The following is a 57,671-nucleotide window of genomic DNA, read 5'->3' on the forward strand; positions in this document are numbered from 1 at the left end:
CATAAGGGCCTCAAACATTTTTATGAAGAGGACTGGGAAGTACTTAACGAAAGAGACCTCCTATTACCTGATGGTACTGTACTAAGGCCCGATCGTGTTGTCATCAAAAATAAAGGTGCAGTTATAATAGATTACAAAACCGGTGAGCGCAGTACTGCATACCACAACCAAATAACTAGCTACGGACAAGGATTTGCAAGCATGGGCTATACAATTGAACAAAAAATCATTGTGTATATTAATACCAAAATAGAACTAGAATATATCTAATCATATGTACGGAAAAATAAAGGAATATTTAGAACAGGAAATTCAATCCATTAAGAATGACGGACTTTTTAAAGAAGAACGGATAATCGTTTCTCCGCAAGATGCCGTTATTAAGATAGATACAGGTCAAGAGGTAATAAATTTTTGTGCCAATAATTATTTAGGGCTTTCTTCCCACCCAGATGTCATACAAGCTGCCAAAGATGCAATGGACACCCACGGCTTTGGAATGTCATCGGTAAGGTTTATCTGTGGTACGCAGGACATCCATAAAGAACTGGAAAAAAAAATTGCCGATTTCTATGAAACCGAAGACACCATACTGTATGCCGCGGCATTTGATGCCAATGGTGGTGTGTTTGAGCCTTTGTTCACTGCCGAAGATGCCATTATATCAGATTCATTGAACCATGCCTCTATCATCGATGGCGTACGGTTGTGCAAAGCAAAGCGCTATCGGTATGCCAACAGCGATATGGCAGACTTAGAGGCTCAGTTGATCAAGGCCAATGAAGACAAGGCCCGGTTTAAAATAATTGTTACGGACGGTGTGTTCTCCATGGATGGACTGGTTGCTCCCTTGGATAAAATATGTGACCTGGCCGATAAATATGATGCCCTAGTGATGATAGATGAATGCCATGCCACCGGATTTATAGGTGAAAAAGGAAAGGGTACGTTAGAGGAAAAAGGTGTTATTGGCAGAATAGACATCATAACAGGAACATTGGGTAAAGCCTTGGGCGGTGCAATGGGTGGTTATACTACAGGAAAAAAAGAAATTATCACCTTGCTTAGACAACGGTCCAGACCCTACCTTTTTTCTAACTCGTTGGCACCGGCCATTGTGGGGGCTTCCATTAAGGTGTTCGATATGTTGAAGAACGATACTTCCCTAAGGGATAAATTGCAGGAAAATACGGCATACTTTAAAAAAGGCATCAAACAGGCTGGTTTTGATATCGTAGATGGAGATTCCGCCATTGTACCCGTAATGCTATATGACGCAAAGCTCTCCCAAGATATGGCGAACAAACTTTTGGAAAAAGGTATTTACGTCATTGGTTTTTTCTATCCGGTAGTACCAAAAGGAAAAGCACGTATACGGGTTCAACTATCGGCAGCACATTCAAAGGAACATCTAGATGCTGCCATTAACGCATTTACCGAAGTCGGAAAAGAGCTAAAAATCGTTTAAATGCGCCTTTTAATCTATTAAATGCGTTAAAAAAAATAGGAAATTGATTTTGTTAATAATATTTAACAAGTTACATTTGCAGCTAATAAACACTTAAACTTAAAAATTAATACATGAAACATCTTAGCAAATTATTGGTTGCTGCCCTACTTGTTGTAGGTATTAACAGCATACAAGCGCAAGACGAGAATAATCCTTGGCAAGTACAGTTCGGGGTTAATGCCATTGACCCATACCCAACTGGAGATATGAGTTCTTTCGGTAACGAATTCTTTAATGTGAACGACCACTGGAACATTTTACCTTCTATTTCTTACGTAGGTGTATCTAAGCACGTTGGTGACGGCTTCTCTATTGGAGCAAGAGGTTCTCTTAATAAAATTAGCAAATTAGGTGACGTTAGTGTTGACGATCTTTCTCACTATGCTATAGATGGTACAATAAAATATGATTTCATCAAAAGAGAAACCGTAATTGATCCTTTCGTTGAGATAGGTGGTGGTTATACCTGGGTTGATGAAATTGGTGCTGGTACTGTAAATGGTGGTCTTGGTTTGAACATTTGGTTCTCTGACAACTTAGGTCTTACATTACAATCTAACTACAAGCATGCTTTTGAAGATTACGGTGTTAAGCATTTCCAACACTTAGCTGGTATTTCAGTTAAATTTGGTGGTACTGATACTGATGGTGATGGTATCTATGACAAAGATGATGCTTGTCCAGAAGTTGCTGGTCTTGAAGCTTTCAACGGTTGTCCAGATGCTGACGGTGACGGTATTGAAGATAGCAAAGATAGCTGTCCTAACGAAGCTGGTTCTAAAGAAATGAACGGATGTCCGGATGCTGACGGTGATGGTGTTGCAGATAAAGATGATGCTTGTCCTAACGAAGCTGGTCTTCCTGCTTTAGCTGGTTGTCCTGATGCTGATAGCGATGGTGTTGCAGATAAGGATGATTCTTGTCCTTCTGAAGCTGGTCCTGCTGAAAACAAAGGTTGCCCATGGCCAGATACTGATGGTGACGGTGTTCTTGACAAAGATGATCAATGTCCAGATGTTGCCGGTACAGTAGCTAACGCTGGTTGTCCTGAAGTAACTGCTGAAGTACAAAAGCAATTGAACGATTACGCTAGAACTATCTTGTTCGATACTGGTAAATCTTCTATCAAAGCTGAGTCTACTTCTGTAATGGTTGATATTATTACAATCCTTAAAGAATATCCTAACGCTAAGTTTACCGTTGAAGGTCATACTGATAGCGTAGGTAGTGAAAAATTAAATCAGAGTCTTTCTGAGTCAAGAGCTCTTTCTGTAAAAGAATTCTTAGTTGACAAAGGAATTGAAGAGTTCAGATTATCTGCAGTTGGTTACGGTGAGTCTAAGCCTATCGCTACTAACAACACAAGAGCTGGTAGAACTCAAAACAGAAGGGTAGAAATTAACTTAGTAAAATAAGTTTACACAAACCTTAAGTGTTTTAATAAAAGCTCCGCATTATATGCGGAGCTTTTTTATTTTTACCCTATGCAAAGTTTCATAAAGGATGTGGTCAAAGAGGTATTGAATACGGAACAACGTATTCAGGAAATCATATTTGTTTTACCCAGTAAACGTGCTGGAGTTTTTCTAAAAAGGGAATTAAGCAAGAACATTAACCAAACCGTTTTAGCTCCGGAAATTTATAGCATAGAAGATTTCATAGCGCATATTTCTGGTCTGGTAACCGCAAATGCCACGACACAACTTTTTGAACTTTATAAAGCCTATCTACAAGTTGGGGAATATGAAAAGGAATCCTTTGATTCTTTTTTAAAATGGGGTCAGATACTACTACAGGATTTTAATGAAATTGACCGTTACCTTGTCAATGCCAAAACATTATACCAAAATGTAGCCGCCATTCAAGAAGTAAATCATTGGTCATTAAATGCGGATAAGTCTGAAATGATAGAAAATTACCTACATTTCTGGAGACATTTAGAGGATATATACCAACACTTTAATAAAAATTTAATTCAACAAGGTTTAGGCCACCAAGGACTAATCTACAAGACATCTGTTGAAAAACTACCACAGTATTTAGAAAACAATACCAAAAAACATGTCTTTTTAGGATTCAACGCCTTAAATAAAGCAGAAAGCCTGCTAATACAGTCCATTCTGCAGCAAACCAATGCATCTGCATATTGGGATATTGATACCTATTTTTTAAAGGATCCCATTCACGATGCAGGATACTTTATTAGAACTTATCAAAACACATGGCCCGTATTAAAAAACAAGGATTTGCAGGGCGTTTCCAATCATTATCTATCCCAAAAGAACATTGAAATTATAGGTGTTCCCAAAAATATATCACAGGTAAATTATGTGGGTCATTTACTGAAAAACATCAAGACTAAAAATCCGGAACAACTTAAAAATGCAGCTATAGTACTGGGCAATGAAGAATTATTGAATCCGTTATTACATTTTATACCCAAAGAAATAACGGCTACCAATATTACCATGGGTCAAAAATTGGAATTGACCACATTGGCTAGTTTCTTTTTACATGTAATTGAATTTCATGAGCAACGAACAGAAAAAGGATGGTTTTACAAACACCTCTTAAACCTACTAACCCATTCCTATACCGTTACACTATTAAATGCAGAAAACATCTCCGCACAGGAGCTTATCATCAAAATTAAGACCAATAACTGGTCCTATATTACCATGGCCCAAATTGCATCCCTTATTGGCCAACATAATACCATAGATTTACTTTTTAAGGATGTACAGAACGACCCAAAAATTTTAATTGATCATTTTTTATCCCTGGTGCAAGTCTTTAGGACAATAGATTCCTTGAGCACTGATGTTCTAATACTTGAGCAATTATATAAGTTTTATACGCTATTTAACCAACTTAAGGACTTATGCAATACGTTTACCTATATAAATAGCCTTAAGAGTTTAAAACAACTATTTAGACAATTATTAAGTACGGAAACGTTGGATTTTCAAGGTAATCCTACAGAAGGTATTCAAATTATGGGAATGCTGGAAAGTAGGTTGTTAGATTTTGAGACCGTTATACTTACTTCAGTGAACGAAGGAATTTTACCTTCAGGTAAATCAAATAATTCCTTTATCCCCTTTGACCTTAAAACCAAAAACGATCTACCAACCTATAAAGAAAAAGATGCGGTATATACCTATCACTTTTATAGATTGTTGCAACGGGCCAAAAATGTGTATATCCTATATAATACGGAACCGGACGCTTTGGAAGGGGGAGAAAAAAGTAGGTTGATAACCCAGTTATTAACGGATGAACAAAGAACCGGCATTACCGAATATATTGCTACTCCCCAGATACAGTCGTATCCTTATACCAAAGAGACCATTCCTAAAACCGAAAGTCTACTGACGCTTATACATTCTAAAGCAGCAAAAGGATTTTCGCCAAGTTCACTTAGTAATTATATTAGGAACCCCATAGATTTTTATAAACAAAACCTATTGAACATTAACGATGTTCTAGAGGTAGAAGAGACTTTGGCCCCTAATACTTTTGGAACTATTGTACATGATTCCTTAGAAGCGCTATACACCCCTTTGATCAACACCAACCTTACCAAGGAGGGATTAACCGCTATAAAAAAAGATATCCATAAAACGGTGCTCTTTAATTTTAAAAAGACCTTTAAGGAAGGTAATATAGAATCAGGGAAAAACTACATTACCTTTCACGTCATCCTTAAATATATTCAAACATTTATTGATGTTGAAATTGACCAACTAACCCATCATACCATTAAGATTATAGGTTTGGAGCAAGATTTACAGGTTCCCCTTCATATAGATGGTTTGGACATCCCTATTATCTTAAAGGGAAAATTAGATCGTATTGATGAATTTGATGGGGTAACAAGAATTATAGATTACAAAACAGGCCGGGTGGACCGCAGAAATGTTGAACTAATGGATTGGGATGTACTGACACAAGATTATCAGTACAGCAAAGCATTTCAGTTACTTTGTTATGGCCTTATGTATTTTAAGACCAACCCTACACCTAATTTAGCGGTACAAGCAGGAATCATTTCATTAAAAAACTTTACCGATGGCACCTTGCTTTTTGCACAAAAAGAATCTGCTCGAGGAGCAAAGAACCACATCATTACCCATGATGTAATTTCAGATTTCGAGCAGATTCTTGGTCAATTAATTACAGAAATATGTAATCCTGAAATTCCGTTCACAGAAAAAGAAGTATAACCTATTTTTTATCAGGTCTGGTTGGTCTAACCTCTATTTTACTTGGTAGGGTCCTTGGATTCATTTTTAATAGATTCAACACCAGTTCCCCAATATCCTCTGGTTGAATTTTCCATGCATCTTTTTCACTTGGTTCATTATTGTTAAACTGTGAAGCTACCGATCCCGGCATTATTGTAGATACCTTTATATCATATTTACGTAGATCAAGCATTGCGGCCTGGGTAAAACCAACTACCCCAAATTTAGACGCATTGTAACCCGCACCTTGAGCAAAGAAATTGGTTCCCGCCAAACTTGCCAATGTAATATAATAACCCTTAGATTTTTTCAATGCCTCTACAGATGCCTTAAGAGTATGAAAAACCCCATTTAAATTGGTATCTATCATTTGGTGCCACGCTTCGTCCGTCATTTCATCTATGGGTGCAAAATTACCTACACCTGCATTGGCCAAAACTGCATCTAATTGTCCCCATTTATCCAAAATCTTGGAAACGGCATTTTTTTCATCTTCCATTTTTGCAACATTAGATACCACACCCAATACCGCATCGTTATTAAACTCTTTTAACGCTTGGTCCACACTTTGTTGTGTTCTGCCACTAATTGCCACCTTCATGCCTTCTGCCAAAAGCGACTTGGCTACACCCAACCCTATTCCTTTTGTTCCACCGGTAATATACACTACCTTATTTTTCAAATCTTTCATTATATCATTTTAAAAATTATAACAAGTTACTGCTTATATGAAATTAATGTAGCTGATAAAGAACAAGAATTAACGATTTTGATTTATTATATTTAGCAAATCTTAAAAAAACATTAAAATGAACAGGATACTCGTTTGGTCTATTACCGTAGCTTTAGCAGGTTTTTTATTTGGATTTGATACCGTTGTTATTTCAGGTGCAGATAAACAATTACAAGCGTTATGGGACAGTTCTGATTCATTTCATGGTTGGGTAGTCATTTCCGGTGCATTATGGGGTACTGTTCTTGGTGCATTGTTTGCAGGAATACCTACCAATAAATTTGGAAGAAAAAATACATTGATTTGGATAGGTGTCTTATTCAGTGTTTCCGCCATTGGCTCTGCCTTGGCCAATGACCCCATAACATTTGCCATTTTTAGGTTTATTGGAGGTATTGGTGTTGGGGTTTCAACCATTGCAGCACCTGCTTATATTTCTGAAATTTCTCCTGCCAATAGCCGTGGTAAACTAGTAGGGTTTTATCAATTCAGTTTGGTATTCGGTATTCTTATTGCCTTTCTTTCCAATTATATGCTTAGCGGCTTGGGCGAAAATTCTTGGAGATGGATGGTTGGTGTAGAAGGCATTCCGGCCATAATCTATACCTTGTTTGTTTTGACCGTACCCAAGAGTCCCCGTTGGTTGATTACCCAAGGACGAATTGATGAGGCACGTAAGGTATTGAAAATGATCAATCCTGATCAAGATGTTGATGAAGCAATCAACCTAATACAGCAAGATGACAATGATACGGAAGTTGGGGAATCCATTTTTATGAAGAAATATCGTTTTCCGTTGATATTGGCTTTTCTTATTGCATTTTTCAACCAGGTGTCCGGTATAAACGCGTTTTTATACTACGCCCCAAGAATATTTGAGGAGGCCGGTCTTGGTGCAAGTACAGCTTTATTAAGCAGTGTGGGTATTGGGGTAACCAACATGCTTTTTACCTTATTGGGCATCAATTTAATAGATAGGTTAGGACGTAAACAGTTAATGTATATTGGTTCTCTTGGCTATATTGTTTCGTTATCCCTTGTAGCCTGTGCATTTTTCTTTGAATGGCAGGGTATGGCCGTTCCTATATTTTTGTTCGTGTTCATAGCCTCGCACGCTATTGGCCAGGGAAGTGTTATTTGGGTCTTTATTTCCGAAATATTCCCCAACCACTTACGGGGTAGCGGACAAGCGTTCGGTAGTTCCGTACACTGGATATTGGCTGCGGCCATTCCGGCGGCAGTACCGTTCCTGTTCTCAACCATTGGCGCAGGTACCGTATTCCTTTTCTTTGCCTTTATGATGGTTTTACAATTGCTTTGGGTACATTTTATGATGCCGGAGACAAAAGGGGTTTCTTTAGAAGAATTAAGTAAAAAACTTACCGAAAAGTAATTCAAAAAAAGCGCATATTCAGTTAAAAAAAGTAATGAATATGCGCTTTTATATGCTGTATTATATACGCTCAATAATAGTAGCATACCCCATGCCTACACCCACACACATGGTAGCCAAACCATATTTTCCTCCGGAGCGAACTAATTCGTTCGTTGCCGCTTGAAGTATTCGTGTACCGGACATTCCTAATGGGTGACCGATAGCAATCGCCCCGCCGTTAGGGTTTATTCTTGGGTCATCATCCTTTAATCCTAACTCGCGTGTACAGGCCAACGCTTGAGCGGAAAAGGCTTCGTTGAATTCCAGTACATCCATGTCCTTTAATTCCAAGCCTGCTTTTGCCAAAACTTTTCTAGTGGCGTAGACAGGACCAATACCCATTATTTTTGGTTCTACACCCACTACAGCTGAAGCTACTATTCTAGCTTTTGGCGTGAGATTGTATTTTTTCAAGGCATCTTCTGAAACAACTAACATGGCTGCCGCACCGTCATTTAATCCTGATGCATTACCTGCGGTTACCGTTCCATCTTTTTTGAAGACGGTTCTTAAAGTGGCTAATTTTTCTATCGTTGTACTCGGTCTTATGAATTCATCTTGACTCACGATAATTGGGTCTCCTTTTCGTTGCGGAATTTCAACCGGACAAATCTCTTCCCCAAGAATTCCATTTTGCTGTGCTTTTGCAGCTTTCATTTGAGAATTATATGCAAATAAATCTTGGTCTTCCCTACTTATGCTAAACATCTCGGCTAGATTCTCTGCGGTAATTCCCATGGCATCCGTACCATACATTTCATGTAACTTTTTATTCACAAAACGCCATCCAAAGCTAGAGTCTTCCATTTTAGAGTCGTTACCAAACGCCGTTGATGGTTTTGAAATCACCAAAGGCCCTCTAGACATATGTTCCATTCCTCCGGCAATAAATACATCGCCATCACCAGCTTTAATAGCACGATTTGCTTGCACCACGGCAGACATACCTGATGAGCATAATCTATTGATCGTTTCACCGGGAACGGTATATGGTAATCCTGCCAAGAGTAGCGCCATACGCGCCACATTTCTATTGTCTTCCCCAGCTTGATTATGACATCCTAGTATAACATCATCAATCGCATCTTTGGGTAGATTCGGATATTTTTCGAGTAAGGCCTTGATGGGAATTGCCGCCAAATCATCTGCTCTCACTTGTGCCAAAGCACCTCTAAAACTTCCTATTGGGGTTCTTATCGCGTCAACTATATATGCTTCTTTCATTCTTAAGTCGTTGTTAGTTGTTCATTTTTCGTTGTTGGATTTTATAGATTAACTTTTTCTTTTAGTTCCTTACCGTAAGCTCAGAGAACTTGAACTTGATTTTTTACTTTGATAACTGTTCTACAAATTTGGCTTCGGTTTTTTCACGGACTTCTTCCAAGGTACTACCTGGTAAAATCTCTATAAGGGTCAACTGTCCGTCAATAAATTTGAACACGGCCAATTCCGTAATTAACATATCTACACAGCTAAAATCCGTAATGGGCAACGTGCAATTTTCAACTACTTTTGAACCGCCATCTCTATCCGTATGGCGTAATGTAATAATTAATTTTTTGGCGCCCGATGCTAAATCCATCGCACCGCCTACTCCTAATAAAGGTTTTCCGGGTACGGACCAGTTGGCCAGATTTCCTTGCGCATCTACTTCCAATCCGCCCATAATGGCCACATCAATATGCCCGCCACGAATCATGGCAAAACTATCGGCACTATCAAAATAACTGCTTCCAGGCAACGCCGTAACGGGTACTTTACCTGCATTTACAGGATAATACATAGCGCCGCCACCATCTTTTGGTTCGGGACCTACACCTAGCATTCCGTTTTCGGTATGTAGAATGATGCCGTCTTCTGGTTTTATCAAATCGGCTACTAAAGTTGGGATGCCAATTCCAAGATTCACCACATCGCCTTTTTCCAATTCCGCAAACGCACGTTTGGCCATATTCATCCGTTTTTCATCAATTACTTTTGACGAACCTACCGATGCTGACGAACCCAAATCTTCTTCTGTTAGTTTTCGCTCCACCAAATAGTCTACAAAACAACCTGGAGTATGAATTTCGTTAGGGTCAATTTCCCCGTTAGGAACAATTTCTTGTACTTCGGCAATTACAATATCAGCAGCTGTTGCCATGGCTCTATTGAAATTTTGTTCCGTCATGCGGTATTGCAGATTTCCTGCCGTATCTGCTTTCCAAGCTCTTATGATGGCTACATTTCCTCTAATACCTTCTATAAAAACTTGCTCTTTTCCATTAAGCATTTTGGTTTCTCGTCCTTCAGCGATTAAGGTTCCTGCCGATGTGGGCGTATAAAATCCGCCAATACCTGCACCACCTGCCCTTATAGCTTCTGCCAAAGTTCCTTGAGGCAATAATTCATATTCCACACGACCTTCTTGTGCCGCTAAAACGGCTTCTCTATTCGAAGTGAAAAAAGAGCCGATCATTTTCTTTAATTGACCATTGTTCAACAAGCGACCACCGCCCATATTAGGTTCGCCTACATTGTTTGCGATAAAGGTGAGGTCTTTGGTCTTGGTCTTTGCCAATTCATGAATAATATTCACGGGGTTACCCGTCATACCAAAGCCACCCCCTAAAATGATGTCGCCATCTTTCACTAAACTTGCTGCTTTTTCAGCACTTATTATTGGAACTGTTTTCATTGGAATTTAATTTTTAAACGATTCAAACGGTAGCCCTACATAGTTCTCTGCTATGGTGGTTTTATATGCTCTAGATACTTTTAGATAATCAAATTTTGCTTTTTGTAAGCGATAGGTAAATGACCCATGAGCGTCTTGTTTGTGAAATAATTTGGTCATAAAATTAGAGAAGTCCTGCGCTCTCCATATTCTGCGAAGGGCATCATCGGTATAGGTGTCCAGTAACGTTTCAGAATTCGTTTTATAATAGGCCACAAAGGCGTCAACCATATGTTTTACATCGGCAATGGCCAAGTTCATTCCTTTACCCCCTGTTGGTGGAACGATATGTGCAGCATCGCCAGCCAATAATAATCTCCCACTTCGTAAACTATCAATCATATGGCTGCGCATTGGCGTTATTCCTTTTTCAAAAATAGGACCTTCTTCCAAGTCAAAACCAGGGGCCGCAAGACGTTGGGAAAGTTCGCTCCAAATTCTATCATCAGACCAATTATCTACCGATTCATCATTGTCTACCTGAACATATAATCTACTTACGGTTTCTGAACGTAAACTATTTAATGCAAAACCATTCTCGTGATATGCATATATTAATTCATCTGTTGAAGGCGCTACATTTGCCAATATGCCCAACCAGCTGAACGGATAGGTAATATCATAGGACTGGAAACTTTTCTTTGGCAAGGTCTTTCTTCCAATACCATGAAAACCATCACAGGCCGCCACAAAATCGCATTCCAGAATTCCTTCTTCGCCGTCTTTTTCAAAATGTATTTTAGGACGCTTCGTATCAAAATCTACTATTTTGGTCGCCCTAGTTTCAAAGTGCAGTTCTCCGCCCTCTTGCAACCAAGCATCCGTAAGGTCTTTGGTAATTTCCTGCTGACCGTAAATAGTTATGGTTCTGCCGCCAGTCAATTCGCCAAAAGGGATATGAACACGTTCCTCATCAAAGCTAAGGTATACGCCATCATGAACAATGCCTTCTTTTTTCATTCGGGCATCAAGACCCAATTCCTTCAAGATATCTTTGGTGTTCTGTTCTACCAAACCGGCACGAACCCTACCTTCAACATATTCCCGTGAACGCAGTTCTATGACTACGGCATCTATACCGTGCTTTCTTAACCAATTGGCCAAGACCATCCCAGAAGGTCCGGCACCTATTATTCCTACTTGTGTTTTAATATGTATCATCCGGTTAGTATTCTATTCCTAAATCTGTAAATACTTCTTCTGCCGAATGCATGGCATCGTTGGCCGCGGGTAAACCACAGTAAATACCTGATTGTAGAATCACTTCTTTGATTTCATCTTTGGTTACACCATTGTTGAATGCCGCTTTTACATGCATTTTAAACTCCGCTTTTTTATTGAGCGGTATCAACATAGCCAGTGTAATTAGACTTCTGCTGTGTTTGGGCAAACCCGGTCGGGTCCAAATTTCTCCCCATGCGTAATGCGAAATAAATTCTTGAAAATCGGTATTGAATTCATTCTTGTTTCCGTTGGCCCTATCCACGTGGGCATCACCTAAAACGGTTCTACGCACATGCATGCCCCTGTCAAAAGTATCTTCGCCGACTATAAAATTGATAAGTGTTTCAGCGTAATATGCCGGTAATTCGGTGCTTGGTAAATGTCTGGCATGAAACACTTTTAGCTCAGCACCTGCTATTTCTTTTTGCATGTTTTCGGCTTGCGCCACATTGGTAACGGCATCTTCATCACCTGTAATGATTAAAGTCTCTGGCTGAATTTGTTTAATATCCGCCCTAAAATCGGCATTACCAATTGCAGAACAACAAGCGGTATATCCTTCTGGTCTGTTCGCCAAGAATATTTTTTTCATTTCCGCTACGCGGGATGGATGCGTTTGGTGATAGCTTTCGGTAAACCATTTTTCCATTGTGGCATCTACGATAGCTTGCATGCCTTGTTCGTTGATGGTTTTAATACGATCGTTCCATCGTTCTACAGTACCAATCTTAGTATCTGTATTACTGATAATGAGTTTGTGCAAACGGTCTGGATGGTTGATGCCCAAGTACTGACCGATCAACCCGCCCATGGACAAGCCGCAGAAATACACTTTATCTATTTTTAATGTATCCAATAGGTCAATTACATCTTGGCCCAATTGTTCTATTGTGTAAGGTCCATCCGTAAGTTCGCTTTGCCCATGCCCCCTTGTATCATATTGTAAAACCCTAAAATAAGGTAGTAAATACGGCACCAATTCATCCCACATGGTTAAATCTGCCCCTAAGGAATTGGAGAACATCAGTACGGGACTGTTGGGTGTTCCCTGTAATTTATAGTTTGTTTTCATAACCTTATGAATACTTTTTTAATATGTTTTCTGTCCAGACCACACTATTGCCTATGGCATTTTCAGGTTTGAACAAATCTTCTATAGACTCTATTTGAGGGTGCATTTCTTGAACTACCTCTTTTAAGTGCTTTCGTTGTTGCAACGCCAAGGTACACGCCTTCTTTACCGATTCGTGCGCTTGCATTTTTCCTAAGGATTTGGACAGATACAATGACACCTTTTCGGCATAAATGAGTCCGTTCGTAATCTCCATATTCTGAAGCATCCGGTCTTTATTAACTTCTAGATTCGTTATTAAATCGACGGACTTTTCTAAAGAACCGCCCGTTAAATTCATGAGCTGCGTTAATGTTTCCCATTCCGCATGCCATAATCCGGCAGAACGTTCATGTTCTTGGGGCATAGCGGTAAGCATTGTAGCCACTAAACCGGGTGTGCGGGTGGCGTTGCTTAAAATAAGCGCACAGCCAACAGGATTGCGTTTATGTGGCATGGTACTGGAACCGCCTTTGCCTTCTTCGGCACCTTCAAAAACCTCCCCAACTTCTGTTTGCATGAGTAAGGAGATATCCTTTGCTATTTTACCCAAAGAACCTGACAAAACTCCTAAAACAGAAGCAAATTCCGCTAAGGAATCTCGCTGTGACTGCCATGGAAAAGATGCATTCAAGTCAAGGTTTTTAGCGAAGGCCATTTGAACCTCGGTTGTAATATTGGCATTACCACTACCAACAGCGCCACCCAACTGAATGCAAAACAAACGACTTTTTAGTTCGTTCAATCGTGTTCTAGTGCGCGAAATACCTTCTAGCCATCCGGCAGATTTCATACCGAACGTCATGGGTTTTGCTTGCTGCAACAAGGTTCTACCCATCATTATCGTGTGCACATGGTCTTTGGTGAGTTGTACCAATGCATGCTGTAAAACTTCTAATTTGCCCTCTAACCAAACAACGTATTCCTTAATCGTTAGTATCGTTGCAGTGTCTATAATATCTTGACTGGTAGCTCCTAAATGCACATATTTAGAGGCCTCAAAATCACGATTTTTTATGGCCTTTGTTAATTGCTTTACTAAAGGAATGGCAACATTACCCCCTAAAACAATATCAGATTTTAAAGCATTAATGTCAATAGCATCTACCACACAACATTCTGATATTATTTTTGATGCCGTTGATGGGATCAACCCTACCTCAGCTTGTGCCTGTGCCAAGGCAGCTTCTACGTTTAAAAGTTTGGTGACGGACTCGCGATCAGAAAAAAGTTCAGTGAGTTCATTGGCGTAAAAAGTCTCAGTGTAGAGCGACATGTACTGCTATGTATTAAATTTCAAAAAAAACGGTTTCATTGGGGCCCTGCATGTGAATATTGAATACATATGAATCGCCTTTCTTCTCCGCGATCAACGTGTACTTTCTATCGGCGTCAACAGCATTTAAATTAGCATCGGTTTCATTAAGTTGCTGTTCATCGGCAAAATAAATACGTGTATATGAATGCAATAATTGACCACGCATAAATAGTATTACATGAATAAATGGTGCCTGACCATTAACCGATTTTGGTTTTATTGTCTTAAAGGTAAATGTATTTCCTTCATCCGTACCCGAGCCGTAGCGTCCAAACAATTTATGCACTCCATCATCCTGCCAAAGTTCTATCATGGCATCATCTACGGGCTGTGCATTACCATCGTAAACGGTACCCGTTATGGTAATGGTTTCCACATTATTTAACCCTTTAACCATATCATGGTCTACCCAACTATCAAAATCATAGCCATACTGTTGTGGCGTTAACCCGTAGGCAAAATAAGGCCCTATAGTTTGTGAAGGAGTCTGTTTTTTAACTGCTGATGTCTTCATACTTGTTTACAAATTTTCAAATGGGGTTGCATTTTTTCCACGTAAAACAATATCGAACCGATAGCCCAGTGCAAAATTGGCCTCGGTAACCGATAGGTCAAAAGCTGACACCAACAATTCCCTGCCTTTTGGGGGGACAGCCTTAAAAATAGGGTCATGCTCAAAGAGCGGATCGCCAGGAAAGTACATTTGAGTAATCAACCTACTGGCAATATCGCCCCCGAACAACGAAAAATGTATATGATTTGGCCGCCATGCATTGGGGTGGTTTCCCCAAGGGTAAGCACCCGGTTTTATGGTGTAGAATTTATAATAGCCATGTGCATCTGTCATACAACGTCCCGTACCTAAAAAATTAGGGTCCAAGGGTGCGTCATGTTGATCTACCTTATGTACATAACGCCCAGCAGAATTTGCCTGCCACAACTCAATTAACGTATGTGGTAAAGGGTGTCCATGTTCATTGGTGACTTTGCCATGCACCACAATACGCTCGCCAATAGGTTCTCCATCTTTTACAGAATTCTTGGTAAGATCATGATCTAAAGCCCCTAATTTAAAATCTTTAAAAAGCGGACCTGATAAGGTAATGTCTTTCTTTTTAGGGACGACCAAGGGTTGCAATGGCGCTCTTAAAATAGTCGATTTATAGGCTTCGTCTAAATAGGGCGGTTGTACTTCGATATCAAATTTGGAGTCCGTTGTAATGCTCATGTTCAATGTATTAAACTACTGTCTTCCAAAGCTAGTACAAGTAATTTTTAACCCTTAGGACAATTTTAAATAATAATAGGACAAAATAAACAATATATATACCTTAAAATGTTCAAATAAGACAATATTTTTTATTAAAATACTGTAATACATTACTTTATACTATATTTAAAACATAATAACATCAGTTATAAATAAACATAATGAACGATTTACTACGTTATAAGGGATTGTACGGCGAGCATCAACAGCCCTTGGTGACCGACTTTATACATATTGAACCCTTGGAGGATCGCAGTAAAATTTATGAATGGGAGATTGCCGAGCATATTCATACAGATTTGGTGCAGATGTTTGTCATAGAAGTAGGTAGCGGTTTTTTACTTTCTGAAGGTAACCGTATTGAACTTGCTGCTCCCTGCGTGGTTACGGTACCTGCCAACGTATTACATGGGTTTCATTTTGAGCCTTCTATTGTCGGGGAGGTCATTACCCTCTCCGTATCTTTTTATGACACACTTTTACAGGATAAAGCCAGTATAAAAAAGCAGAGTAACCAATTGAACTGTTTTTCATTTTTAGGGAACACCACTACTTTTTCTGATGTGCAGTACCTTAAAGACAAAATACAAAACGAAATTTTTGAAGATACTCCAGAAAAACTTTTAGCTTTAAGAAAGTATTTTGAATTGGTGTACCTAGCGCTTTTTCGTGAAAAATTCAGAAATACGGCAGATGCCCTACTTTCCAACAATAAAAACTTGGCGTATTATCAGCAATTTCAAGAATTGATACGACAACATGCACAAAACTTGCTGAGTATAAAGAAATTTGCCGATGCCCTAGGCATCACCCAAACCCACCTCAACCGTGTTTGCCATACCGTAACCGGAAAATCTGCCCTTAAAGTGGTACAAGATTTCACCATGAACGAGGCTAAAAAATACCTTTTAAACACCTCATACTCCATTGCCGAAGTAGCTTACTTTTTAAATTTTAACGACCCTGCCTATTTTAGCCGCTTGTTCAAAAAACGGGTGGGCGTAGCACCTGGGGAATTTAGGAAGGGATGATTTTTGGTTGGTGGTTTTTGCTATTTGTCTAATTTATCGAAAAATTTTGTTTCAAGACTTCCTGCAATTACTGAATAAGGATAATTTTCCGTATTTAGATTGTAACCTATAATTAAATATCCTCTTATATTTTTTCGTTTTTCTATGGAACCAACAATATCATTCATAACTCCATTTCTTGTTTCTCTATCTGTATTTTTATAAGGGTAACCTACCAGTATATATTCCCTTCTCTTTGGACCGAAATTCATCACTAAATAATTATGCTTTTTTTCACATTCATCGTTAAGAATCATTCCTTTCAGCTTCTTCAAGTTCTTTTCATATTTAATCTGGTCTTCAATTGGTAGATTTAATAAAATAAATGAAGAAGCAAGCCAATTTTGAGAAATTGATTCAATTCTTTTTAATAAATCAATCCAATATTTAGTTTTTTTCAATGCAGGTTTCTTAACCTTTACATTTCTATGTTTCCCGATGAAATATGGATCAAGCTCTTTTGATTTTAGAGTTAAATTAATATGAAAACCTTCATCATATTCAGTTTCCCCAATGTTAAAACCATTATCGAGATAGAAGCCAAATAAATCCATTTCATCGCCTTGGAAATCAATATGCGCTTCAAATTCTCTTCTCCGAGATAAGTAATGTATTTTTTCTGCCTGTGTAGATAAAATTTCAAAAATTATTTCTAAATCTGTATAGCTAATAGATGGTGCTAGTTCCTCTATTTTATGTGAGATTATTTTTGCAGAAATGAGTTTCTTTAAGTTACAACCAATAGAGCCTAAATTAGAAAGAGTGATACCTAATGGCACATAATATTTAATTTTAGAACTATCAATATTGTTTATTTTTCCGGACTTTGTTTTAAACTTATGTTGATTTGGATTTTCATTTAAAAAATTTTGAAAACGTATAGCCTGCTCAGATGGTTCCACTACAAGTTCTTTCATTGTTCTGAATAAGCGTTCTGGAGCACCACGCTTTGCTGGAGGAGAAATAGTTCCAGATTTACACTCAACTATAATCGCAAATTCCTCAACTAATACAATTAGGTCGTTTTCATAAATTTTATCATCCTCATTATTGCTCCATAAACTACCTGAAAATATATGTGCTTTTGGAAATGATTTTCTAAACAACACTTCAACTTTGTCTTCAAGATATTTGCCTTTCTTTTTAATGTACTGGCTTCTAAGTTTGGGTTGTAGAGTTAAAAATGTTTCAAGCACATCAATTGAGATATGATTAAACATATGTGGAATGATTGAATAATATTTGTCATTTTCTAACCTTACGAATGGTTTAGAATGAATAGGATTGTCTAAAAAGATATGGTCTTTATTTTTATCTGATAGCTCTCCAAACTTTAGGCTTAAATTTTCTAATATGCTGGAAATTTCATTTTTAGGTACTTTTTTTCGCAAATGATTATAAACTTCATCTACACTATGAGAATGAATATCCGTTAGAAAGTAATCAGAATGTGCTAAAAATATAGCTTTAAGATTTTTTAAATTTTTGTTTACAAGACTCCAAGTTTTTTCTCTTTGAACTTTTTCACTTTTTAAAACTTGAGGAAATGATTGTTCATATTTATTGAAAGTATCATTATAGGTTTTAGTCTTTACGAATGAGTGAGTTTTTCTATGATGAATATTGAGCTTGTTTTCTGTTAAGGATACAATTCCCAACAGTACGTCTAAAAGATTATGTGATTTAAAGCCTGTAGTATTAGAAAATAAAGGTTCAACAAAATTTGCTAATTCATAGGCAATAATTTCCATTTGATGAACATAAGCCCAGTTTCTAACAGCGAGAGTATTAACCATCATTTCAGTCCTCAACATCACTACTCCAATATCATCTTTATTTTTGGCTTTCTCACCTAAAACATAATATTTTCCAGATTGTGCTGTATTTAAATCTTGAATTGTTGTTTTGAAGTCTAACACCTTATCATTTAATGGCTTCCCAGATATTGTTCTTTCTTTAGTCAATGAAAGACATTGCAATATTTCAAGAAAAAAAGGAGGAAATTCAAGATGTCCATCTATAGCTTCTCTATCTATACCTTCTTCTTGTCTGACAAAATAGTAAGCGCAAAACGAACCAAGGTATAATGGGTCATATTCATTAAAGTAATCAATTAATTTGCTGTATTCTTCTTTGTATTTAATTTCAGATTTTTTCCCAACTTCAACAATTATCTCCAATCTTTTTTCGAAAGGAATATCTTTTGGAAAAGGATTTTCAAACCTTACAAATCCTTGTTTAACGACTTCATAAGGTTTGTAATTCCGTTTCTTTGCCTTTTTGTTCTTTACTTTTTTATTTCTTTTTCGACTTTTTGGCATTTCTTATGATTTCTTAGAGTTCATTATTTGGAACTTGTTGCCAACGGTTGAGCTATGAACAGTACGGAAGCAAACTGGCATTTGCTTTCTGCAATAGCAAAATCTTTTTGTTTTAATTTTTCTTATTTAAAGAAAATCTCAAAGATTTTACGACTTTATAAAATACGCAAACCCTGCGCTTAACCCCTAAGCCCTTATTGTTTATAAGTTGTCTTAGCTTTCGTATTTCTTTATTTTTTTAATAGCACTTAAAACTTTTATTTCACTTTCCAAGCTGCTTTCGGATTGTAGTCTGTAATCTAAAAGTTTCAGAGCTTCTTCATTGTTTTTTATAATTTTCGAATATCTCAAGTTATTATAAAGCAAAATACCTTTTATATATCTTTGGATGTGATAGCAATTAACAATTGAATTAATTTTATCATCATTTTCATGAACAATTTGATTACGTTGCAGTTGTAAACCTTTTAATATTTCGTTTTGAAAATTTCTATCTTGCTTTTTATATATCGAAGAACATCTTTTTATGATTGTTTCATTTCCGTGTGTTCCTAATAGGCTTTCCAATGCCACCCAACTTTTTAAAAAGCAAGTTTGTTTATCTTTTTCATCAAAAGCACCAGCGTAAAGATTAAATACTTCACTTAATTTATTTTTGTGTTCCTTTTGACAACTATTAAGCTTACTTAGCCAAAAAAGTATATTCTTTTTTCTAACCTCTTTGTTTTCATTTGAAAATTGAGTTACTTTTTCTCCAAAGTTCGTTTCAAACCAATGGCTTCTACTGTCAATACTTTCTCCAGATTCTGAGATGTGCAAAGTATGATATTCACCGAATTGAACTTTATTTATTGCCCGATGGCTATCATTTGTTAAAGGTATTTCGGAAGTTGAGTTTATATTTAGACATAGTATACCACGCAAAATATTCAAGTCGAAGTAAGCTTCTTCGAAGGCATCGTAAAAGCTTTTTCCTTTTAATTCGACCGAAACTTTTAAAAAATCGTTTAAGGATTCTTCTTTGCGAGAATCTGCCAGCACAGCTTTTCTGCTCTTTAAGAACTTTTTAGGGAATTTTTTACCATGTATCCTTAATATAGACCTATTGATTTTTATTTTTCGAAATGGTAAATAGTCGATTGATAAAGATGTAATCAATGTGTAGTTAACCTCCTTTTTTCGAAAATACTTTGTTTTAGCTTCTTCAAAAAAAGCATTGAAGTTTACCTCATTAATTTCTTCTTTATGAAATTTTCTTAAAAAGGATTCAATAAACTGTTCTCGCCCTGTTCGGCTTATATTTTTAGAAGTATGTAAATGAGATAATAAAACATATTTTATTTCATTGTAACTAAATGCTTCAAAAGATTGATTTTCATTATTATAAGCGCCCCTAAGGGCATTAATAATAGTTTCTATTTTCAAATATTTAAATTTCATTTTTGTATATGAAAGCTAGCGTACAGATATATGTAATCAAACATTAACCACGTTACAAGCAGTTTTAATTTCTAAAGCAGTAGAGGGAAGTATACTTTAGTATTTATTGGAAAGGTAGATAAACTTAATGGTACTAGATTACGGGAAAGCGTAAAGGTTGGTTGTTAGTTGATCGTTGTTGGTTGTAGGTTGTTGGATTCTATAGGGTAGTTAGGAGTTGTTTATTTTTTTCGTTCAAAAAACGCTATTTCATCTTGTGTTAGCGCATCTTTAGCTAAAGAAATTACAAATTGCTGTCTTTGGTTTACTACCAACACAAACCTATCTTTTGTAGCACTTATCTTCTTGATCCAATTCCAATCCTTGGTTTCTACCAAGTCTTTATTCCTATGCCTAATTGTTATCTTTTCTTCAGCAAATGTTACCTCCGCATCAAATTCCATTTTTTTACCCTGAACCCTGGCGGCCATGATCATTATTGGAAATACGATCAGCAGTAAACCAAAAAAATAGATCAGAAATGAAGTGATGAAATTATACTGCTTTACAGGCACCACAACAGCAATCATTAGGGTTGCCAAAAGGTAGCGCCACACACTTTTCTTAAAGAAGAAATACATTTTTCCGCTCATGATATGCTTAAAATTGGATACTACGCTCTTCGTTACCATATTACACCTGTTCTTTTATAGTTTTCTCAATATATGCCACATAGTGTTATATTATACCCCTATGTGAGCACTTTTGGTTACCTACCGCTATTAAAAAATAACGATACGATTTATATAATGTTGTTTACTGTATTGAAACCCAGCGCATAAAAAAGGATGATTTTTTCAGCTGTAGAATGGCACAGTTTAAAATCGATATCCGTAGTTTGCACTTCTACATTTACAACTATACCCCAAACTGAAACCTACCAAAACTTTTGGGCTAAAAGACTTAAAAATCAGGTTTTAGATATTGCTGATTTAACAACATTAATTACACTCAAATTTCCATTCTAAGATGTCACTAAAATACTATGGCCGAATTGCCGTAGAACGTCTTAATTGAAACTGTCTTTTCAAATACGGAGTATCTGGGTCAACGTCTACTGCTGAATAAAAAATCCATACGCTATCGGTGCCTTTGTAGGGTTCTGGTTCAGAAACGCAAAGTTCAGCATCAAAGTCACTTAGTAAGGTAAATTCGGTAGTAGCGCCACTCACTTTGGCCATCCAAATTTCACCGGGTTTATTAAAAGTTGTTTCAAAAAAATCTACTCCTTCTTCGTTGATTTGAAAGGTGGTATACACTTCACCATTAAAAATAAAAGGTTCATGAGATTGATTTAAAGCAGGATTCTCTAAATGAACGCTAACGGGTGCTATTTCCTTCAGCGAGGTAAATGCTTCACCAAATGCCATTCGTTGGTATACGTTTGCCTTATCCGTACCATTGTTTCCGCTAAAGAAATATTGCTCTCCCGTATCACTGTTGCGTATTGGATGTCCGTCTACTTTATTAGCAGCATCATTAGTTATTATAAGCGGGGCATTCGCAGGTTCAAAAGCATTAATCTCAGTTGCTTGTACCTGTCCATTGGCATCTTGTGAGCCAAATGTTAAATAGGGACTCCCTTTAATCCATCTTGGAACGAGAACATCCATTGCAATGGGGTTGGGAATAGCACTAGCTTCCTCCTTAATTAAATAATTATTCTCAGGATTTTTCAAATCTAAAAGACGTAATTGAAAATTTGTGTTTTGAGGGGTGCTAGAAGAAAATCCATTGATAACATCATTCTCAATAAAACTCACAAAACGTTCATTGCTATTGGGTAATTGCGAAGGGTAAAATACGCGTCTTTTATTGCTACTTTCAATGGCAATATCTTCTACAGTACCTGTGGTTGGGGTAACGGGGCGTACTAATTTCACGGCACCTTCTAGGTTGGCACCAATATAGAAAACACCCAATTCATCAACTCCCCAATCTGCCGGTCTTGCGTAAATATTACTTGTAAACGGACTAAAGCCTTTCCCGTCTTCGGGAATCAAATCTCCGGTTGCAGGGTCAATGCCGCAATGCCATACTTTCCCCGTAAAGCCATTGTCTGTGTTCAGTTCTATCCAAAGCATATAGTTGTCTTTGGGTGAGATCTCAGGATTTACGTAATTTACGGTAAGGTCACCTATTCGTAAATCTTCGATACTAACTGTTTCATCAACAGGATCGTCCATTTCAACTTCCTTTTCATCTTCATCATCAATGCTGATTTCTGGTGATGTTATCACGTTATCATCTGAACAACTAAAAATGACTAGGGCTAAAAGAAGAAGGGTTATTTTTTTCATATCATGCGTTTATCTTAGTGCCTATTTTAAATTTTAGGATATAAATTCAGGCGCTGATTATTAGGGGCAATTCGTAATCTTTACATCTATTTGCTGCATTAATGCCCAGATATAAATATGATAATCTTTAACGTGATAATCTCCGTCCGAAAATATTATAGGACTTTCTAAATTTTCTAGTTCGTTTGGTCGTTGGTCAGATTCGTTTGCAATGTAATCAACGGCCAAACCTGTTCTTTGACTAGATGCTCTTTTAAAACGAGCTGTGTACATATTGTCAAAGGCTATAAAATTTGCCCCATTACTAAAACTATATGGAACACCTGGTGTTATATAGCGCAATGGACTACTCTGGGAGTCAAAAATTAGATTGTCCTGATAAAACGTGTCCTTGTTTTCATCCGTTGTGCGATATACCAATCCACTATTTACCAAAGTCTCGCTGTATGACGGGAAGGTTGTTTCAGGCTCCGGTATGGTCTCATCATTTTCATAACTTCTCCAGTAATGAATACACCCACACTCACTCGTAGTCTTACAAAGACCTATGTTTTGCCACCAACCCCCTAAGGTGGAATTATCGAGCGCATAAACATAGCCCATTCCTCCTAGGGCAGCCGTTACTAGTTTTTCCCGTAATTCCGGATTCGTATCAAAGAGGTCTCTCACTAACATTGCCAAAAGAAATGACCCTTGAGAGTGCCCGGCAAGAATAATTTTATTTCCATTATTATGGTTGTCCAAATAATTTTGAAAAGATGCCTTAATGTCGGAATAGGTTTCCAATAAAGCTGCAGCCCTTTCTTCTTCCGTATAAAAAGCGCTTAAGAACGATGCAGGTGTGGCTTGCCTATATTTTGGTGCGTAAAAACGGCCATACTTTGCCAATAATGCTCCCTGGGCCAAAATGGATAGCCCGATAAAATTGGTATCCTGATTTTCAATTGCTACCGTACCTGGGGATGTAGGCGGATTTATAAGATGGGTAGGATGTACCCAAAATACATCAATACCTGTATTTATAGCGGCATTATTGCTAACCTCAACGGTAGAACTAATGTTTAAATTTTCATCAATGACAGCAATATCCAAATCATAGGTTTTCAGAAAATTTAATGGTTGATCAGGATGAAAATACCAATTATCCATAGAACCGTAGTCCACACTTGATAGCGGAATTTCCAATTGCTGTTCATTTTCAGAAATGACAGCATCCCCTTCTTTTGAGCAACTGATTAGTAGTATTGCGCAACAAAGCCAAAAGAACATTTTAAACTTCATACTAGGGTTGAATAAAAGATTTTCTAAGAATGAAATCCCTTTTGAAACTTTAAGTTCACTTTTCATTGGTATTGCATTCTAAACTTAGGAACAGCAGTTAATGGCTGTATTTATTACTTAATAACTTCATTGAATTTTTCCCAAAACATATTGTCAAAAGACGATAGGGCAAAATTATCACCCGATACCGTAGCCTCACCCATTCTTAGAATTACCAGATTGCTACTAGGTACAATATAGATGCGCTGTTCATCTTTTCCCATAGCGGCAACCATGTCATTGGGAGCATTGGGTACAAGGGTTCCGTCATATTCCGTTTGACTTGCTGGTAGCATGTATTTATTTTTTCCATTTAGCCACCAGAGATAGCCGTACGAGGGATTGATATTTTGCGAAGTTGTTTTGCTTTCAATAAAGAAGTTCTCATCAACGATTTGCGTTCCGTCCCAATTTCCATTTTGTGAAGCCAATAATCCAAATTTAGCCATGCTCCTGGTATCACTATTATAAATGCGGTAGATTAGACCATTGTTCCAAAAGCCGTTCATTCCTATTCTATCGCCTAACTCATTGTTGAAATACGTTTCAAATTCCGTTCCGCTGGCATCTTCTACAACATTCATTAAACGCTGAAAAACATTGCCATAGGCCCATCTTGTACCTGCATCGGCCAGATAGGTTAAATTTCTTTTGATTACTACTTGTGGCTCGTCGTCCAAACCAGAAGTCATAGACAACAGGTTCTTAACGGTAATCAAATCTTCTTGCTGGGGTGTTGTACTTGTCCAATCGGTACCTAAATAATCAGAAACCTTATTATCAATATTGATTAAACTATTTTGTTGCGCAATACCAACGGTAGCGGTAACAAGTGTTTTGCCCGCGCTGTTCCACTGCCAAGTATCGCTAGCCGTATGGCCATTGTAATAATCCTCAACTACAATTCTTCCATTGAGCAATACCATAAATGATTTTGTGTTCTCACCGATCAGAAAATTCCTGAGCTCTTCCAATTTGTCCGTATCCCAGTTTATTTCATTAGGAGCTATCGTTTCCCATTCGTTGGTAGAAGTTGACGGAAAATACAAGGAAACATCTGGTGCACTAGGTGTATCCGTATCATCTTCTATAATGGGGTCTATGGCATCATCAGATTGACAACTTGCCAAAATAAATAAGACCACTAGTATAAAGTATCTATTCATCATTAATTTTATTTTTCTGACTACTTTATGCGCTAAAGGTTTAATTAAATAAAAGCCAAGTGTAGTTTTTAAAAAATGGCCAATGTAAACCACCACATCTCACAAAACGTTCAGTTTAATTACTGCAAATAGCCTTTTATAACCGTATTACAACGATTTATTGTTAAAACTATTGTTCCAGAATTGGTATTTAGGGCAGTGTAAATGCAATACAGCAAAGAGCGTATTCAGTCATTGGGTCTACCAGTCACTGGAGTTTTATTTCAAGGATAAGAGTAATCCCCTTGGCTAGCAAAACTGGGAAGTTCAATTTTACAGATTTCAGCATGAAAATTAAAGCATAATTCAACAAAGACAGAAACCTAAAAAGCTTGCTGATTACTTTGAAAACTTCTGCTTATAAATCCGGTACAGCTGTAAAAGCATTACAGGTACAAAATGGGCCAAAGCTCCGGCCATACTACCTTCTTCTCCTTGTAGCCCAAGAAGTGCCCAATGAGCGAAAGCCATAATAGCAGCCAGATACACCCATTGTTGTAACTTTTTCCAATTGCGCCCCATTCTTTTGACTGCTGCATTGGTGCTCGTCATAGCTAAAGGAATAAACACAAAAAAGGCAATCCACCCCGTAAGTATTGATAGCTCTATTGATTCATTTACTATTTTAGAAATTGGAAATTCCAGCACATAAAAAATGGTATGGAGTAAGGTATAGGCAAATGCCGCCACACCAAAAAAGCGTCTGTTTCTTAATAACCATTGCGCTACTTTCGTTTTAGGGAACATTAAACGTATTGGCGTTGCAATAAGACTTATAATCAACATACGAGCAGCAAATTCTCCGGTAATATGCATGATATCTTCATACTTAAATTGTCCTTTTGCGTAATCTAAGGTCATCATAACGCCCGGTATGGCCAATAGAAGCCAAAGCATATATTTTCCTGTAAGAAGTGATTTTAAATTGTTCATTGTTGATCGCTTTGAGTAATATTTGTTTATGCTCTGTTTTTCTAAGAAATTTCCTTTGATGAAATAAAATAGGTAACCACCCCTGCCAAAAGCGCAGGAACGGCAAAAATCATAAAATTGGCGGACATCGAAAGCCCCATACCTACGAGTACACCGCCAAGTGCAGGACCCAATACACCTCCCAGTCTACCTGCACCAATGGCCCAGCCCACACCTGTAGTTCTAAATTCCGTAGGATACATACGGGCAGCCACGGCATACAGCCCAACAAAACCACCTTGTAGGGTAAAACCTAGTAGGCCAAAGACTAACAGTATAAAATCTGACCCCACAAATACACTGAACATTGCCATTAAAACAGCTGTTATCCCCAAGAACAGGGCAATGGTTTTTTTAAGTCCCATTTTAGATGAAATATACCCTTGTATGACAATACCGAAAAATGCACCTACATTAAAAACCGTACCCGAGTAAATGGCCAGTTCCATAGACAAGCCCGCATTCGTAGCCAGTTTTGGAATCCAACTGATGAGAAAATACAAACATCCGAAGGCAAAAAATAAGGCTACCCATAACTGAATGGTAGACCGTTTATATTTTTTAGAAAGCAATTGATTTACAGGAATTCCCAACGATTTAGCCGGTTTTTCTGGCAAGGTCGAAATTTCAGGTATTTTTAATTTAGCCAATATTCGGTTGACCTTTCCAAGTGCATGTTTTGGTTGCTTCTTTATATAATATTCAATGGATTCCGAAAGGAATATAAAAATTAACGGAATGGTTATGAACGAAGCAAAACCGGCAATTTTAAACATCATTTGCCACCCACTTGATGGTACTACAGCAGCAGCAACATACCCCGCTATTATAGCTCCTACAGGGTAACCAGACAATACAAAACTCACCCAAAAGTCCTTTGATCTGTTTGGTGTGTATTCTGCCGTTAAAGATGCGGTACTGGCGAGCATGCTACCAATGCCCAAACCACTAATAAAACGAAGAAAAATCAATTGCGGTACTGTTTCTGTGTAACCTGTTAAAAATATACTTGTACCCATTAAAAAGGCACTTATCAAAATCATTTTTTTTCGGCCAATCTTATCCGCATATGGCGCCAGCAACAATGCCCCCAATGCCATTCCTGCAAGACCTGCACTAAATACCATACCTAAGGCTTCTGGACCAACGGCCCAAGATTTAGCGATTGCAGGGGCACAATATGAAATGACCAGCACATCCATACCATCTAAAATGTTCATTAAAAAACAAACGAATATGGTAGCGTATTGCAAGGTAGAGATGGCACGCTCATCTAACTGCAGTGCAATTGGTTTAGACATTTTATTAGGTATTAGACGTTGTAACTATCCCCTATAAGCAGTGTCTATGGTAATATTACCATTGGCAACCCTGCTTACACAGGCACACATTTTTTTATTTTCACCTTTTTCTTCTTCGCTGAAAAAGAAATCGCGATGATCAATATCGCCAGAATAATCGAGAATATCTAATTGACAAAGTCCGCACTCCCCTTTTTTACAATCATACATGACATCAATTTTTGCATCAAGCAAAGCTGACAATAAGGTTTGATTTTCATTTACCTGTACTTCTCTATTAAACCTCGGTATCTTTACAGTGTATGCCTGGGGAGCAAACAAACCCGAAGCCCCAAAAGTCTCGAACCGTAAATTTTGATTGTTGAAAGGTCCATTTTCCCATGTCTTACGAACCGCATTCATTAAGCCAATGGGTCCACATAAGTATACTTGCGTTTCAATATCGCAAAGATTTAAAATCTTTGACGTATCAAAAAAACCATCAATATCGCTAAAATGCACTATTAAGCGTTGCCCTAATACCTTTTGTAACGCTTCTATATAAGGCATTTCTTGGGCAGACCTGCCCAAATACAACATGCGTACATTCTTGTCAGTTTTTGCTATCAACTCTTCTGCCATGCCTAGAATGGGCGTAATTCCAATACCTCCTGCAATAAGTAGATAATTTGACGTATTAAAACCAAGTTCAAAATGATTGGTGGGTTGTGAAATGCGCAACTTGCTACCTTCTTTTAATCCCCACATATATTTGGACCCGCCACGGCTTGCGGGCAAACGTTTTACCGCTATGGTATAGGGTTTATTTGGACCGTACCGCCCAACCAAAGAGTAACTCCTGATTTCTGGCAAGTCATTGATCAAAACAGCAATATCTAAATGTGATCCCACTGTAAAGGCCGCTGTATCACCTGCAGGGATAATTTGAATTTGCATTACATTATCCGCAACTTTTTCCATTTTACCCACCACGGCATCTTCCCAAGTATTCCTATATCTCATTAGTCCTTCTTTTCTTTTGCGACCATATTATCCGTAATTCTTCTTGCCCACATGGCCCCGGCATCTATGTTCAAATTATAAAATTCACGATCCGGGTTTTCATTGATTGCCTTTTGTTGGGCCTCTAAAATATCTTCATCCTGAGAAAAAATATGGGCGACCCCATTTTTAAGTTCGGTGGTATTACTTTGGTCCTTTAGGTTATAATTTCTGCTGAACGCCCAGAAATAAAGACAGGTCTGGTTCGTAGATGGTGTTATGGTATTTAATACGTAGCCATTGACCCCTTTAGACCTATCACCTTCTTGAGCGCCCGTATTCGCTATGGCTACGCCAACATCTATATTTACGGTACAGGGAGCTTCAAATTTTATGATCTGCCAGCGATCTACGGTACCATCATGGTCAAATACTTTGTTCAATTGCCCTTTCCAAAACGGTGGTGGCTGTATATCTTTCATCCAACGCGTAACGGTAGCCGTTTTCTCATCATAGTGCACATCAAAAGGTGCTTCTGCCACATTACGGTCACCAATAGTTTCTGAATGTACAAAGGTTTCGTGGGTAAGGTCCATCAAATTATCAACCACCAACCTGTAATTACAGTGCACTTTGATCATTTGTCCGTCACCTGCCCAGTCCGGATCATCGTTCCAATGCATATCCGGAATTTTTGATTCATCGGCCAATGCCGGGTTGCCCATCCATACCCAAATAAAACGATATTTCTGAATTACAGGATAGGAGCGAACACATGCCGTTGGGTTTATGGTTTCTTGCGATGGCATATACGAACAACGCCCATCACTATTATACTCAAGCCCATGATAGCCACAAACAACCGTATCATCCCTTAAACTACCTTTGGACAAGGGCAAAAGCCTATGCCAGCAAGCATCCTCCAAAGCTATTGGCGTTCCATCTTTTTTTCGATATAACACCAAAGGCTTGTTACAAATAGTTCGAGGCAATAATTTATGCTTCAGTTCCACATCCCAAGCAACCGCATACCAAGCGTTCATGGGGAAAGATTCGTTCATGGTAAAAGTATGTGTAGACATGATGTTATTTTATAGGATTATCAGCTAAACCTTATGATTTAGAATACAATTTGACACATTTTTAATAAATTTCACAATAAAGGATTGATATTGAATATATTTAGCGTACAAATGATTCAATTTTATTAATTCTTTTTATCAACTTTACAAAAGTATCCTCCAAAAAATAGGATTTATTTATAAAGCTCATACTAAAAATGTATTATCACCAATAGAATATGAAGATAATTGACTTATCCGTAACCATTTCAGACAAAGTAAAAGAGCCTTTCCCTACCGCCATTAATTATGAAGACCACAAAGAAGGGGCCAAAACCATGGGTAAGATTTTATTCGACGGTTTAGGTAATGTATTCCCGGATGGAAATGGCCCTGCCGGAGAATTTTTAACGGTAAATAGTCATGCGGGGACTCATGTTGATGCTCCCTACCATTATTACCCAACCTGTAATGGCGAACCATCAAGAACAATTGATGAAATGCCCCTGGATTGGTTTTTTAGAGATGGAGTTGTGTTGGACTTTACGGATAAGCCCGCCGGTTATATGTTTGAACCAAACGATTTAAAAGAGAAATTAGCCGCCATTAAATACACCTTAAAACCTTACGATATTGTTTTAATTCGTTGTGATGCTTCCAAACATTTACATGAAGAAGATTTTACCAGCAGGCATGTTGGTGCTTCTGCAAAAGCAACCCATTGGCTAATAGACCAAGGTATAAAGGTTATGGGTACAGATGGATGGAGTTGGGACATTCCTCTACACCTACAAGCTAAGGATTACAGATCTAATCCTAGACCAGGGATCATTTGGCAAGCACACTACGTGGGTATTGAAAAAGAATACTGCCAAATAGAAAAATTGGCTAACTTGGATAAACTTCCCCCTTTTGGATTTAAAGTGGCCTGTTTTCCGGCAAAAATTGAAAAAGCCAGCGCAGGATGGACCAGAGCTGTTGCTATTTTAGATAATTAATCTGTAGTATTTATTTGTTTAGTATTAATGGGAAACGAAAAGAACATACCAACGTTAAGTTCATATGAAATATCTAATTTTCATATGCATTCTATTGATTGGTTGCCCATAATATCCAACACAAGACATGATGATTTCCATATCAATAGGATTGATGATATAAGTGACAAGAAACGTTTTCATGTACTACCGCATCGTAAAACTTTTCACGATTTCTTTTTTTTAACCAAAGGAACCTCTAGAAGAAGTAAGGGTTTAAATAGTTATGAAATTAAGGCTCCTGCTATTTTCTTTTTACCCGCATACCAAATTACGGAGCATGATATGATCAGTGAAGATGCCCAAGGTTTTTACTGCCATTTTCATGAACGTATCCTTGATATATTCCCAAAAGGAATTTTGACCGAACGCTTTGTGTTTTTTCAATACCAGTCTAATCCTATCGTCCAATTAAATACAAGAACACAGGAAATTATTGCCACTATTTTAGAGCGATTATTTACTATATATAGAGGAGAGAGTTCTAGTAAAAACTTAATTTCCTTATACCTTATGACCATTTTCGAGGAACTGAAATCTGAAATGCCAGAGGTAAGAACAAAAAATAGAAAATCTAATTTTGAAATTACAAAACGGTACAAACATGCCCTTGCAAAACATATTTATGATTATCAAAATATAACCGACTATGCAGATTTGTTGAACGTTACACCAAACTACCTTAATAAATGTGTTAAAACCGCAATTGATAAAACCGCACAGGATCTTCTTAAAGAAATGCTCATCTTAGAAGCAAAAACTTTGATCAAACATTCTGAACTTAACATCTCGGAAATCGCCGTGAAACTTTGTAATCAGACCCCAAGTAATTTTGCCCGTTTTTTTAAAAAACAAACCGGCCTTTCACCAAAAGAATACGCACAAACCAACTAGTGTATTCCATTTCAAATTACTCTGTATTCCCATTTTACATTTTGCCACTTTCCGGTATTGATTCTGCTAAATGATTTTGTAGAAAAATTATATCTAATTGGATTGTGTTTAATCAAACCCTAAATTAAAAAAACATCAAAAAGAATTGATTTTGAATAGTATAGTTCTTTTTTTGATTCACAATTACCGTTATTATATTGGAAATTTGGAGACATCATTTTTGATATATTAATAAAATTTAAATATTAAAATGATAAATATCATTTTTTATCCAACTTAAACTAACTCAAATGAAAAATCACGCTAGACTACTTTTAACTTGTTTAGGATTCTTATTGATTGGTTTTACCCAAGCACAAACGGGTGAAATTTCTGGTCAAGTACAGGACGAAGCTGGTGCCGTTTTACCCGGCGCCTCTGTTTTGATTGAAGGCACAAAAAATGGCACAATGACAGATTTTGACGGAAAATTTACCCTTAGTGGTTTGGATTCTGGAGAATATCAATTAATTGTTTCCTACGTTGGATTTTCAAGACAAAAAATTACGGTATCCGTACCTCAATCCCAACCATTGTCCGTTACGTTAACCGAAGATGCCACACAATTAGATGATGTTATTGTAACCGGTGTTTTTGATTCACGTAGTCGTATGGATGCATCTGTGGCGATTACAACTATTGGCGCCAAACAATTGGCAAGAGTTGCACCTACAAGTTCAGCGGATTTATTGAAAAATATACCGGGGGTATTTGTAAACCAAGCACGGGGAGAAATTTGGAACTCTGTTTATTCAAGAGGACTTTCGGCAAACTCAATTGATAATATTAATGGGTATAGATATGTATCCTTACAAGAGGATGGTCTACCGGTTACAAATGTGGAATTATTTCCAGATCTATTTTTGAGAGCTGATGCCATGACGGCAAGAGTAGAAGCCGTTAGAGGTGGTACCGCATCTATTTTGGGCGCAAATGCTCCAGGTGGTATTTTTAATTACGTATCCAAAACAGGAGGTAATGAATTTGCTGGTGAAGTACGTGCTAAGTATGGTCTTGAAGGCAATGGAAAAAACCCATATTATAGGGCTGACTTTAATATTGGCGGACCAATGAGTAATGGTTGGACTTATAATGTTGGAGGTTTCTTCCGCCAGTCGGACGGTGCAAGAGATCGTGGATATCCTGTAAACAAAGGTGGTCAGTTAAGAGCTAACTTGATAAAAAAATATAAAACAGGATTCTTTCAATTGAACTTAAAATATCTAAATGATAAGAATGATAGAATGGCGTTTATACCATCTACCAATTGGGAAGACCCGCAAATTGCAGATGGCTTTTCTAAATACGATTCTTATGCTTTATATGACTTTTCAATGGAAGTGCCTTTTAATGAGACGGGTTCAAGAACCATTAATTCTACGGATTTATTACACAACATAGACCGTTCTGTTGGTTTTAATTGGAAACAGGATCTGGGCAATGGTTTTTCTTTAAAGAACGATTTTAAATATTCAAGAAAAGATGATGAAAGAAACGCTACAGCAGTGGTTACGCCAATAAGCACTACCAGTTTTCTCTTTTATGCGATACCTGGTTTGTTCGCAGGTCCAAATCCTGCCAGAACAGGAACATATCGTTTTGCAGATCCAAGAACAGGACAGGAATTTGGTACTGTTAATTTAGCGCCGAATGTAGGTCCAAATGCCGTCCCAGGACCTCCAGCAATTCTTACGCCAGGACCTAACAATAATTTTCCAGGATCTAACATTCAACCAAATTCACTGTTGTTCATGCCATTGTTCTATCAAGATATTGACAGAAATGAAATTGCCAATCAATTGGTGTTTACTAAAAAAACAGAGAAAAGTAGTTTTAATTTAGGTAGTTTTTATAGCCGCTCTAAATTAGATATTACCAACTGGAGCAAAGGTATGGGTCTAAGTGGTGGTCTAATTCAAAACCAACCGGTTCCTGCACAAATTACATTAGATGCGGACAATGGTCAAACGTATGAGGTTACTAGTCCAGAAGGCTTTATGAATGTTGGGTGGACAGGTTCTGATGATGGCCAAACCACACAGGGTATTTTTGCGCTTTTCTTTGGTCATAATTGGAAGATTACGGAAAAACTTACATTGGATTATGGTATGCGATATGAAGATGTAACCTCTGAAGGTTTTAATTCTATCGGTGTTCCAAATCCACGACAAAATGATCCATCTTTTGGTGGGCTTGATGGAAATCCGCTTACGCTTTGGGACAATGGTGGTGGTACCGCAGGTGCCCCCGTTAATTACGATTATAAATTAAATAGCTTTTCTTACACCGCAGGTCTTAACTATAAATTCAGTGACCAGCAAGCAATTTATGCCAGATATGCTCGCGGCAACAAAGCACCGTCAACTTTCTTCTACCTTGATTTAAATGACGATGCATTGGTAGAAAATACACCAGCATTATTGGAAGAAATAACTCAAGTTGAAATAGGCTATAAAGTAAATACCGAGAAACTACAATTGGTAGCAACACCTTTTTACAGCAATCTTAATAATGTGCCTAATATTCAAACCTTTTCAAACGAAGATGGTACTAGATATTCACCTCCTTTTCAATTTGCCGAGTATACAACTCTTGGATTTGAGTTAGAAACAACCATTAATTTAACCGATAAATGGATGGTAAGAAGTAATGCGGTAATTCAATATGCTAAAGCCGACAAATACACGACTTGGGATGAAGGAAGAGATGGGCCGGCAGACGATACCATTATTGACTACTCGGGCAATGAAGCAGATAACAGTGCAAACGTAATATTCAATATTAACCCAATTTACAACGGTGAAAAATTCTATGGCTCTTTAAACTATAGTTATATGGGAGCAAGACAGGCCAACGTACCCAATTCATTTCTATTACCAGCATTCGGTAGTGTAGATTTAGCCTTCGGTTACGATTTTTCCAAAAAATTCGGTTTGCAATTGAACATTAACAACGTTTTGGATAAGTACGGAATTTTAGGATGGCAAGGACCTGGAGGTTTCCCTGCCGCACTAAACAGAGATGGTTTTCCACCAGATTTTATCGCCAATAATCCTAATGCTATTTTTTCGACCCAAGGAAGCATGCCAAGAGCTTATTTCTTAACGGCCACTTATAGATTCTAATTTTTGTTTTTGTTTATTGAATAAGTGTTTTACGCTAAGGATATTGAATTTCAAATTCTATATCCTTAGTTTCTTTCAAAAGACAAACCCCATTTTATATTTTACTAACTAAAAATGAGCGCTTTATAATTTTAAAAATTGTTTTATGAGAATACTGATTTTAGGAGTTTTTACCCTTTTCTGTCTTAGTTGCAAAGACGCCGCTATAAACAAAAAAGAGGATCCCCAGCCAGAAAAAAAACCGAACATCGTTTTAATCTTGGCAGATGATATGGGCTTTTCTGATTTGGGAAACTATGGATCAGAAATAAATACGCCAAGTCTTGATCGTCTTGCCTCTGAAGGAACACGGTTAACGCGCTTTTACACCAATACCATCTGCGCTCCTTCACGTACTAGTTTACTTACTGGACAATATCCGCACAAAGCAGGTATGGGCTTCTTTAATGAAGATTTTGGGGTAAAAGGTTATGAAGGTTATATTAATAAAGAATCTTTGACCCTGGGCGAGGTATTTAAAGAAGGTGGCTATTCCACCTATATGGCCGGTAAATGGCATGTAGGTAATGAGAGACCACATTGGCCACTGCAGCGTGGTTTTGATAATTTCTTTGGGTTTTTGGATGGTGGCGCCAGTTATTTTGATACTAAGCCTTTGCTAAAAGGTCCACCATCAACAGCTTTCTTATATGAAGGTAATGAGGTTTATACTATAGAAAAGGAAGATTTTTACTTAACCGATGAACTCACTACAAGAGCCATTAATTTTGTAAAGAACAATTCAGCAGAAAAACCATTTCTACTTTATATGGCCTATAATTCTCCGCATTGGCCTTTACATGCAAAACCGGAAGATATTGCCAAGTATAAAGGAAAATATGACGCAGGTTGGGATGAACTACGTAAACTCCGTTTTGAGAACATCAAAAAACTAGGACTTGCTAATGAAGACTGGAATCTCTTTAAAGATGAATTATTACCACCTTGGGATAGCTTAACCGCAGAAGAAAAAAGCGAATGGACTTTGAAAATGGAAGTTTATGCGGCTATGGTAGACAATTTGGATCAAAATATAGGAAAACTACTGAATTATTTAGGTACAACTGGTCAATTGGATAATACGGTAGTTGTTTTTCTATCTGACAATGGCGCTGAAAATATGGATGTTGGTAAAATGCCTTTTACGGTTAAACGAAATGAAGGCCCTGTGGGTACCGCGGGTTCAATGGAATCGTATTCCAAAAAATGGGCACAGGTATCTAACAGTCCATTAAGAAGTTATAAATCATCTCCTTATGAAGGGGGCCTAGCAACACCGTTTATTATACGTTATCCAAATCAAAAAGAAACGGGAAAGGTAATGAAGGGTGGTAGCCACGTGGTAGATATCATGCCCACTTTATTAGATATCGCCGGTATTGAATATCCTGAAACCTACAATGGCATTAAAGCTAACGCCCTAGCTGGTGAAAGTTTTCTGCCCTTATTACAAGGTGAAGATTGGAACAGGGAACAACCCATTTGTTTTGAATGGTTTGGAGACCGTGCAGTTTGGCTGGGAGATTTAAAGGGTGTTCATCAGTACCAAAAAGAGTGGGAACTGTATGACCTTTCTACCGATAGGACAGAATCTAATGATATTGCTGCTTCCAAACCAGAAATCATTGCTAAAATGGATTCGATTTATAACGTTTGGGCAAATACAAATGGAGTTATCGAATGGTCAGATGAGATGGGTAAAAAAACACAGTTTAGAAAATCTCCACATTAAATAATTGTAGCAATGAAAAAAATATTCTCTTATGAAAATGGAATAGTTACACTAATGGCCTTGACCTTTGGAGTACTATTTTTTGACCGATTAGCGCTAAATTATTTAGTACCATTCGTAGCCAAAGACCTTAATTTAAATAATACACAAATAGGGCTCTTAGCAGGAATTTTATCCTTGGCTTGGGCATTTTCCAGTTATTATACCACGGCTTGGTCAGAGTCCAAAAACAAGAACAAAATCACCTTTCTAATTGCCATCGTTATTTTTTCGGTATGTTCATTTGGTTCAGGTATGGCTATTGGTTTTGGTACTTTATTTGTTGCCCGGTTAATAATGGGTTTAGCAGAAGGTCCGGTAATTCCATTAGCACAAGTTTTTGTGGAACGAGAATCTACACCAAGCAGACTTGGTCTTAATGTAGGCATATTACAAGCCGTTGGCGGTGCATTATTTGGTTCTATTCTAGCCCCTGTAATTCTTATTCAGATAGCTGAAAATATGGGTTGGCGTACTGCTTTTTATGTAGCAGGTGTGCCGGGTCTATTACTAGGGCTCATTGCAGTTTTCTATTTAAAAAAATCGACTACTGAAAGTAGGGGAGCCAAAAAGGATACGGGATTTGCCCTCAAAGAAATTTGGGCATATAAAAACATTAAATGGGGTACGGCATTGGCATGTTGTGTATTTGGCTGGTGGTTTGCGACCATTCCTTTTATTACCAAATACTTTACAGATGTACAAGGTATGGCCGCCAATGATATGCAAAAGACAATGGGGCTATTAGGGGTAGCAATGCTAATATCCTCCTTGTTTTTCCCTGGAATTTCAGATAAAATAGGAAGAAAAAAAGCATTGTATATCGCAGTAATTTTGGGCATTTTTTACCCTTTTGCGGTATATTACCTAAACGGATCTGACATACATTTACCCGCTATGTTTTTTAGTTATGCTATGGTAGGCGCCATACCCTTGGTTGCTGCAATTGTACCTTCTGAAGCCGTTCCAAATCATTTAAAGGCAAAAGCTATTGGCTTTGTAACTGCAGTCGCCGAAATTATAGGTGGGGTTATTGTTCCTGCTATTTCAGGCGCACTTTCTGATATTGTTCATGAATCAGCCTTTTTATGGGTTGCTGCTGTATTGGCTGTTCTAGCCTTATTTTTCTTATCCAAATTAGAAGAAACAAAAGGAAAGGTATTTACAGAAAATGCTGTGGGGTAAATGAAAAACTCAATTCGTAGAATTGTTACTGGTCATACCAAAAATGGCAAAGCTATTTTTAGTTCGGATAATTCTATTGAGCCTTTAATCATAACAAGCGGTGATGCAGCAATGGCCACCATTTGGAGTACGTTAACTGTACCTGCAGACTGTAATGATGAAACCGATGGTAGGTTTAACGATGTGGGTACAACACTAAATGGAGGTTCGGTAATACGAATTGTTGACATGTTACCGGGTGCAAGCTCACCTATGCATCGTAGTAATAGTATAGATTATGGTATTGTATTGAGCGGTACCATTGAACTAGAATTAGACGACCAAATAATTAAAACGGTAGGTCCACAAGAAATTATAGTGCAACGTGGTACAATTCATAAATGGAGAAACCCTAGTATTACAAATATTTGTAGAATACTTTTTGTCTTAATAGAGGCAAAACCTTTTAAAGTTGATGGCAAATGTTTACCTGAAGTTATGGAATAGCAATATTGATATTATGGAAAAAAAGGCAAATAAATACAAACTGAAACTTGAGCTTTTAGAACTACTTAGGCCAAATGACACCATTTATGAGCCTATAGAATTAGAGTTCGGAAATCATGACAATATTTTCGAGATTATTGAACGCATGAAAAAGCGAAATCGATTTAAAACGGAACAAGATTCGATTGAATTTGCTATCGGCTTAAAACTATTTAGCGAGGTAATGTTAAGGAATAAAGACAATCCACTATTTGAAGACTTTAGACCAGCTTTTGGTGCTATGATGAAAAAATTAAAATCAGCGGAATAAGTATACATGAAAAAGGATTCGAAATTTCTTCAAGTTTTAGCGGCTTATGATGAGCGCATGCAGTCAGAGGATGAGATTATGAAGTCTTTGCCTGTTGTTGAAGGTATGAAACGGCGAGATGAGTTTTTGTTATCGGTAGGTGAAGATGCTGCCGTTTTTATGAATACCTTATTAAAATCTGCTAAATCGAAAACAATATTAGAAATAGGAACATCTTACGGCTATTCTACCCTATGGTTGGCAGAGGCCGCAAGAGAAAATGACGGCCTTGTAATTACGTTAGAGGCTGATGAAAGCAAAGTAACATACGCTAAACATAAATTGAATGAAGCGGGTCTTTCGGAATATGTTGATTTTAGAGTGGGTGATGCTTTAGCGCTTATGAAAGAGGCAAAAGAGTCTTTTGATTTTGTTTTAGTAGATGTTTGGAAAGAATTATACCTGCCTTGCTTTGAGTTGTTTTATCCTAAATTAAAAAATAAGGCTTGGGTAATTGCAGATAATATGATATTCCCGCCGCAATCAATTGAAGAAACAAAACGCTATCAAAACCGAATACGTAATACAGGAGTTTTCACTTCGGTATTATTGCCTATTGGAAGTGGAATGGAATTGAGTCAATACGAACAAATAAAATAGGTTTTAATAACGAAAAGCAGATAATTGGTAATAGTTCAGTGTAATTGAGACCTAATATGTAAAATTGGTCTAAACACTAAATCAGTCACCTTTTAATCTTAAGTAGATTTTAGCTTAAAATGAATGATTTAAACCAAATAAACCTTGTAATAAATATAAAAATAATTGATTTAGAATAGTACATCCCTCTTAATGATTCAGAATTTGAGTGAGTATAAAGTAAATTTGTAATATTAAAGAAAGAATAAAAAAAATTATAGAAATGGCAAAAAACCCACATTATTTTTCGCAAATGGCCCATGTTGAGGTCTTAACCAAGGACCTTGAAAAATCGGTACATTTTTTTGGTGATATTGTTGGAATGGATATTACAGGAAGAGAAGAAGGTTCTGTTTATTTAAGAGCTTGGGGAGATTATTTTCATCATACCTTAAAATTGACACAAAGCGACAAGTCTGGACTTGGACATATTGGGTGGAGAGCGGATAGCCCAGAGGCTTTAGAAGAAGCCGTTGAATATTTGGAAAGTATTGGTGCCGGTAGAGGTTGGTATGATGGTGACCAAGGCCATGGTAAAGCTTTTAAATTTCAATCTCCTGAAGGTCATATGCATGAAGTTTTTTGGGATGTGCAATGGCTTCGCGAAGAAGGGGAACGTGGTAGCGTGTATGCAGACCGTTATTCCAGCAACCGACTACAAGGGGCAAATCCAAGAAGATTTGACCACGTAACATATATGGTATCTAAAGGCGCTTACCCTGCTGAAAAAGCATTTTGGAAAGCTTTAGGGTTTAAAAATCCGGATGAGATTCGTATTTCAGATGAAATACCTCCAATTGGAGGTTTACATACCCTTGCGAACCTATCTCATGACATAGCCATATTTACAGACCCGAATATAGAACCTAACCAAGCAGTTTTAAACCATATTTGCTGGAACGTTGACAGCCGTGAAGAAGTACTTTTAGCTTTGGACTATTTCATAGAAAAGGGTTACAAAAGTGTTATGGGGGCACCAACAAGACACAAAGCAGATGAAGGTTTCTTTATCTACATTGTTGACCCAGGAAGTGGAATCTTATTTGAATACTATGCTTGTGCAAGATTAGTTTTTGCACCAGATCATTTAGACGTTCATTATTTAAAAGATAATCCAAATGATGCATGGGGTTCTGTAAATCCGTTTGCAGAAATGGCAAAAGGTAAAAAACTTGGACTATCTGATGATGGTACAGTGAAACCTGTAGATATTTAAGCTACTTTATTTAAGTAGAGATAACAATTTTTAAAACACACACGTATTATGTGGCATTTTTTTCCAGGCAAATACATGCCTTCTTATCAAGTTAATAGAGCATTGACCCAAGCACATTATGGTGGTGGCGAGTTTGCAGAAATATTAGAAGCAGCGGGTAATATTGACCCAGATAATAGAGAAACCTTTAATATAGCTTGGCTAAATAAAGGAAATGAGGTTTATGGTTGGGCAGAAGATTATGAAAACAAAAATGCTTTTGTATCTGCTAGAAGAACCTATTTAAGAGCATTCAATTATTTACGCACGGCGGAATTTTTCATGAATCTACAAGATGATCGAAAAATACCAACTTACCTTAAAGCAAGAGAGGCTTTTATAAAGGCGACCAAATATTTTGAAGAAAAACCAATTCAGGTAGAAGTTCCTTTTGAAGGTTCCTTTTTACCGGGATATCTATTTAAGCCAAAAGGCGTGAAAAATCCACCAGTAATGGTGATGTTTGGCGGATTGGATAGTTTGGCCGAAGAACTTTATTTTGGAATTGGTGACCACTTAATGGAAAGGGGTGTTGCCTTGTTAGCTATGGACGGTCCAGGCCAAGGAGCCGCTTTACGGTTAAACCATATTCACTCTAGACATGATTATAATGTTGCTGGTACCGCAGTTTTGGATTGGGTTTTAGAAAACCTGAAAGATGAAGTTGATACCACTAGCGTAGGTATTGCAGGGGTATCCATGGGAGGATACATGGCCGCACGTTGTGCAGCTTTTGAACCTCGTTTTAAAGTATGCATGATATTTGGAGCTGTTTGGTCTTACTATTCCGTTTGGGCCGGTAGAAGTGGTAAACATCCTTTAGCAGAAATCGTTCAACATATTATGGGTGTTGATAGTTATGAAGATGTTCTTAAAAAATTGGAAGGATATACCTTGGAGAACGGCGTAGCCGAAAAAATATCTATACCAACATTTATAATGCATGGCGGTGGTGATAAACAGAATTTTGTGGAGCATGCAATTACATTAGAAAAACATTTAACATGCGAACACAAAATGAAAATCGTACCTGAAGGAGAAAGTGGTTCTCAACATTGTCAAGTAGATAATTTTATGCCTGCTCTAGACATGTTCGATTGGATTGCAGAGAAAATTCACGCCTAACGTTCATTTTTGTTTAATTCATAAAATTCACAATATGTCAGCAGTTAAAAAGGTACTTGTAGTTGGTGGAGGAATAGGAGGTCAATCTGTAGCGATAGCATTGGCAAAAAAAGGTGTAGAGGTTGAAATTGCAGAACGCTTGGATGCATTTAATGTATATGGAGTTGGTATTATCCAACAATCTAATGCCCTTAGAGCATTAGATAGAATTGGTCTTGCTGATAAGACCATGGAAGAAGGCTACCCATACGGACAGTTGAAAATGTTCACTGCAGGTGGGCATTTTTTAGGACTTGCCGGTGCACCTCCTGTAGAGAAATATCCTAGCCATAATGGTATTTCTCGTAGAACACTTCATGAAATCATGTATGAAGAGGCCATAAAAATCGGAGTGATTTACAAAATGGGAACTACAGTTACAAAAATAGATAACAATGAAAATGATGTAACGGTAACCTTTACAGACAATACCCAAGGTACCTATGATATTTTAATAGCATCGGATGGAATAAACTCTGATATGCGTGCTTTAATTTTTGGTGAATTTAAACCTCGTTATATGGGTGTTTCGGTTTGGAGATATGCGTTTAAAAAGCATGAGGACTTAGATACTGCTTATATGTATTATGGTAAGCGAAGTAAAATCGGTTTTATTCCAATGTGTGATGAAACAATGTATATGTTCTTGGTATCGGCAGAAGGTGCCGACAATCCTTGGATAGAAAAATCGGCCTATATACCTATGTTGAAAGATTATTTAGCTGAGTTCCCGGTTAAAATTGCCCAAGATGCAAGAGAACAGATTACAGATCCAAACCTGGTAAATTATCGCCCAATCGAAGCAAGCCACTTACCAGACCCTTGGTTTAAAAATAGGGCGATTGTTATAGGCGATGGTGCACATGCAACTGTACCACAACTAGGTTCAGGTGCCGCTTTGGCTCTTGAAGATGGGGTTGTTTTAGCAGAAGAATTAGAAAAAGCTTCTACAGTTGACGAAGCTTTTAGAGCCTTTATGAAAAGACGGTACGACCGTTGTATGGCCATTGTAAATGCTTCTGAGACATTGGCCAAATGGGAGCTAATGGAATTTGAAGGAAAACCGTTACCAGAAGGAGCTAATTTAGGTAAAGTAATAGGCCAAGCAGTAGGTACTTTAATGGCTCCATTTTAATAAAACACAAATGAAATTAGTAACATTCCAAAATAAAGAAGGGTCTATACAGACCGGATGGTTAAAAGCAGATGGCGTTGTCGGTATGCAAAAGGCAGATGACCGCCTTCCTAATGATATGCTTAGTTTTATAGATGACCATGAAAGCTATTTCAACATAATAAAGGATAATAATCTAGAGGAAATTGACCCACACTATAATTTAGAGGAAATAAAATTATTAGCGCCACTACCCAACCCGAGAAGCTTTAGAGACTATGTTGCCTTTGAACAGCATATGTTGAATGCATCCAATTCTTTCGGACATACCGTTAGTCCAGAATGGTATAACATTCCTATTTTCTATTTCACCAATCACCAAGCCATTTATGGCCCAGAAGATGAGATAAAGAGACCTGAGAAAGAAACCAAATTTGACATTGAACTAGAAATGGCCGTCGTCATGGGTAAAAAAGGCGCGGATATTAAAGCCGAAAATGCAGATGACCATATTTTTGGTTATACAGTATTTAATGATTGGACCGCGAGGGCAATACAAAGACAAGAGATGACCGTGCCACTAGGACCGCATAAAGGAAAGGATTTTGCCAATGCAATTGGCCCTTGTATTGTAACCAAAGACGAGTTCGAAAAATATCGTTGCACTATTTCCAGGGATACCCATCCGGAACATTTAGCAATGCCTTTAACCACAAATGGGCGATTTGACTTAAAAATGACTGCGCGCATTAATGGAGAAACTATGTGTGAGGGTAATTATAAAACCGTTCATTGGACTTTTCCACAAATGATAGAGCGTGCTTCTGAAAACAGTGTAAATCTTATGCCTGGTGATATATTAGGCAGTGGTACTGTAGGTTGGGGAAGTTTAATAGAAAATAACTTTTCAGTTCACAGACCTCTACAACCCGGAGATGTTGTTGAATTAGAAATTGAAGGTATTGGAGTATTAAAGAATTCCGTAGTTTAAACTGCAAGGACTAGTTTTGTCTTCTCCATTACACATAATTTTATAAAAAGCCTGTAAACATAAGTTTACAGGCTTTTGCTTTAGATTATATTACCCTAGCATCAACGCAAAGATTATCTAATAACTTGTAGATAATAAAAATTGAACAAGATTGCTATTATAAGCCACCTACTAAAACACTTTACTTCTCTAATTCCGGGTTTTCGTTACAAATCCAATATTACTTCTTCATCTATTTTATTAATAAAATGATTCATTTTATCCTTTCCAAATCTGTTAAATGCCTAATATGGGTAATATAGTATAAAAACAGGATAATTATCTAAAAAAGTACAGTTGATTAAATATTTAAGTTTACAAGTGTAAAATATACGTTTAATAAACTTTTCGTAATTCTTACGTTAAAACATAACACATTTTACAACAAACAATCCAAACAACAACGTATTATGAAGATGATCAAATTACTACCAAAAATTCTTTGGGGACCAAATTGTCTCACAAAAAGAACACTGTTATCCAGCCTTTGCTTTTTGATTGTTCAGGTAGCCCTTGCACAGCAGGAAGTTTCCGGAACTATCACGGACCAGCAAGGTATACCGATCTCCGGGGCTACCGTTATGGAAAAAAACACCACAAACGGTGTGGTATCTGATTTTGATGGAAATTATACGATGACCACCACAAAAGCAGATGCCATGTTGGTTTTTTCATATTTGGGTTTTAAAACTACCGAAATCCCTGCAAATTCATCTACCGTTAACGTAGTACTACAAGAAGATTTGGAACAACTTTCTGAGGTTGTAGTAATAGGCTATGGAACACAAAAACGTGCAGATGTAACCAGCTCCGTCGCTACGGTCAAATCAGAAGATTTTGTACAGGGCAATGTTAAGGATGCCGCACAACTTATACAGGGTAAGGTAGCCGGCTTATCCGTATCTGCCCCTTCTGGAGATCCAACAGAAGGAACACAGATTAGCTTAAGGGGTACTTCCTCTATTCTAGGGGGCACAAATCCTTTAGTATTGGTTGACGGCGTTCCCGGAAGCCTGAATACAGTGGCACCGGAAGATATTGCTTCCATAGATGTGTTAAAAGATGGTTCCGCAACGGCCATTTACGGAACCCGTGGTACCAATGGGGTAATTATAATTACAACGAAAAAAGGAAGCAATGACATGAAGTCTACCATAGAATACAATGGTTACATGTCTATCTCCAGCATAGCAAATAGGTTGAACTTTTTAAATGCGGACGAACTACGGCAGAAATTTGACGAAGGTTACACATTCAACGGGGCAAATTTGGAGGATTTTGGCTCCAATACAGATTGGGTAGATGAAATAACACGAGATGCCTATAGTCAAGTACACAACCTCATCTTTAGGGGCGGTAATGCAACTTCTAATATGACCGCATCCTTAAACTATCGTGACCTAGAAGGTATTTTTCTTAAATCCAATAGCGAAAAATATACGGCAAGGGTAAGTGGTAACCATGCCATGTTCGATAACCGATTAAAGGCCAATGTGGGTATTATATTAAGTGAACAAATGTACAATGCCTTAGGAGACGGCACTAGCTTTAACCCTTACATCTATAGACAAGCCGTTATTAGAAACCCTACGGAACCGGTACGGGACGTGGATGGCAATTGGTACGAAAGGGATGTATATTTCTATGATAACCCTGTAGGTTACATTGAAGAAACAATTGGGGAAAACAAACTAAGGAATACTAGGCTTGATTTTTCATTAAGCTATGATTTTGGCGATCATGTTACCCTTAAAGGGTTATATACCCGTAAAGGTGAGTCTAACATTCGCGGGTTTTATCAGACCAAAAACCATGTTTCCACTACAAAGAACGGACAAGAAGGATATGCGTCTAGAGGTACGGATGACTATGTGGGCAACTACGGCCAATTTACTTTAGATTATGACAATACATTTGGAAAACATAAAGTAACCGGTTTGGTGGGTTATAATTATGAGGACAATACCAATGAAGGTTTCTATGCCACCAATCGTCGTTTCCCTACAGATGGATTTACATATAACAATCTAGGAAGTGGACAAGGTTTGCAATTGGGAGAAGCTGGCATGGGGAGCTACAAAAACTCGGATAAGTTGATCGCATTCTTTTCTAGGGTAACCTATAACTATGATGACCGTTATCTTCTAATGGCAAGTATACGGCGTGAAGGTTCGTCTCGCTTTGGCGAGGATAACAAATGGGGTAATTTTCCGGGTATTTCATTGGGTTGGCGTATAGATCAAGAATCCTTTGCAGAAGATTGGGACTGGTTATCAAATCTAAAATTAAGAACTGGTTTTGGGGTAACGGGTATTAATGCCGGTGCCAATTATCAAGCATTGAGTGGCCTGACCTACGGATCTTACTTTTTAAACAATGGGCAATGGGTAAGGGAGTTGGTGCCATCACGTAACGCAAACCCAGATTTGAGATGGGAAAAGAAAGAAGAGTTCAACGTTGGTCTTGATTTTGGCATCCTTGACGGTCGTATAAACGGATCTATCGATTACTATAACAGAACCACTAAAGATGCCTTGTTCAATTATAGCGTGCCAACACCTCCATACTTTTTTGGAACCATAGCGGCCAACGTTGCAGAGATTAAAAACACGGGGCTTGAATTCTTGTTGAACGTTACTCCGGTACAAACGGAAAATTTTAATTGGACGGCAAACCTGACCTATTCAACCAATACCAACGAAATTGTTTCACTTTCCAATGACGCCTTTCAATTGACCAACGATTTCTTTGATCAAGGATATACCGGTGAGCCTATACAAATAAGTACCCATAGGGTTCAGGAAGGGCAACCTATAGGTAATTTCTTTGGCCTTAAAAGTGTGGACATAACAAATGACGGCATTTGGATCATTGAACGACCGGACGGGTCCTTGGTTCCTGCAACGGAAGCTACTACGGACGACCGACAAGTTTTAGGAAACGGATTACCAAAAGCCTACTATAGCTGGAACAATACCCTTAGCTACAAGAATTGGGATTTGATGGTAAACTTAAGGGGTGCCCTGGATTATCAAATTCTCAACTTTTCGCGTATGTTCTATGAAAACCCAACCGTTAGTTACAATACCTTGGATTCTGCTTATGATCTTGTCTATGGCAAGACAGAACTACAAGATGTACAGCGTTTTGTAAGCTATTATGTAGAGGATGGAGATTTTCTTAAAATAGATAACATTACCCTAGGGTACACTTTACCGAAAGATGCCATTAAATTTGCAGAAACCTTCCGGATCTATGCTTCTGGACTGAACTTGGCCACCATCACGGACTACAAGGGTATTGACCCCGAAGTGAATAGGGAAGGATTGGCTCCCGGTAATGATGAACGGGACAAGTACCCATCTATTACAACTTTTTCCCTAGGTATCAATTTTACATTCTAAACTAAACGACTATGAAAAATATAAGAAACAAAGTGGCTACACTTAAAACTAAAATATCGATCCTAGCGGTTTGTGCATTGTTTGTACCCATAGGGTGTACCGATTTGGAGGAGGAAGTATTCTCAGAAGTGACGGAATCATCATTTGTTCCCTCGGAATCTGATATAGTATCGGTCATGGCATCGGCCTATACCCCAATGCGCTATGTAATGGGCTGGCAAGGTTGGTTTGACCTACAGGAAGAACCAGCCGATATGTTCATTACCCCTACACGACCTAACGGTTGGGACGATGGCGGCACCTATAAAAGAATGCATTTTCATGAATGGAGTTCAACACAATGGCAGCCTAGAAATACATGGATCAACTGTTTTAACGGTATCAATAGCGCCAACAGGGTAATTTTACAAATAGAATCAGAACAACTGCCGGTTAGTGCAGAGCAGGCTACTTCCATTATTTCTGAAATGAGGGCCCTAAGGGCACTATACTATTCTATGTTGGTAGATTCTCACGGCAACGTGCCCATCATAGCCAGTTATGGGGACGACCTGCCCGTTCAAAGCTCACGTGAAGAAGTATATAACTTTATTGTAAATGAGCTGACGGAAGTTATCCCAAGCCTTACTGAAACAGTGGATACCAGTACCTATGGCCGTATGACCAAATGGGCAGCATATCATGTACTGGCAAGGGTTTACCTAAACTCGGAAGTATATGCCGGTACTACTAATTGGGACAAGGTCATAGATGCGTGCAACGAAATAATAGACAGTGGCGCTTTCCAATTGTCCGAAAGTTATTCCGATATTTTTAGCACCGATAATGAGAGCAATAGCGAATTGGTCTTTGCCATTCCCTACGATCAAATATTTGCGGGACAATGGAACGCCCATATGAAGATGTTACTTCCGGACCACAGACTGGTCTTTGGTATGCAAGCACAACCTTGGGGCGGTTCTAGCTGTAATCCACAATTCATTGATAGCTATTCCCCGACCGATAAACGTTTGTCCGATACTTGGTTAATGGGCGATCAGTTAAGTGCCTCTGACGGTAGCGTGGTCATGACATTGGTAAAGGAAATGCCCAGTATTTACGATTGTGATTTTACAGATGGTTTTAGATGTGGCAAGTATGAGATAGAACCTGGTGCTACCGGGGGGCTTAGCGTAGATTTTCCGTTTTTAAGGTATACCGATGTGTTGATGATGAAAGCAGAGGCATTGCTTAGGACGGGCAGTAGTGATGAGGCTGCAGCAATTGTCACCCAAGTACGTGCACGTTCATTTGACGACCTTGCCGATGCAACCGTAACGGGTGCAGAACTGGAAGGGGACACAACGGTACAATACGGAACCTTGGCAGAGGACGGCACTATAGCCGATGCCGGAGACCAAGCAACCGTACCTTACGGACGTTTTTTGGATGAATTGGGATGGGAATTTGCCGGTGAGGCCAGAAGAAGAACAGACTTGATAAGATTTGGGGTATACCAAACCAAAAGTTGGTATAACCATACTCCAAAAGGAGACTATACCACCATATTCCCAATTGGTTTAGAAGAATTGAATACCAATTCTAACTTAAGCCAAAACCCTGGATATTAAAAATAGTTTTATTTGTTTGAGTTATTTTAGTGTGAGTGAGGAAAGCGAACGGTATACCGTTCGCTTTTTTTGCATATCCTTGAAAAGGAACTTTGCACCAATAAGACAATAGATATCACTTATGCCAAGGTAGTTCCCTTAAAACCGTGACCGGTACTGTGTTGGGGAACACCCCTTTAGTTCCTTGAACTTTCTGTTGAAATTGGCAATATTATTGAACCCGCATTCTTCGGAAACCAATGAGATGGATAGTTCTGGTTTATTTACAATTAGCTTACAAGCATTCTCTATCCGTATTTCAATTAAAAATTGAAAAAATGTTTTATTGGTTCGCTTCTTAAAATAGCGACAAAATGCATTGCGACTCATGTTGGCCACACTTGAAATTTCTTCCAGACTAATAGGCTCGCTATACTGTTCCATTGCATATTTGTACACATTGTTCATTCGTTTTCCCTCATCATCGGAAAAAGATTTTTTATAGACAAAAGAAGATAAGGGAGACGTTTTCGATTTTGTTACAAGACTGATAATCGTTAGCAACGTAGCTATCTGTTCCACTTTGTTCTGGGAAGCTAGTTTATGGAATTCTCCTATAATCTGTTGTGTATTGCTAAGCACCCTCATGCCCAACTCAGATTTTTTAAAAAATTCTTTGGTCAGAGAAAGGTCCGCAATTTCAAAAAAATCCTTCCCAAAGGAATGTAAATCAAAAAAGAGCGTATGCATTTCCGATCTGGGAGAAGCAACCGTATCGCTCTTAAAAACGTGGGGCACAAAGCCCCCAATGACTAGAATATCGTGTGCTTTGTATTCATTTATTGAATCTCCGACTATCAAAGTACCTTCGCCTTGGGGAATATAACTTATCTGTATTTCTCCATGTTGATGCAGTTGGTCATAAAATGCCTCTTCCCTATCCACTTGGTAAACAAGGGCTTCATTTCTAGGTTTAGGAATTTTAAACGGTAAAACTTTCAATATTTAAATTTTAAGTTAATCAACTCTAGATAGATTCCAATCTTATCGTCAACATCATCAAGTAAACACTACCAAGGGTATACGCTACAGGTATATTTTAGATATGTTATCATACCAATACCCTCATAATCCATAATGTTCTCTACACGGATCAAATATGGATCCATAAAATTGAATTCTATTCAAAATTCACTTTTTTATTTGACATTTCCAGTTTAAGGATAATATAGTATCAGTATCTGTTAATATGGATTATAAAAAGGCGCAAGAATATCAATAGTTTTATTCTAAATTATTCTTGGTGGCTTTATAAAAAACAAATAAGTGCGTTTTATACATTTATTTATTATGCTTCATACAATCTGTACTTGTTATGGCTACGCCAAAGAAATAATCTAGCTGTATATAAAACCTAATTTACCGCTTGTATGAATCTCGTTCAGGTCAAATTTACAAGCTATTAGATATAATAAAACCTTAAGGCAAGGCTATCATGAAAATTGAAATTGACAAAATGATATTTACCCGTACAATCATTTATTTTTTAAGTGTAGTCTCATTCCTGTCCTCTTTTTTAACGTCTGCACAGGACGGCAACCAAATTTTGGACGGAATAGGTGAAACCGGACTCATAGCACGCTATCTCTTTAATGGCGATGCAAAAGATTGGTCCAGGAACAATTTACATGCCTCCATAGAAGGATCGGGCGCTTCTTTTGTTCATGACGAAACATTTGGCAAGGTACTATCATTGAACAAAAGCGGCAAAAACTTTATTTCCCTGCCCCATGACGCCATTTTGCAAGAAGAATCCCTTAGTATTACCGGATGGGTAAAGCTACATACGAACAAATTAGGTCAATTTTTCTTTGATTTTGGTAAGAACAATGCATCCCGTATGTATCTGGCACCAATGGGCACTATGGATACGGAAGGGTTACAAAATGTGCTCAACACAAGCAACGGCCATTCGTACAGAATAGGGTCAAAAGCTTTTGAAACGGGTCAATGGTACCATATAGCTATGGTTAACAACACCCCATCAAAAGTAATTAGCACCTACCTAAATGGTGAGCTTGTGGATACGGCCAATGATGTAACAGTGGCCTTGGAACAGTTATTTGATCAAGCATCCAACCAAAAAAATAAATTATATATCGGTAAATCAATAACGGGCAATGATTCTTACCTTTTTGGCCTGTTACATGATTTTAGAATCTACCGCATTCCCTTAAGCCATAAACAAGTTTCAAGAATTTATGAGAGTGCCGGTAACTCAGAAACATCCAATAATAAACCTAAAAAAGATAGCGAAGATGACCTTCAAAAATTTCCCGATACTGTTCCGCAGTTATACAACGCCTATTTACAAAATATAGAAGATGTTCAGGTAACCACCCAGGTGGGACACTTACCACGATTGCCCCGTTTTGTTAAGGGCACATATACCAATAATATACAGGGGCCGGCAGTACGCATTCTCTGGCCAGCCCCTAAAGATAATGCACAAGTGCTAAGCCCTGGCACCTATCAAATACTAGGAAATATACCGGGATCACCGCTAAAAGCAAAGGCCACGGTAACCGTAAAAGAAAACATGGAAATTAAACGCCCTGATCAACGGTTGGCCTCCTTTACCTTGGAACAGGTTTCCCTGACCAAAGACTTGGCGGGTAACGATACCAAGTTCATAGAAAACAGGGACAAATTTATATCCACATTGGCACAGACCGATCCAGATGCCTTTCTCTATATGTTTAGAAACGCATTTGGAATAGCCCAACCTAGTGGTGCCGAACCTCTTGGTGTTTGGGACAGTCAAGAAACTAAATTGAGGGGGCATGCCACCGGGCATTACCTTACGGCAATTGCCCAAGCCTATGCAAGTACCGGTTACGATAAGGAATTACAAAACAATTTTGGCCGTAAAATGGAATATATGGTGAATACGCTGTATAAACTTTCCCAAATGTCCGGTCAACCCAAGGAAAACGGAGGAGCATTTGTAGCGGATCCCAACGAAGTGCCCTTTGGTCCCGGAAAGACGGCGTACGATTCCGATATACGCGAAACCAGTATACGTACCGATTATTGGAATTGGGGAAGAGGCTTTATTAGCGCTTATCCACCAGATCAATTTATCATGTTGGAAAAAGGTGCTACCTATGGTACCAACGACACACAAATATGGGCCCCATATTACACCTTGCATAAGATACTTGCCGGTTTAATGGATGTATATGAGATAAGTGGTAACCAAAAAGCACTTGAAATTACCAAGGGAATGGGAAATTGGATTCATACCCGTCTAAGTAAATTGCCGAAAGCAACCCTTATTAAAATGTGGAACACCTATATAGCCGGTGAGTATGGTGGTATGAACGAAGCAATGGCCAGGCTATACAAGCTTACGAACGACAGCCGCTATTTAGAAACTGCCCAATTGTTCGATAATATAAAAATGTTCTATGGCGATGCCGAACACACCCACGGAATCACTAAAAATGTAGACACTTTCCGCGGTTTGCACGCCAACCAACATATTCCCCAAATAATGGGTGCATTGACCACTTACCAAGCATCCAACGATCATAAATACTACCAAGTGGCAGATAATTTTTGGTATAAAACAACCAATGATTATATGTATAGTATTGGTGGGGTCGCAGGAGCACGAAACCCCACCAACGCCGAATGCTTCATAGGAGAACCGGCCACCTTATATGAAAATGGGCTGTCCTCCGGTGGACAAAATGAAACCTGTGCAACCTATAACATGTTAAAGTTATCCCGAAACCTATTTCTTTTTGACCATAGGGCAGAACTAATGGATTATTATGAACGCGGACTTTACAATCATATTTTGGCTTCTGTGGCAGAGGACAGTCCTGCAAATACATATCATGTACCCTTAAGGCCAAGTTCCGTAAAGCACTTTGGAAACCCCCACATGAAGGGCTTTACCTGTTGCAACGGCACAGCGTTGGAAAGCAATACCAAACTTCAAAACTCCATTTACTTTAGAAGCGTGGACAACCAAGCGCTGTATGTAAATCTTTATGTGCCTTCAACACTAGACTGGACCGAAAAAAATATCAGTATACAACAAGCTACCAATTTTCCACATGAGGACAGAACACGGTTGACCGTAACCGGCAAGGGTAAATTTGACCTGAATGTAAGGGTGCCATATTGGGCAACCAAGGGATTCTTTGTTCATATAAACGGTAAACCCGTAAAAGTAAAGGCCACCCCTGGCAGCTATCTTACCCTTAACCGCAAATGGAAAAACGGTGATATCATAGAATTACAGATGCCTTTTCAATTTCACTTATCGCCCATTATGGATCAGCAGAATATTGCAAGTCTATTTTATGGACCTATCCTTTTGGCCGCACAGGAATCCGAGCCCCGTAAAGAATGGAGAAAAGTGACCTTGGATTTGAAAGATTTAGGCAAGACCATAAAAGGAGACCCAAAAAAATTGGAATTTTCCATTGACGGTACGCTCTTTAAACCCTTTTATGAAACTTATGGCCGACATTCCGTTTATCTGGATGTTTCGCTAAAATAAAACCTGTTGTAAGATGGGGCCCAATTACATAAATCAGTTTTTCCTATTAAACAATATATCCATGCCTAAGGGCAATAATGAAAGACAATTACCATGAATAAGATGCACACAAAATTTTGGTTATTAACAGGACTAGTTCTAATTATCTCATGTAAACTATCCGCTCAAAAAAGCTATTGGAGCAACGTAGAGCATAGGGAGCCTACATTAGGGGTTGCGGAGGTGTTCCAAAAACATAACACACCAGAATTTCAGCTGAAATTGGTAAAAGCTTCGCAAACCGTAGCGGCATTGAGACCAATGGACGAGTTATCATTTGACTACACCCCAGGCGAAAGGTTGGAAGTAAGGGACAAGGACAGCCTTTACCATTTAGGGGATATCAATCTAAGGATCAAGACTTCATCTGGCCATTGGAAAACATATTCAACGGCCAGCAATAGAGCTCCGGTCACCCCACTGGCAATAACGGATAGTGTGCTGGCAGCTGCAGATTTGGCCAATACCCTACCTAAGGATATACCCGTTTCCATAAAACGTTTCTATGAATTGGATAAAGGGCAATTGGTCATGCGTTTTGAAATTACAAATATGCAGGATACGCCAATAGAGATAGGTGCTTTGGGTGTACCCATGATTTTTAACAATATTCTAGAAGGTAAATCATTGACTGAGGCCCATAAGCAAAATGTTTTTTTTGATCCATATATTGGCAAGGATGCAGGATATTTAGAGGTAAAAAGGCTAAGTGGAAAAGGGCCTGCCTTATTGGTCATACCAAAAGAACACATGGCCTTTGAGGCATACCGTCCTCTATTGGACGATCCCACAAGAAAAAGCATTGTATTTGAAGGTTTTCATGAATGGATGGCACATAGCAAGGCCTATGCGGAAAATGAATGGCAAGGCGTAGAACAATGGAACAAACCAACATCTGTAGTACTACAACCCAATACCACTAAAAATTATGCCTTAAAGTTTGTCCTGTCCAAAGGTGTTAAGCATATTCAGGAAACGTTGATCAAGGAAGAAAGACCCGTTGTTGTAGGCGTACCTGGTTATGTAATACCAATGGATGTAAAGGCACATCTTTACGTGAATTATAAAAGTGAGATTAAGTCTTTTGATGTTTATCCAAAAAATGCATTGAAAATTAAGGAAGACGGTACTACTACAACCGGCTTAAAAAAGTACCTCGTCTCCGGTAAAAAATGGGGAAGGGCAAGGTTGACCATTAGCTATAACAACGGTGTTGAACAGACCGTTAACTATAAGGTCATTAAGCCTGAAGCGGAAGTCATTAAGGATTTTGGAAATTTTTTGACCACGGAGCAATGGTATGATAACCCCAATGATCCTTTTGGCAGAAGTCCATCACCCATCTCCTATGACTATGAAAAAAAAGAACAGGTTACCCAAGACGGCAGGGTTTGGATCAGTGGTCTTAGTGATGAAGGTGGTGCGGGAAGTTGGCTTGCGGCAATTATGAAACAATTGGTACAACCTAACAGAACAGAAATTCAAAAACTTCAGGAATTTATAGACCATGTGCTATGGGGAAATATTCAATATAGCGAAGGACCGTACAAATATGGGGTCAAAAAAAGCCTTTTTTATTATGAACCGGATTCATTGCCAAAAGGCACCTATGACAAAAATATTGATTATACCACCTGGGCAGCTTGGGACCATAAGCACGCCAATGATCGCGGTAGATCTTTTAATTATCCGCATGTAGCCGCCTCGTATTGGGTCATGTACCGCTTGGCACGATATTATAACGGACTGGTAGATAATAAAAATTGGGATTGGTATCTGAAAAATGCTTACCATACTACCATAGCTATGATGGAACAGGCTCCCTATTATGCCCAATTTGGACAAATGGAAGGTTCCGTGTTCCTATCGATCCTTAAAGATCTGCAGAATGAAAACTATGATGAAATGGCCACTGACCTAGAAGCAAGAATGAAAGAACGCGCAGACCATTGGAAAGCGCTTGACTATCCTTTTGGCAGTGAAATGCCATGGGATTCCACAGGGCAGGAGGAAGTCTATACCTGGACAGACTATTTTGGTTATGAACATAAGGCCAATATTACCTTAAATGCCATACTGGCCTATATGCCAACCATGCCACATTGGGCCTATAACGGTAATGCCAGGAGATATTGGGATTTTCTTTATGGTGGCAAGGCCGGGGAAACCTCAAGGGTAGAACGCCAAATACATCATTATGGCTCTGGAATTAATGCAATACCGGTGCTTAAGCAATACCGAAAAACTCCAGATTTTTATTTGCTCAAAGTGGGGTATGGAGGGCTTATGGGAAGTATTTCAAATATTACCCAAGACGGATTTGGACCTGCCGCATTCCATTCATATCCTTCATCATTAAAAATAGATGGAATATCCGGTGATTATGGTTCCGGCTTCTATGGATATGCGGTAAACTCGGCAACCTACATCACCAACAACGACAAATTGGGCTGGTTGGCCTTTGGGGGCAATGTTTCACAAAAAGGAACTTCCATTGAAGTGATACCTACTACAGCGGCTAAATCCAAAATATATCTTACTCCCAAAAAACTATGGATGACTCTGGATGCGGGAAGCATAAATAAAATAGCATACGATACTTCTACGGAAAAGGTCACCCTGGTTTTGGACCCAAAAACCGAACATACGCCAAAGGCTTATTTGCGGGTAGATGACAGTATAGTTCTACCCTATAAAAAGGTTAGAGGAGCCTATGAAATTGAATTGGATGATACTGTAAAAGAAATTACGTTGTAAGAAGCAATTGTGCACTTTTGTCCAACATAAAATCATCTATTATTATACCATAAGGTTAAAGTCCAAACCTCTACGCATAAAAAAAGGCTTCCAAATTTGGAAGCCTTTTTTGTGGAGAATACCGGATTCGAACCGGTGACCTCTTGCCTGCCAGTCCGAAATTCCTTAATACATCAAAATAATCCGCTACTTGTTGATTTACAGAATATTAAATTAATTTTCATAAGATTTATATTCATATGACATCATATGAACACCAACAAAACTGTGCACAGACTGTGCATTTTTATTTCTAATTTGAAGTAGTTTAAGAGATGAAAAGGGCTAAAGTTAGACTCATATTTGATACTCGAAAATCTTCGAAAAATGCAATTTCTGAATTGTATCCTATTGCATTACAATTATTCCAAACTAAGCCAAGAATTATTCAATTACCATATGAAACTTTAAAAAATTGATGGGTTGTAATTCATTCTGTCTAAAACGCTCTGTTCTTGTAAATAAAAGTATTGACTGCTCAAAAGTCAACCAAATTCTATATGGACAAACTTGATGTTGTGAGAAGCTTGATTAATAAACTCGGAGAAGCTATCCAATATATAAACTTAGATACTCTAGTATCAGAAATCAAAGAAAAATGGCAGGTATAGATTAGCCTATCTATAAAAGGTAAACTATCAAACGGTTGACTTTAAAAGTTTGGAGGCAAGTCATTAATGACATAAAACTGAAAACAAATAAGCTAAGCTCAGCTTATGGTATCTCAATGGAATAAAAGCTTTTATAAAATTCAATAATAATCAAGATTTAAGACTAGACCAATTGAAAAAAATTGTGTACTCTTGTGCTGAATTCCTTTGTTTATCTACTGCTCTATATGAGCCCCCAATCCACAGCTTTTCTGACCATTCCTACAGAATTCTTCACCTCCATTTTAACAAAAAGATTTCTTTTGTGCGTTGCTACTGTATTGGTGCTTACAAATAACGCATCTGCAATCTCTTGAGTGGTATATTCTTGTGCTATAAGTTTTATGACCTCAATTTCCCGCTTGGTAATCTTAGGGATTGTTCCTTCTTTGACCTTAGGGTTTTCTACAAGGCTTTCAATCATCTTTTCTGTCAAATGAGAGCTTATGACCTTTTTGCCTTCATGGGCATCCTTGATACCCTGTATTAAATATTTTTTTGAAGTATTCTTCAGCAAATACCCTATAGCACCAACCTTGAATAGCGAAGTTATAATACTGCCTTCATCGTTTGTAGTAAGCATGATGATTTTTACGTTTGGAAAGGATTTTTTAACATGCATGGTAGTTTCCAATCCATCCATAATGGGCATTTGAAGATCCAACAATAATACGTCCACTGTTTCCGTTTTAAGGAATTCCAATACTTCAAGGCCGTTACAGGCAGTGCCAATTACGTTTAAGGACCTGTCTTTGGTCAAAATTGCCTTTAAACCGTCTAACAATATCTGATGATCATCCGCTATCAGTACCTTTATCTTTTCCATATCAGTTCCATGTATTAACTAGGTTTTGTGTTTATTGTCCAGTGGAATGTTTATGGTTACCAAAGTTCCTACACCGGGACGACTATTAAG

General features: G+C 38.0%; 43 protein-coding genes (2 of these 43 cut by a window edge). 22 read left to right on the forward strand and 21 right to left on the reverse strand.

Annotated elements, in window-relative coordinates:
* The 4 genes from CHB68_RS11610 to CHB68_RS11625 form a co-directional block, all read left to right on the forward strand.
* Positions 1-270: the final stretch of a UvrD-helicase domain-containing protein gene (locus CHB68_RS11610; RefSeq protein ID WP_089261042.1), read on the forward strand. The gene continues 2,826 nt to the left of window position 1, outside the view; only the last 270 of its 3,096 coding nucleotides appear in the window; its start codon lies beyond the left edge, outside the window; the stop codon is at positions 268-270.
* Between the two features lie 4 nt (positions 271-274).
* Entirely contained in the window at positions 275-1,468 is a 1,194-nt protein-coding gene (gene kbl / locus CHB68_RS11615) for a glycine C-acetyltransferase (protein WP_089261043.1), read from the forward strand.
* Positions 1,469-1,581: 113 nt separating this feature from the next.
* Positions 1,582-2,925, forward strand: coding sequence for an OmpA family protein (locus CHB68_RS11620; RefSeq protein ID WP_089261044.1), 1,344 nt, complete (start codon positions 1,582-1,584; stop codon positions 2,923-2,925).
* Between the two features lie 69 nt (positions 2,926-2,994).
* Positions 2,995-5,736: a PD-(D/E)XK nuclease family protein gene (locus CHB68_RS11625; protein ID WP_089261045.1), complete on the forward strand. Its 2,742-nt coding sequence runs from the start codon at positions 2,995-2,997 to the stop codon at positions 5,734-5,736.
* A gap of 1 nt (position 5,737) precedes the next feature.
* On the opposite strand, the gene CHB68_RS11630 is transcribed toward CHB68_RS11625, so the two are convergent.
* Positions 5,738-6,448: an SDR family oxidoreductase gene (locus tag CHB68_RS11630; protein ID WP_089261046.1), complete on the reverse strand. Its 711-nt coding sequence runs from the start codon at positions 6,446-6,448 to the stop codon at positions 5,738-5,740.
* A gap of 118 nt (positions 6,449-6,566) precedes the next feature.
* Between CHB68_RS11630 and CHB68_RS11635 the strand changes: the two genes are divergently transcribed.
* The gene (locus CHB68_RS11635; RefSeq protein WP_089261047.1) at positions 6,567-7,883 is read left to right on the forward strand and encodes a sugar porter family MFS transporter; all 1,317 of its coding nucleotides are present in this window, start codon (positions 6,567-6,569) and stop codon (positions 7,881-7,883) included.
* Between the two features lie 60 nt (positions 7,884-7,943).
* Here CHB68_RS11635 and pcaF read toward each other — a convergent pair whose 3' ends face one another.
* The 7 genes from pcaF to pcaH all read right to left on the reverse strand — a co-directional run bounded on the left by pcaF (position 7,944) and on the right by pcaH (position 15,522).
* The gene (pcaF, locus tag CHB68_RS11640) at positions 7,944-9,149 is read right to left on the reverse strand and encodes a 3-oxoadipyl-CoA thiolase (protein ID WP_089261048.1); all 1,206 of its coding nucleotides are present in this window, start codon (positions 9,147-9,149) and stop codon (positions 7,944-7,946) included.
* A 103-nt stretch (positions 9,150-9,252) separates the two neighbouring features.
* Complete coding sequence (locus tag CHB68_RS11645) at positions 9,253-10,602, reverse strand: 3-oxoacid CoA-transferase (protein WP_089261049.1); 1,350 nt, start codon at positions 10,600-10,602, stop codon at positions 9,253-9,255.
* A gap of 6 nt (positions 10,603-10,608) precedes the next feature.
* The gene (locus CHB68_RS11650; RefSeq protein WP_179213193.1) at positions 10,609-11,802 is read right to left on the reverse strand and encodes a 4-hydroxybenzoate 3-monooxygenase; all 1,194 of its coding nucleotides are present in this window, start codon (positions 11,800-11,802) and stop codon (positions 10,609-10,611) included.
* Between the two features lie 4 nt (positions 11,803-11,806).
* Positions 11,807-12,937, reverse strand: coding sequence for a bifunctional 3-oxoadipate enol-lactonase/4-carboxymuconolactone decarboxylase PcaDC (gene pcaDC / locus CHB68_RS18735; RefSeq protein WP_089261050.1), 1,131 nt, complete (start codon positions 12,935-12,937; stop codon positions 11,807-11,809).
* A gap of 4 nt (positions 12,938-12,941) precedes the next feature.
* Positions 12,942-14,252 carry a 3-carboxy-cis,cis-muconate cycloisomerase gene (pcaB, locus tag CHB68_RS11660; protein ID WP_089261051.1) on the reverse strand — a complete coding sequence of 437 codons (1,311 nt, stop codon included), beginning with the start codon at positions 14,250-14,252 and terminating at the stop codon, positions 12,942-12,944.
* A gap of 13 nt (positions 14,253-14,265) precedes the next feature.
* Positions 14,266-14,808, reverse strand: coding sequence for a protocatechuate 3,4-dioxygenase subunit alpha (pcaG, locus tag CHB68_RS11665; RefSeq protein WP_089261052.1), 543 nt, complete (start codon positions 14,806-14,808; stop codon positions 14,266-14,268).
* A gap of 6 nt (positions 14,809-14,814) precedes the next feature.
* Complete coding sequence (gene pcaH, locus CHB68_RS11670; RefSeq protein WP_071340299.1) at positions 14,815-15,522, reverse strand: protocatechuate 3,4-dioxygenase subunit beta; 708 nt, start codon at positions 15,520-15,522, stop codon at positions 14,815-14,817.
* Between the two features lie 203 nt (positions 15,523-15,725).
* On the opposite strand from pcaH, the gene CHB68_RS11675 reads away from it, so the two are divergent.
* Positions 15,726-16,595 carry a helix-turn-helix domain-containing protein gene (locus CHB68_RS11675; RefSeq protein WP_089261053.1) on the forward strand — a complete coding sequence of 290 codons (870 nt, stop codon included), beginning with the start codon at positions 15,726-15,728 and terminating at the stop codon, positions 16,593-16,595.
* Between the two features lie 20 nt (positions 16,596-16,615).
* Here CHB68_RS11675 and CHB68_RS11680 read toward each other — a convergent pair whose 3' ends face one another.
* The 10 genes from CHB68_RS11680 to CHB68_RS11725 all read right to left on the reverse strand — a co-directional run bounded on the left by CHB68_RS11680 (position 16,616) and on the right by CHB68_RS11725 (position 29,595).
* Entirely contained in the window at positions 16,616-18,955 is a 2,340-nt protein-coding gene (locus tag CHB68_RS11680) for a hypothetical protein (protein ID WP_089261054.1), read from the reverse strand.
* A 213-nt stretch (positions 18,956-19,168) separates the two neighbouring features.
* A complete protein-coding gene (locus tag CHB68_RS11685; RefSeq protein WP_143815199.1) occupies positions 19,169-20,380 on the reverse strand; it encodes a hypothetical protein in 1,212 nt (403 codons plus the stop codon).
* A 236-nt stretch (positions 20,381-20,616) separates the two neighbouring features.
* Entirely contained in the window at positions 20,617-21,066 is a 450-nt protein-coding gene (locus CHB68_RS11690) for a YcxB family protein (RefSeq protein WP_143815200.1), read from the reverse strand.
* Between the two features lie 351 nt (positions 21,067-21,417).
* Positions 21,418-22,734 (reverse strand): hypothetical protein, encoded by a 1,317-nt coding sequence (locus CHB68_RS11695; protein WP_089261057.1) that lies wholly within the window; start codon positions 22,732-22,734, stop codon positions 21,418-21,420.
* Positions 22,735-22,794: 60 nt separating this feature from the next.
* A complete protein-coding gene (locus CHB68_RS11700) occupies positions 22,795-24,081 on the reverse strand; it encodes a DUF3089 domain-containing protein (protein ID WP_089261058.1) in 1,287 nt (428 codons plus the stop codon).
* A gap of 47 nt (positions 24,082-24,128) precedes the next feature.
* The gene (locus CHB68_RS11705) at positions 24,129-25,223 is read right to left on the reverse strand and encodes a serine hydrolase domain-containing protein (protein WP_317043822.1); all 1,095 of its coding nucleotides are present in this window, start codon (positions 25,221-25,223) and stop codon (positions 24,129-24,131) included.
* Between the two features lie 375 nt (positions 25,224-25,598).
* The gene (locus CHB68_RS11710) at positions 25,599-26,192 is read right to left on the reverse strand and encodes a protein-methionine-sulfoxide reductase heme-binding subunit MsrQ (protein WP_089261059.1); all 594 of its coding nucleotides are present in this window, start codon (positions 26,190-26,192) and stop codon (positions 25,599-25,601) included.
* A gap of 41 nt (positions 26,193-26,233) precedes the next feature.
* Positions 26,234-27,532 (reverse strand): MFS transporter, encoded by a 1,299-nt coding sequence (locus tag CHB68_RS11715; protein WP_089261060.1) that lies wholly within the window; start codon positions 27,530-27,532, stop codon positions 26,234-26,236.
* A gap of 24 nt (positions 27,533-27,556) precedes the next feature.
* Complete coding sequence (locus CHB68_RS11720) at positions 27,557-28,534, reverse strand: PDR/VanB family oxidoreductase (protein WP_089261061.1); 978 nt, start codon at positions 28,532-28,534, stop codon at positions 27,557-27,559.
* Positions 28,534-29,595 carry an aromatic ring-hydroxylating dioxygenase subunit alpha gene (locus CHB68_RS11725; protein WP_218822500.1) on the reverse strand — a complete coding sequence of 354 codons (1,062 nt, stop codon included), beginning with the start codon at positions 29,593-29,595 and terminating at the stop codon, positions 28,534-28,536. The genes CHB68_RS11720 and CHB68_RS11725 overlap by 1 nt, the downstream gene beginning before the upstream one ends.
* Positions 29,596-29,813: 218 nt before the next feature.
* On the opposite strand from CHB68_RS11725, the gene CHB68_RS11730 reads away from it, so the two are divergent.
* The 14 genes from CHB68_RS11730 (at position 29,814) to CHB68_RS11795 (ending at position 48,715) form a co-directional block, all read left to right on the forward strand.
* A complete protein-coding gene (locus tag CHB68_RS11730) occupies positions 29,814-30,572 on the forward strand; it encodes a cyclase family protein (protein ID WP_089261062.1) in 759 nt (252 codons plus the stop codon).
* Positions 30,573-30,599: 27 nt separating this feature from the next.
* A complete protein-coding gene (locus tag CHB68_RS11735) occupies positions 30,600-31,505 on the forward strand; it encodes a helix-turn-helix domain-containing protein (RefSeq protein ID WP_089261063.1) in 906 nt (301 codons plus the stop codon).
* A gap of 290 nt (positions 31,506-31,795) precedes the next feature.
* Complete coding sequence (locus CHB68_RS11740) at positions 31,796-34,669, forward strand: TonB-dependent receptor domain-containing protein (protein WP_089261064.1); 2,874 nt, start codon at positions 31,796-31,798, stop codon at positions 34,667-34,669.
* A gap of 145 nt (positions 34,670-34,814) precedes the next feature.
* Entirely contained in the window at positions 34,815-36,440 is a 1,626-nt protein-coding gene (locus tag CHB68_RS11745) for an arylsulfatase (RefSeq protein WP_089261065.1), read from the forward strand.
* Positions 36,441-36,452: 12 nt separating this feature from the next.
* Positions 36,453-37,664: an MFS transporter gene (locus CHB68_RS11750; protein WP_089261066.1), complete on the forward strand. Its 1,212-nt coding sequence runs from the start codon at positions 36,453-36,455 to the stop codon at positions 37,662-37,664.
* On the forward strand, positions 37,665-38,150 hold the full coding sequence (locus CHB68_RS11755; RefSeq protein WP_089261067.1) for a cupin domain-containing protein: 486 nt from the start codon (positions 37,665-37,667) through the stop codon (positions 38,148-38,150).
* Positions 38,151-38,163: 13 nt separating this feature from the next.
* Positions 38,164-38,460 carry a DUF3861 domain-containing protein gene (locus CHB68_RS11760; RefSeq protein WP_089261270.1) on the forward strand — a complete coding sequence of 99 codons (297 nt, stop codon included), beginning with the start codon at positions 38,164-38,166 and terminating at the stop codon, positions 38,458-38,460.
* A 6-nt stretch (positions 38,461-38,466) separates the two neighbouring features.
* A complete protein-coding gene (locus CHB68_RS11765; RefSeq protein WP_089261068.1) occupies positions 38,467-39,099 on the forward strand; it encodes an O-methyltransferase in 633 nt (210 codons plus the stop codon).
* A gap of 262 nt (positions 39,100-39,361) precedes the next feature.
* Positions 39,362-40,354 carry a VOC family protein gene (locus tag CHB68_RS11770; protein ID WP_089261069.1) on the forward strand — a complete coding sequence of 331 codons (993 nt, stop codon included), beginning with the start codon at positions 39,362-39,364 and terminating at the stop codon, positions 40,352-40,354.
* A 75-nt stretch (positions 40,355-40,429) separates the two neighbouring features.
* A complete protein-coding gene (locus CHB68_RS11775) occupies positions 40,430-41,518 on the forward strand; it encodes an alpha/beta hydrolase family protein (protein ID WP_218822501.1) in 1,089 nt (362 codons plus the stop codon).
* A 34-nt stretch (positions 41,519-41,552) separates the two neighbouring features.
* On the forward strand, positions 41,553-42,692 hold the full coding sequence (locus CHB68_RS11780) for an FAD-dependent monooxygenase (protein WP_089261071.1): 1,140 nt from the start codon (positions 41,553-41,555) through the stop codon (positions 42,690-42,692).
* Positions 42,693-42,702: 10 nt separating this feature from the next.
* On the forward strand, positions 42,703-43,662 hold the full coding sequence (locus CHB68_RS11785; RefSeq protein WP_089261072.1) for a fumarylacetoacetate hydrolase family protein: 960 nt from the start codon (positions 42,703-42,705) through the stop codon (positions 43,660-43,662).
* A 449-nt stretch (positions 43,663-44,111) separates the two neighbouring features.
* Positions 44,112-47,105 carry a SusC/RagA family TonB-linked outer membrane protein gene (locus CHB68_RS11790; protein ID WP_089261073.1) on the forward strand — a complete coding sequence of 998 codons (2,994 nt, stop codon included), beginning with the start codon at positions 44,112-44,114 and terminating at the stop codon, positions 47,103-47,105.
* Between the two features lie 11 nt (positions 47,106-47,116).
* Positions 47,117-48,715: a RagB/SusD family nutrient uptake outer membrane protein gene (locus CHB68_RS11795; RefSeq protein WP_089261074.1), complete on the forward strand. Its 1,599-nt coding sequence runs from the start codon at positions 47,117-47,119 to the stop codon at positions 48,713-48,715.
* A 138-nt stretch (positions 48,716-48,853) separates the two neighbouring features.
* Here the strand turns inward: CHB68_RS11795 and CHB68_RS11800 are convergent, their stop codons facing one another.
* Positions 48,854-49,696, reverse strand: a complete 843-nt coding sequence (locus CHB68_RS11800; RefSeq protein ID WP_089261075.1) for an AraC family transcriptional regulator — start codon at positions 49,694-49,696, stop codon at positions 48,854-48,856.
* A 493-nt stretch (positions 49,697-50,189) separates the two neighbouring features.
* Between CHB68_RS11800 and CHB68_RS11805 the strand changes: the two genes are divergently transcribed.
* Positions 50,190-53,270: a beta-L-arabinofuranosidase domain-containing protein gene (locus CHB68_RS11805; RefSeq protein ID WP_089261076.1), complete on the forward strand. Its 3,081-nt coding sequence runs from the start codon at positions 50,190-50,192 to the stop codon at positions 53,268-53,270.
* Between the two features lie 93 nt (positions 53,271-53,363).
* The gene (locus tag CHB68_RS11810; RefSeq protein ID WP_245838921.1) at positions 53,364-56,066 is read left to right on the forward strand and encodes a DUF5695 domain-containing protein; all 2,703 of its coding nucleotides are present in this window, start codon (positions 53,364-53,366) and stop codon (positions 56,064-56,066) included.
* Positions 56,067-56,939: 873 nt separating this feature from the next.
* Here the strand turns inward: CHB68_RS11810 and CHB68_RS11815 are convergent.
* Positions 56,940-57,581: a response regulator gene (locus CHB68_RS11815; protein ID WP_089261077.1), complete on the reverse strand. Its 642-nt coding sequence runs from the start codon at positions 57,579-57,581 to the stop codon at positions 56,940-56,942.
* Positions 57,582-57,599: 18 nt separating this feature from the next.
* Positions 57,600-57,671 carry the 3' end of a sensor histidine kinase gene (locus CHB68_RS11820; RefSeq protein WP_179213194.1) on the reverse strand. It continues 1,548 nt past the right edge of the window, so 72 of the gene's 1,620 nt are visible here — the last part of the coding sequence; the start codon falls outside the window, past its right edge; it ends in the stop codon at positions 57,600-57,602.

The organism is Maribacter sedimenticola, assembly GCF_900188415.1.
Lineage (GTDB): Bacteria > Bacteroidota > Bacteroidia > Flavobacteriales > Flavobacteriaceae > Maribacter > Maribacter sedimenticola.

Coding starts and splice junctions, on each gene's coding strand:
- CHB68_RS11805 (WP_089261076.1), top strand. CDS start 50,190: ATGAAAATTGAAATTGACAAAATGATATTTACCCGTACAATCATTTAT.
- CHB68_RS11780 (WP_089261071.1), top strand. CDS start 41,553: ATGTCAGCAGTTAAAAAGGTACTTGTAGTTGGTGGAGGAATAGGAGGT.
- CHB68_RS11680 (WP_089261054.1), bottom strand. CDS start 18,955: ATGCCAAAAAGTCGAAAAAGAAATAAAAAAGTAAAGAACAAAAAGGCA.
- CHB68_RS11760 (WP_089261270.1), top strand. CDS start 38,164: ATGGAAAAAAAGGCAAATAAATACAAACTGAAACTTGAGCTTTTAGAA.
- pcaH (WP_071340299.1), bottom strand. CDS start 15,522: ATGAGCATTACAACGGACTCCAAATTTGATATCGAAGTACAACCGCCC.
- CHB68_RS11750 (WP_089261066.1), top strand. CDS start 36,453: ATGAAAAAAATATTCTCTTATGAAAATGGAATAGTTACACTAATGGCC.
- CHB68_RS11720 (WP_089261061.1), bottom strand. CDS start 28,534: ATGAGATATAGGAATACTTGGGAAGATGCCGTGGTGGGTAAAATGGAA.
- CHB68_RS11755 (WP_089261067.1), top strand. CDS start 37,665: ATGAAAAACTCAATTCGTAGAATTGTTACTGGTCATACCAAAAATGGC.
- CHB68_RS11625 (WP_089261045.1), top strand. CDS start 2,995: ATGCAAAGTTTCATAAAGGATGTGGTCAAAGAGGTATTGAATACGGAA.
- pcaF (WP_089261048.1), bottom strand. CDS start 9,149: ATGAAAGAAGCATATATAGTTGACGCGATAAGAACCCCAATAGGAAGT.
- CHB68_RS11705 (WP_317043822.1), bottom strand. CDS start 25,223: ATGATGAATAGATACTTTATACTAGTGGTCTTATTTATTTTGGCAAGT.
- CHB68_RS11700 (WP_089261058.1), bottom strand. CDS start 24,081: ATGAAAAGTGAACTTAAAGTTTCAAAAGGGATTTCATTCTTAGAAAAT.
- CHB68_RS11790 (WP_089261073.1), top strand. CDS start 44,112: ATGAAGATGATCAAATTACTACCAAAAATTCTTTGGGGACCAAATTGT.
- CHB68_RS11765 (WP_089261068.1), top strand. CDS start 38,467: ATGAAAAAGGATTCGAAATTTCTTCAAGTTTTAGCGGCTTATGATGAG.
- CHB68_RS11730 (WP_089261062.1), top strand. CDS start 29,814: ATGAAGATAATTGACTTATCCGTAACCATTTCAGACAAAGTAAAAGAG.
- CHB68_RS11675 (WP_089261053.1), top strand. CDS start 15,726: ATGAACGATTTACTACGTTATAAGGGATTGTACGGCGAGCATCAACAG.
- CHB68_RS11650 (WP_179213193.1), bottom strand. CDS start 11,802: ATGATACATATTAAAACACAAGTAGGAATAATAGGTGCCGGACCTTCT.
- CHB68_RS11695 (WP_089261057.1), bottom strand. CDS start 22,734: ATGAAAAAAATAACCCTTCTTCTTTTAGCCCTAGTCATTTTTAGTTGT.
- CHB68_RS11710 (WP_089261059.1), bottom strand. CDS start 26,192: ATGAACAATTTAAAATCACTTCTTACAGGAAAATATATGCTTTGGCTT.
- CHB68_RS11770 (WP_089261069.1), top strand. CDS start 39,362: ATGGCAAAAAACCCACATTATTTTTCGCAAATGGCCCATGTTGAGGTC.
- CHB68_RS11735 (WP_089261063.1), top strand. CDS start 30,600: ATGGGAAACGAAAAGAACATACCAACGTTAAGTTCATATGAAATATCT.
- CHB68_RS11690 (WP_143815200.1), bottom strand. CDS start 21,066: ATGGTAACGAAGAGCGTAGTATCCAATTTTAAGCATATCATGAGCGGA.
- CHB68_RS11775 (WP_218822501.1), top strand. CDS start 40,430: ATGCCTTCTTATCAAGTTAATAGAGCATTGACCCAAGCACATTATGGT.
- CHB68_RS11645 (WP_089261049.1), bottom strand. CDS start 10,602: ATGAAAACAGTTCCAATAATAAGTGCTGAAAAAGCAGCAAGTTTAGTG.
- CHB68_RS11725 (WP_218822500.1), bottom strand. CDS start 29,595: ATGTCTACACATACTTTTACCATGAACGAATCTTTCCCCATGAACGCT.
- pcaB (WP_089261051.1), bottom strand. CDS start 14,252: ATGTCGCTCTACACTGAGACTTTTTACGCCAATGAACTCACTGAACTT.
- CHB68_RS11740 (WP_089261064.1), top strand. CDS start 31,796: ATGAAAAATCACGCTAGACTACTTTTAACTTGTTTAGGATTCTTATTG.
- CHB68_RS11785 (WP_089261072.1), top strand. CDS start 42,703: ATGAAATTAGTAACATTCCAAAATAAAGAAGGGTCTATACAGACCGGA.
- CHB68_RS11630 (WP_089261046.1), bottom strand. CDS start 6,448: ATGAAAGATTTGAAAAATAAGGTAGTGTATATTACCGGTGGAACAAAA.
- CHB68_RS11795 (WP_089261074.1), top strand. CDS start 47,117: ATGAAAAATATAAGAAACAAAGTGGCTACACTTAAAACTAAAATATCG.
- CHB68_RS11810 (WP_245838921.1), top strand. CDS start 53,364: ATGAATAAGATGCACACAAAATTTTGGTTATTAACAGGACTAGTTCTA.
- pcaG (WP_089261052.1), bottom strand. CDS start 14,808: ATGAAGACATCAGCAGTTAAAAAACAGACTCCTTCACAAACTATAGGG.
- CHB68_RS11815 (WP_089261077.1), bottom strand. CDS start 57,581: ATGGAAAAGATAAAGGTACTGATAGCGGATGATCATCAGATATTGTTA.
- CHB68_RS11620 (WP_089261044.1), top strand. CDS start 1,582: ATGAAACATCTTAGCAAATTATTGGTTGCTGCCCTACTTGTTGTAGGT.
- pcaDC (WP_089261050.1), bottom strand. CDS start 12,937: ATGAAAACAAACTATAAATTACAGGGAACACCCAACAGTCCCGTACTG.
- kbl (WP_089261043.1), top strand. CDS start 275: ATGTACGGAAAAATAAAGGAATATTTAGAACAGGAAATTCAATCCATT.
- CHB68_RS11715 (WP_089261060.1), bottom strand. CDS start 27,532: ATGTCTAAACCAATTGCACTGCAGTTAGATGAGCGTGCCATCTCTACC.
- CHB68_RS11635 (WP_089261047.1), top strand. CDS start 6,567: ATGAACAGGATACTCGTTTGGTCTATTACCGTAGCTTTAGCAGGTTTT.
- CHB68_RS11745 (WP_089261065.1), top strand. CDS start 34,815: ATGAGAATACTGATTTTAGGAGTTTTTACCCTTTTCTGTCTTAGTTGC.